39 protein-coding genes and 1 riboswitch are annotated in these 41,209 nt (G+C 71.4%); of the genes, 22 read left to right on the top strand and 17 right to left on the bottom strand.

The window, feature by feature from the left end:
- A partial coding sequence (locus G6038_RS19930) for a biotin/lipoyl-containing protein (protein ID WP_346772865.1) occupies positions 1 to 312 on the bottom strand: 312 nt, incomplete at its 3' end.
- A 257-nt stretch (positions 313 to 569) separates the two neighbouring features.
- Positions 570 to 2,078 carry a leucyl aminopeptidase gene (locus G6038_RS19925; protein ID WP_165039508.1) on the bottom strand — a complete coding sequence of 503 codons (1,509 nt, stop codon included), beginning with the start codon at positions 2,076 to 2,078 and terminating at the stop codon, positions 570 to 572.
- Between the two features lie 73 nt (positions 2,079 to 2,151).
- Here G6038_RS19925 and gcvT point away from each other — a divergent pair, with 73 nt between their 5' ends.
- Both gcvT and G6038_RS19915 read left to right on the top strand, forming a co-directional pair.
- The gene (gcvT, locus tag G6038_RS19920) at positions 2,152 to 3,252 is read left to right on the top strand and encodes a glycine cleavage system aminomethyltransferase GcvT (RefSeq protein ID WP_165039507.1); all 1,101 of its coding nucleotides are present in this window, start codon (positions 2,152 to 2,154) and stop codon (positions 3,250 to 3,252) included.
- A gap of 33 nt (positions 3,253 to 3,285) precedes the next feature.
- On the top strand, positions 3,286 to 4,389 hold the full coding sequence (locus G6038_RS19915; RefSeq protein WP_165039506.1) for a branched-chain amino acid aminotransferase: 1,104 nt from the start codon (positions 3,286 to 3,288) through the stop codon (positions 4,387 to 4,389).
- 12 nt (positions 4,390 to 4,401) lie between these two features.
- On the opposite strand, the gene G6038_RS19910 is transcribed toward G6038_RS19915, so the two are convergent.
- Entirely contained in the window at positions 4,402 to 5,154 is a 753-nt protein-coding gene (locus G6038_RS19910) for an adenosylcobinamide-GDP ribazoletransferase (RefSeq protein WP_165039505.1), read from the bottom strand.
- Entirely contained in the window at positions 5,154 to 6,257 is a 1,104-nt protein-coding gene (gene cobT / locus G6038_RS19905) for a nicotinate-nucleotide--dimethylbenzimidazole phosphoribosyltransferase (RefSeq protein ID WP_165039504.1), read from the bottom strand. Before cobT ends, G6038_RS19910 begins: the two co-directional genes overlap by 1 nt.
- A gap of 134 nt (positions 6,258 to 6,391) precedes the next feature.
- On the opposite strand from cobT, the gene G6038_RS19900 reads away from it, so the two are divergent.
- Complete coding sequence (locus tag G6038_RS19900) at positions 6,392 to 6,607, top strand: hypothetical protein (RefSeq protein WP_165039503.1); 216 nt, start codon at positions 6,392 to 6,394, stop codon at positions 6,605 to 6,607.
- A 22-nt stretch (positions 6,608 to 6,629) separates the two neighbouring features.
- On the opposite strand, the gene G6038_RS19895 is transcribed toward G6038_RS19900, so the two are convergent.
- On the bottom strand, positions 6,630 to 7,295 hold the full coding sequence (locus G6038_RS19895; protein ID WP_165039502.1) for a DUF3043 domain-containing protein: 666 nt from the start codon (positions 7,293 to 7,295) through the stop codon (positions 6,630 to 6,632).
- 145 nt (positions 7,296 to 7,440) lie between these two features.
- On the opposite strand from G6038_RS19895, the gene G6038_RS19890 reads away from it, so the two are divergent.
- Together G6038_RS19890 and G6038_RS19885 are read left to right on the top strand one after the other, a co-directional pair.
- Positions 7,441 to 7,791 (top strand): iron-sulfur cluster assembly accessory protein, encoded by a 351-nt coding sequence (locus tag G6038_RS19890; RefSeq protein WP_029544238.1) that lies wholly within the window; start codon positions 7,441 to 7,443, stop codon positions 7,789 to 7,791.
- Between the two features lie 138 nt (positions 7,792 to 7,929).
- Positions 7,930 to 8,901: a carbohydrate kinase family protein gene (locus tag G6038_RS19885; protein WP_165039501.1), complete on the top strand. Its 972-nt coding sequence runs from the start codon at positions 7,930 to 7,932 to the stop codon at positions 8,899 to 8,901.
- Between the two features lie 63 nt (positions 8,902 to 8,964).
- Here G6038_RS19885 and asnB read toward each other — a convergent pair whose 3' ends face one another.
- Complete coding sequence (gene asnB, locus G6038_RS19880; RefSeq protein ID WP_165039500.1) at positions 8,965 to 10,890, bottom strand: asparagine synthase (glutamine-hydrolyzing); 1,926 nt, start codon at positions 10,888 to 10,890, stop codon at positions 8,965 to 8,967.
- A gap of 272 nt (positions 10,891 to 11,162) precedes the next feature.
- Here asnB and G6038_RS19875 point away from each other — a divergent pair, with 272 nt between their 5' ends.
- Together G6038_RS19875 and G6038_RS19870 are read left to right on the top strand one after the other, a co-directional pair.
- Positions 11,163 to 12,227, top strand: coding sequence for a cytochrome c oxidase subunit II (locus G6038_RS19875; RefSeq protein WP_165039499.1), 1,065 nt, complete (start codon positions 11,163 to 11,165; stop codon positions 12,225 to 12,227).
- Positions 12,228 to 12,258: 31 nt separating this feature from the next.
- A complete protein-coding gene (locus G6038_RS19870) occupies positions 12,259 to 12,675 on the top strand; it encodes a cytochrome c oxidase subunit 4 (protein WP_010594341.1) in 417 nt (138 codons plus the stop codon).
- Positions 12,676 to 13,379: 704 nt separating this feature from the next.
- Here G6038_RS19870 and G6038_RS19865 read toward each other — a convergent pair.
- The 4 genes from G6038_RS19865 to G6038_RS19850 form a co-directional block, all read right to left on the bottom strand.
- Complete coding sequence (locus tag G6038_RS19865) at positions 13,380 to 15,026, bottom strand: cytochrome bc complex cytochrome b subunit (protein ID WP_100057741.1); 1,647 nt, start codon at positions 15,024 to 15,026, stop codon at positions 13,380 to 13,382.
- Positions 15,023 to 16,150, bottom strand: a complete 1,128-nt coding sequence (locus G6038_RS19860; protein ID WP_165039498.1) for a ubiquinol-cytochrome c reductase iron-sulfur subunit — start codon at positions 16,148 to 16,150, stop codon at positions 15,023 to 15,025. The genes G6038_RS19865 and G6038_RS19860 overlap by 4 nt, the downstream gene beginning before the upstream one ends.
- Complete coding sequence (locus G6038_RS19855; RefSeq protein ID WP_165039497.1) at positions 16,147 to 16,980, bottom strand: cytochrome c; 834 nt, start codon at positions 16,978 to 16,980, stop codon at positions 16,147 to 16,149. The genes G6038_RS19860 and G6038_RS19855 overlap by 4 nt, the downstream gene beginning before the upstream one ends.
- Positions 16,981 to 17,079: 99 nt before the next feature.
- A complete protein-coding gene (locus tag G6038_RS19850; RefSeq protein ID WP_165039496.1) occupies positions 17,080 to 17,691 on the bottom strand; it encodes a heme-copper oxidase subunit III in 612 nt (203 codons plus the stop codon).
- A gap of 137 nt (positions 17,692 to 17,828) precedes the next feature.
- On the opposite strand from G6038_RS19850, the gene G6038_RS19845 reads away from it, so the two are divergent.
- The gene (locus G6038_RS19845; protein WP_165039495.1) at positions 17,829 to 18,275 is read left to right on the top strand and encodes a hypothetical protein; all 447 of its coding nucleotides are present in this window, start codon (positions 17,829 to 17,831) and stop codon (positions 18,273 to 18,275) included.
- Positions 18,276 to 18,343: 68 nt separating this feature from the next.
- Positions 18,344 to 19,414: an anthranilate phosphoribosyltransferase gene (trpD, locus tag G6038_RS19840; RefSeq protein WP_206025221.1), complete on the top strand. Its 1,071-nt coding sequence runs from the start codon at positions 18,344 to 18,346 to the stop codon at positions 19,412 to 19,414.
- A gap of 27 nt (positions 19,415 to 19,441) precedes the next feature.
- On the opposite strand, the gene G6038_RS19835 is transcribed toward trpD, so the two are convergent.
- Together G6038_RS19835 and G6038_RS19830 are read right to left on the bottom strand one after the other, a co-directional pair.
- Positions 19,442 to 19,717: an Lrp/AsnC ligand binding domain-containing protein gene (locus G6038_RS19835; RefSeq protein WP_006932084.1), complete on the bottom strand. Its 276-nt coding sequence runs from the start codon at positions 19,715 to 19,717 to the stop codon at positions 19,442 to 19,444.
- Positions 19,718 to 19,757: 40 nt separating this feature from the next.
- A complete protein-coding gene (locus tag G6038_RS19830; protein ID WP_165039494.1) occupies positions 19,758 to 21,539 on the bottom strand; it encodes a DEDD exonuclease domain-containing protein in 1,782 nt (593 codons plus the stop codon).
- 454 nt (positions 21,540 to 21,993) lie between these two features.
- Positions 21,994 to 22,159: riboswitch (cyclic di-AMP (ydaO/yuaA leader) on the top strand.
- Between the two features lie 14 nt (positions 22,160 to 22,173).
- On the opposite strand from G6038_RS19830, the gene G6038_RS19825 reads away from it, so the two are divergent.
- The 12 genes from G6038_RS19825 (at position 22,174) to G6038_RS19770 (ending at position 33,154) form a co-directional block, all read left to right on the top strand.
- Positions 22,174 to 22,755, top strand: a complete 582-nt coding sequence (locus G6038_RS19825) for a C40 family peptidase (protein WP_165039493.1) — start codon at positions 22,174 to 22,176, stop codon at positions 22,753 to 22,755.
- Between the two features lie 203 nt (positions 22,756 to 22,958).
- The gene (locus G6038_RS19820; RefSeq protein ID WP_165039492.1) at positions 22,959 to 24,005 is read left to right on the top strand and encodes a C40 family peptidase; all 1,047 of its coding nucleotides are present in this window, start codon (positions 22,959 to 22,961) and stop codon (positions 24,003 to 24,005) included.
- Positions 24,006 to 24,063: 58 nt separating this feature from the next.
- Positions 24,064 to 25,392 carry a DUF4157 domain-containing protein gene (locus tag G6038_RS19815; protein WP_346772864.1) on the top strand — a complete coding sequence of 443 codons (1,329 nt, stop codon included), beginning with the start codon at positions 24,064 to 24,066 and terminating at the stop codon, positions 25,390 to 25,392.
- Between the two features lie 42 nt (positions 25,393 to 25,434).
- Positions 25,435 to 26,562 (top strand): glycosyltransferase family 4 protein, encoded by a 1,128-nt coding sequence (locus G6038_RS19810; protein WP_165039491.1) that lies wholly within the window; start codon positions 25,435 to 25,437, stop codon positions 26,560 to 26,562.
- Positions 26,563 to 26,638: 76 nt separating this feature from the next.
- Positions 26,639 to 27,037 (top strand): polyketide cyclase / dehydrase and lipid transport, encoded by a 399-nt coding sequence (locus G6038_RS19805; RefSeq protein ID WP_165039490.1) that lies wholly within the window; start codon positions 26,639 to 26,641, stop codon positions 27,035 to 27,037.
- 129 nt (positions 27,038 to 27,166) lie between these two features.
- Complete coding sequence (locus G6038_RS19800) at positions 27,167 to 27,604, top strand: SRPBCC family protein (protein ID WP_165039489.1); 438 nt, start codon at positions 27,167 to 27,169, stop codon at positions 27,602 to 27,604.
- 32 nt (positions 27,605 to 27,636) lie between these two features.
- Positions 27,637 to 28,857 (top strand): ArsA family ATPase, encoded by a 1,221-nt coding sequence (locus G6038_RS19795; RefSeq protein ID WP_165039488.1) that lies wholly within the window; start codon positions 27,637 to 27,639, stop codon positions 28,855 to 28,857.
- On the top strand, positions 28,854 to 29,264 hold the full coding sequence (locus G6038_RS19790) for a hypothetical protein (protein WP_165039487.1): 411 nt from the start codon (positions 28,854 to 28,856) through the stop codon (positions 29,262 to 29,264). Before G6038_RS19795 ends, G6038_RS19790 begins: the two co-directional genes overlap by 4 nt.
- A 13-nt stretch (positions 29,265 to 29,277) precedes the next feature.
- Positions 29,278 to 30,258: an ROK family protein gene (locus G6038_RS19785; RefSeq protein WP_165039486.1), complete on the top strand. Its 981-nt coding sequence runs from the start codon at positions 29,278 to 29,280 to the stop codon at positions 30,256 to 30,258.
- Positions 30,259 to 30,389: 131 nt separating this feature from the next.
- The gene (locus G6038_RS19780) at positions 30,390 to 31,121 is read left to right on the top strand and encodes a lysophospholipid acyltransferase family protein (RefSeq protein WP_165039485.1); all 732 of its coding nucleotides are present in this window, start codon (positions 30,390 to 30,392) and stop codon (positions 31,119 to 31,121) included.
- 52 nt (positions 31,122 to 31,173) lie between these two features.
- Positions 31,174 to 31,665, top strand: coding sequence for a polyadenylate-specific 3'-exoribonuclease AS (locus G6038_RS19775; protein ID WP_006933363.1), 492 nt, complete (start codon positions 31,174 to 31,176; stop codon positions 31,663 to 31,665).
- 103 nt (positions 31,666 to 31,768) lie between these two features.
- Positions 31,769 to 33,154, top strand: a complete 1,386-nt coding sequence (locus G6038_RS19770) for a 3-deoxy-7-phosphoheptulonate synthase class II (protein WP_165039484.1) — start codon at positions 31,769 to 31,771, stop codon at positions 33,152 to 33,154.
- Positions 33,155 to 33,184: 30 nt separating this feature from the next.
- On the opposite strand, the gene pknB is transcribed toward G6038_RS19770, so the two are convergent.
- Entirely contained in the window at positions 33,185 to 35,206 is a 2,022-nt protein-coding gene (pknB, locus tag G6038_RS19765; RefSeq protein WP_165039483.1) for a Stk1 family PASTA domain-containing Ser/Thr kinase, read from the bottom strand.
- Between the two features lie 281 nt (positions 35,207 to 35,487).
- Between pknB and G6038_RS19760 the strand changes: the two genes are divergently transcribed.
- Positions 35,488 to 35,859 carry an Rv2175c family DNA-binding protein gene (locus tag G6038_RS19760; protein ID WP_346772863.1) on the top strand — a complete coding sequence of 124 codons (372 nt, stop codon included), beginning with the start codon at positions 35,488 to 35,490 and terminating at the stop codon, positions 35,857 to 35,859.
- 10 nt (positions 35,860 to 35,869) lie between these two features.
- Here the strand turns inward: G6038_RS19760 and G6038_RS19755 are convergent, their stop codons facing one another.
- The 4 genes from G6038_RS19755 to G6038_RS19740 form a co-directional block, all read right to left on the bottom strand.
- Positions 35,870 to 36,778 carry a phytoene/squalene synthase family protein gene (locus tag G6038_RS19755; protein WP_165039482.1) on the bottom strand — a complete coding sequence of 303 codons (909 nt, stop codon included), beginning with the start codon at positions 36,776 to 36,778 and terminating at the stop codon, positions 35,870 to 35,872.
- Positions 36,775 to 38,373 carry an alpha-(1->6)-mannopyranosyltransferase A gene (locus G6038_RS19750; protein ID WP_165039481.1) on the bottom strand — a complete coding sequence of 533 codons (1,599 nt, stop codon included), beginning with the start codon at positions 38,371 to 38,373 and terminating at the stop codon, positions 36,775 to 36,777. The genes G6038_RS19755 and G6038_RS19750 overlap by 4 nt, the downstream gene beginning before the upstream one ends.
- Positions 38,374 to 38,489: 116 nt before the next feature.
- Entirely contained in the window at positions 38,490 to 40,022 is a 1,533-nt protein-coding gene (crtI, locus tag G6038_RS19745) for a phytoene desaturase family protein (RefSeq protein WP_165039480.1), read from the bottom strand.
- Positions 40,022 to 41,116, bottom strand: a complete 1,095-nt coding sequence (locus G6038_RS19740; RefSeq protein ID WP_165039509.1) for a polyprenyl synthetase family protein — start codon at positions 41,114 to 41,116, stop codon at positions 40,022 to 40,024. Before G6038_RS19740 ends, crtI begins: the two co-directional genes overlap by 1 nt.
- Positions 41,117 to 41,209: the final 93 nt, after the last annotated feature.

The following is a 41,209-nucleotide window of genomic DNA, read 5'->3' as shown; positions in this document are numbered from 1 at the left end:
ATCGTCCACCGCCCCCTCCGCCGCCTCCTCGGACGGGGCGGCGGAGGGGGCGGTGGACGATCCCGCGTCGTCGGCGGAGTCACCGATCACCGCCAGCTCGCCGCCGATCTCGATCGTCTCGTCCTCTTGGGCGACGATCTTCACCAGCACACCGGCCGTGGGCGAGGGGATCTCGGTGTCGACCTTGTCCGTGGAAACTTCGAGCAGCGGCTCGTCGACTTCGACCGTGTCTCCTTCCTGCTTGAGCCATCGCGTGACAGTTCCCTCGGTGACGCTCTCACCAAGCGCTGGCATCTGGACGGAGAAGGCCATGTCTGTTGACTCCTCGACGGTTGTGTTCGGGTGTGTTGAGTTGTGCCGACCGATGGTCGCGGACCATTGTGTGGTCGCAGACCATTGTGCTCGAGGCCACGGTCTCGTGCGGTGTCTTGCGGTGTTCGGTTGAGACCACACCCGATGCCGGGTATGACCTCGACCATCCTTGCACTGATCCAATCGCGGCGTTCGACGAGGGTTGGGTCACGCGCGCCCGCGCGTCCCCGCCGCCCGGCAGGGACGCGCCGGACGGATCAGCCGTTGTCCGCGATGTCCTCGATGACGGCGAAGAGGGTGCGCACCGGCACACCGGTGCCGCCCTTGCCGACGTAGCCGAACGGGCTTCCGGTGTTGAAAGCCGGCCCGGCCACGTCGATGTGGGCCCACTGCACGCCCTCGGCGACGAACTCCTTCAGATACAGGCCGGCGGCGAGCATCCCGCCCCACCGGTGCGGCGTGACGTTGGCCAGATCGGCTACCCGGGAGTTCAGGTCCGCGCGCAGCTCGGCCGGCAGCGGCATCGCCCACCCGTTCTCGCCCGCCTCCTGCGAGAGCCGTGCGACACGGTCCCGGAACTCGTCGGTGCCCATGACGCCCGGCGTCCGCGTCCCCAGGGCGACCATCTGCGCGCCCGTGAGCGTCGCGGTGTCGATCAGGTAGTCGGGCTCGTCCTCGCAGGCGCGGACGATGGCGTCGGCAAGGATGAGACGACCCTCGGCGTCGGTGTTGATCACCTCGACGGTGGTGCCGCCGTACTGGGTGAGCACGTCGCCGGGACGCTGTGCCGTCGCGGACGGCATGTTCTCGGCCATCGGCACGGTCGCGGTCACGTCTGCCGCCACCCCCAGCTTCGCGGCGAGCACGACCGTCGCGACCACCGCCGCGGCCCCGCCCATGTCGGAGGTCATGTTCTCCATCCCGGCGGCCGGCTTGATGGAGATGCCGCCGGTGTCGAACGTGATGCCCTTGCCGACGAGCGCGACCTTCGGGGCCTTGCGCTTCTTGGCGGAGTAGCTCAGCCGCACGAGCCGCGGCGGGCGCGACGACCCCTTGCCGACCCCGACGATGCCGCCGTAGCCCTGCCGCTCGAGCGCCTTCTCGTCCAGCACCTCGACCCGCAGCCCGGCGGCGGTGCCGAGCGCCTGCGCGCGCTCGGCGAACTCGGCCGGGAACAGGTGGCTCGGCGGGGTGTTGACGAACTCGCGGGCGGTGGCGACCGCCTCGGCGACGGCCGTCGCCCGGGCCAGCGCCGCCTTGACCTCGCGGGCGCGCGGCGACGCGACGAGCAGCTCGATCCGGGCGGGGGGCTGCGCGTCGTCGGAGTTCGACTTGGCGGTGCGGAACTCGGTGAACGTGTACGCGCCGAGCGCGAAGCCCTCCGCGGCGGCGCCGAGATCCACGGCGGACAGGGTCGTCGCGACCACGGAGGCGCCGGCGAGGGCGCGCGCCGCGGCGCCGGCGGAGCGGCGCACCTGTTCGGCGTCGATCTTGCCGGCGGCGCCGAGTCCGACGGCGAGCACGCTGGTGACCGGGAGGGCGGCCGGCGCGGGGATCCGCGTGACTTCCTCGGCCTTGCCCTTGGCGCCGACGGACTGCAGGGCGTCGAGCAGCCCGCCGAGGACGTCCTCGTCTACCAGTCCGTCGCCGAGCAGGGCCTCGGGACCGTCGTCGCCTGCGGTCAGGCCGATGACGAGGACGTCCGCGCGCTTGGAAACGCTTCCGGCGAGAACGAGTTCGGGAAGGGTGGGCGAAATGGCACTCACAGGCGTCTCCTAGGGGGAAGGGGGTCGTGGCACCGATGCTAATGATCCCGGGGGGTGGGATAGCGTGGGGCGCATGAGCGACCAGTCACTGCTGCAGGGCCCGATCCACGCCGTCCACACCGAACTCGGTGCGACCTTCGCGGCCTTCGGTGGCTGGCAGATGCCTGTGTCGTACGCCGGCACCGTCGCCGAGCACACCGCCGTGCGCGAGAACGTGGGCCTGTTCGACGTCAGCCATCTGGGCAAGGCCCTCGTCGCCGGCCCGGGCGCGGCCGACTACGTCAACTCGACGCTCACCAACGACCTGCGCAAGATCGGACCGGGCAAGGCGCAGTACACCCTCTGCTGTACCGAGTCCGGCGGTGTCACCGACGACCTGATCGTCTACTACGTCTCCGACGAGGAGTTGTTCCTCGTGCCGAACGCCGCGAACACCGCCGCGGTCGTCGCCGTCCTCGCCGCGAACGCGCCCGAGGGCGTGACGGTGACGAACGAGCACCGCGACCACGGCGTCTTCGCCGTGCAGGGACCGAACTCCGAAGCCGTCCTGCAGGGGCTGGGGCTGCCCACCGACCTCGGCTACATGAGCTTCGTGGATGCGCAGTGGAACGGACTGCCGGTACGCGTGTGCCGCACCGGCTACACCGGTGAGCGCGGCTTCGAGCTGGTGCCGCGCTGGGCCGACGCCGAGGCGCTGTTCCGGGAGCTGGCCGACGCCGTGCGCGCCGCCGGCGGTCAGGTTGCCGGGCTGGGCGCCCGTGACACTCTGCGCACCGAGATGGGCTACCCGCTGCACGGGCACGAGCTGTCGGAGGCGATCTCGCCCCTGCAGGCCCGCTGCGGCTGGGCGGTGGGCTGGAGCAAGCCGGCGTTCCGGGGGCGTGCGGCGCTCGTCGCGGAGAAGGAGTCCGGTCCCGCGCGACGGCTGTGGGGGCTGCAGGCGCTCGACCGTGGCGTGCTGCGGCCGGACCTGAAGGTGTTGCGCGACGGAAACACGATGGGGGAGACCACGTCCGGCACGTTCTCCCCGACGCTCAAGGTCGGCATCGCGCTGGCCCTGCTCGATACGGCGGCGGGCCTCGCCGCCGGCGACGAGGTCACGGTCGAGGTCCGGGGACGCGCCCTGCGCGCCCAGCTGGTCGTCCCCCCGTTCGTCCCCGACCACACCAAGTAGGGCGGTGCGGGCGGTTCGATAGGATCAACGGTCATGACCGGTGTCCTCGAATTCGCCCACATTCCGCATCCCTCGCCCGCCTCCGCGGAGCGGCGTGGAGAGATATTGGCGGATCCGGGGTTCGGCCGGTATTTCACCGATCACATGGTCACGATCGACTACACCGAGGGCCGCGGCTGGCACGACGCCACCGTCCAGCCGTACGGGCCGATGCAGCTCGATCCGGCCGCGATGGTGCTGCACTACGGGCAGGCGATCTTCGAGGGCCTGAAGGTCTACCGGCAGCCCGACGGCAGCATCGCGGCGTTCCGCGTGTACTCCAACGCCGAACGGATGCGCCGGTCCTCGCGGCGCCTGGCGATGGCCGAGCTCCCGGACGAGTTGTTCGTCCGTTCGATCGCGGAGCTGGTCGAGGCCGACCACGAGTGGGTGCCCGCCGCCGGCGGCGAGGAGTCGCTGTATCTGCGGCCGTTCATGTTCTCCACCGAGGCGGGTCTCGGCGTGCGGCCCGCGAACCAGTACCGGTACATGCTGATCGCGTCCCCGGCCGGCGCGTACTTCCCCCGCGGCGTCAAGCCGGTGAGCGTGTGGATCTCGCAGGAGTACGTGCGGGCCGCGCCGGGCGGCACGGGCGACGCCAAGTTCTCCGGGAACTATGCCGCGTCGCTGCTGGCGCAGGCACAGGCCACCGAGCAGGGCTGCGACCAGGTCGTGTGGCTCGACGCCGTCGAGCGCCGCTACATCGAGGAGATGGGCGGCATGAATCTGTGCTTCATCTTCGGATCGGGTGCCGACGCGAGGCTGGTGACGCCGGAGCTGTCCGGCTCGCTGCTGCCCGGGATCACCCGTGACTCCCTGCTCACCCTGGCGAGGGACGCCGGCCTCGAGGTGGAGGAGCGCAAGATCTCGGTGGACGAATGGGAGTCGAAGGTCGCCGACGGCGAGATCACCGAGGTCTTCGCGTGTGGCACGGCGGCGGTCATCACCCCGGTCGGCACCGTCAAGAGCCGGGACGGCGAGTTCACCGTGGCCGACGGCGAGCCCGGCAAGGTCACCATGGCCCTGCGCGACACCCTCACCGGCATCCAGCGCGGGACGTTCGCCGACACCCACGGCTGGCTCACCACCCTGCGCTGAGCGCGGCCGGTCCTACGCGACGGTCGCGCTCAGCGCCGCGGCCACGATCGTCACCGTCGTCTCGAGGCCGGCCCCGAGCGCGTCGCCGTTGAGACCGCCGAACCGGCGGACGCAGTGCCGCACCAGCAGCAGTGCAGCACCGAGTGCCACGGCGACCGTCGCCGGGCCGGCCCACCAGGAGCCGGGCACGCACCAGGCCGCCGCGACGACCGCGCCACCGGCCCACACGGCGCCTACCCCGAGCGGCTGTGTCCCCGCCACCAGGGCACCGAACCCGCTGCCCGGCGCTGCGGCCACGCCGCGGCGACAGGCGAGGACGACCGCGACCCGGCCGGCGGTAACGGCGAGGATCACGGCGGGCCAGGATCGCGCGTCGGCGAGCGCCCCGAAGGAGGCGGCCTGCGCACCGAGCACGACCACCAGGGTGGCCACCCCGAACGGCCCGGCGCCGCCCGACTTCATCACCTCACGAGCCCGCTCCGGCGGTCCGTAGCAGCCGAGGCCGTCCGCCGTGTCGCACAGGCCGTCGAGGTGCATGCCCCGCGTCGCGAGGCCCAGGAACCCCACCCCGATCAGGCCGGCGAGCAGGGGAGTGCAGCCGACGGCGACCGCCGCCCACAGCACGCCCGCGGCGGCGAGACCCAGCACGAGTCCGGCCACCGGCGCCGCGGCGATGGCCGCGCCCCCGGCGCCGCGATCGATGCGCCCCGGTCCCCGAACCGGCAGCACGGTGAGCCAGGAGAGGGCGAGGGCGATGCCGCGCATCAGTCGTCGCGCGGATCGGCGACCGGCGTGGCGTCCTCGTCCCGGGTGCTCACGCCGGCCTCGGCGAACGTCGCCATGTTCGTGAGGATCGCCACCGCGCCGTGCAGGATCGGCAGCGCAGCGACCGCCCCCGAACCCTCGCCGAGGCGCATCCCGAGGTCGACGAGGGGATCCAGGTTCAGGTGCCGCAGGGCCAGCGTGTGGGCCGGTTCGGTGGAGCGGTGCCCGGCGATCCACCAGTCCCGGGCCCCCGGGGCGAGTTCCTCGGCGACGAGCGCCGCGGCGGTGACGACGACCCCGTCGAGCACGACCGGGGTCCGGCGTACCGCCGCCTGCGCGAGGTACCCGGCCATCGCGGCGAGGTCGGCGCCTCCGGCGGTGCGCAGCAGCGCCACCGGGTTGCGGGCGTGAGGCCGGGCGCGGCGCATCGCGTCACGGATCGCGGCGACCTTGCGCATCCAGGCGGCGTCGTCGATGCCGGTGCCGCGTCCCACGGCCGCGACGGGTTCGGTGCCGGTGAGGGTGGCGATCAGCGCCGTCGCCGGGGTGGTGTTGCCGATCCCCATGTCGCCCGCGACGAGCAGGTCGGCTCCCGAGTCGACCTCCTCGTCGGCGACGGCTCGCCCGGCGGTGATCGCCTGGACGGTCTCTTCCTCGGTGAGCGCGTCCTCCCGGTCGATGGAGCCGCTCGACCGGCGCACCTTGTGTGCGGAGACCGCCGGATCCGTGTCACCGTCGACGGCCATGTCCACTACCCGGACCCCGGCACCGGCGGTGGCGGCGAGAACGTTGACCGCGGCGCCGCCGGCGAGGAAGTTGGCGACCATCTGAGCGGTCACCTCGGGGGGATACGCCGAGACGCCGCCGCGGGCGACACCGTGATCGCCGGCGAACACCACCACGCGGGGACGGGTGAACGGGCGGGGCGGCACCTGCCCCTGGCAGGACGCGACCCAGCACCCCAGCTCCTCCAGCCGGCCGAGGGAACCGGCAGGCTTGGTGAGATCGCGCTGCCGGTCGTCGGCGCGCCGGCGGACCTCCCGGTCGGGGGCGACGACGGGTGGGAAGACGACGTCGGCGGAGTGGACGGATTGGCTGCTCACGGGGCACCTTTCACGAAGTGGCGGAGGCCGAAGCCACCGCTGGACGCTATCAACCGGTGCAGTGGCAGAAAATCGACGGTGGATGGCTTTGCTGCCACTGTTTCGGGAGTTGCAGCGGCGACAGACTGTCCGTCATGAGCCAGGTCGTCGTGATCGTCCTCGTGTTGGCCGCGCTCGTCGCCGGCCTCGAACTCGCGCGGGCCCGTTCCCGTCCCGCCCTGCGGTGGGTGACGCGGGCCTGGTGGCGCCACAACCACTTCCGGCCGCAGGATCCGTCGCCCCTCCGCGGCGACCCGTCGGCCGGCTGGGTGCGCAGCACGATCGATGCGCGCCGAGCGCCGCATCACTGACCGGCGTGCAGGCCCGGTGCGGTCAGACGGCGTCGCCGGGGGACACCCGCGGCAGCGGCGCCCGGAGCTTGCGGATCTGCGAGGCTCGCACGAACGCATACCACCCCAGGCCGAAGCCGCCCTCCGTGGTGTCGGGGAAGCGGGCCCGGGCCTTCTTGTTCACGAGGCGGCCGAGGTAGATCCCCTCGATCACCATGAGCACGATCATCGCGAACATCGCGAGCGTGACGTACTGCTGGACCACCGGCCCGAGGAACATCGTCATGATCAGGATCAGCGCCATGGGCATGAACAGGCCCACGAGGTTGCGGCGGCTGTCCACCAGGTCGCGCACGTAGGCCCGCACAGGCCCCTTGTCGCGGGGCAGCAGGTACTTCTCCTCGCCCGCGAGCATGCGGGTGCGGCGCTCGCCGGCGGCGGCGCGGCGCTCCGCGGACTGCGCCTTGCGCTCCGCCTTGGAGAGGGACTGCTTCGCCGCCTTGCGGCGCGCCCTGGCTTCCTTGGCGGTCAACGGGGCCGGAGCGACGGGACCGCGGCGGCGGGCCTCGGCCTCCCGGCGCTTCGGAGTGGGGCGACCCTTGCCGGTCGTCGCCTTGCCGGCCTCGGACTGCGGGGCGGCGACGGACTCGGACGCGCCGAGGTCCCCGTTGTCGGATTCGTCGGAACCGCCGCGGCGTAGCAACTTCACCCCTCCAGGCTATGGGAAAACTGTCCCGGCCGGAAAATCGCCCCCGGTCAGGCCCGCGTGCGGTCCGAGGCGGGCATGAGGAATAGATGCGCGCGCGGTACCGTTGAGGCAACCGGGTTTGAACACGAAAGACTAGGGAGCGCCCATGACTGTGCAGGAAGAGACCGCCACTCACGGCGTCACCATGACCGAGGCCGCCTCCGCCAAGGCGAAGGCGCTGCTCGACCAGGAGGGCCGCGACGACCTCTCGCTGCGCATCGCCGTGCAGCCGGGTGGGTGTGCGGGCCTTCGCTACCAGCTGTTCTTCGACGACCGGACGCTCGACGGTGACCTCACCCGCGACTTCGGCGGCGTCATCCTCGCCGTCGACCGCATGAGTGCCCCCTACGTCGAAGGCGCGTCGATCGACTTCGTCGACACCATCGAGAAGCAGGGCTTCACGATCGACAACCCGAACGCCACCGGCTCCTGCGCCTGCGGCGATTCGTTCAACTGACGTAAGTCCGCGCCGTGTCCGAAGGACGCGGTCCGCACTGCGGCCCCGACGCGCACTCGCGTCGGGGCCGCAGTGCGGTGCGAGTGGGTGCGGGTAGCGTGAGATCGGTCCCAGTCCTTCGCTGAAAGGCCCAGCCACGTGACCATCGCCGTGACCGGTTCCATCGCCACCGACCACCTCATGCGTTTCCCCGGACGCTTCGCCGAGCAGCTCGTCGCAGACCAGCTCAGCCACATCTCGCTCAGCTTCCTGGTCGACGACCTGGTGGTCCGTCGCGGGGGCGTGGGCGGCAACATCGCCTACGCGATGGGCGTGCTCGGCGGGTCGCCGGTGCTCGTCGGGGCGGTCGGCGCCGACTTCGCCGAGTACCGTGCGTGGCTCGAGGGCAACGGCGTCAACTGCGACCCCGTGCACGTGTCGCAGACCGCGCACACGGCGCGCTTCGTGTGCACGACCGACGAGGCGATGGCACAGATCGCGTCGTTCTACCCCGGCGCGATGTCCGAGGCCCGGGACATCTCCCTCGCCGACGTGACCGGGCCGCACGGGGTCGACCTGGTCCTGATCGGCGCCAACGACCCGGAGGCGATGGCTCGGCACACCGACGAGTGCCGTCAGCTCGGCATGCCGTTCGCGGCCGACCCGTCCCAGCAGCTCGCCCGTCTCAGCGGCGACGAGGCGGCCCGGCTGATCGACGGTGCCGCCTACCTGTTCACCAACGAGTACGAGTGGGGACTCCTGCAGCAGAAGACCGGCCTGTCCGAGGAGCAGATCCGGGGAATGGTCGGCCTGCGCGTCACCACGCTCGGCGGCCACGGCGTCGAGATCGTCGAACGGGACGGCCACCGGATTCACGTCGGCGTCGTGCCCGAGCGGGCCAAGGTGGATCCCACCGGCGTCGGCGACGCGTTCCGGGCGGGCTTCCTGCTGGGACACCGGGCCGGCCTCAGCCTCGAGCGTGCCGCCCAGCTCGGCTCGCTCGTTGCGGTGCTCGTACTCGAGACCACCGGCACCCAGGAATGGACCTTCGACCGCCCCGACGCGGTCAAGCGGCTGGCGGTCGCGTACGGGCAGACGGCCGCGGACGAGATCGCCGCGATCCTGCCGTGACCGCCCGGTGTGTCCTTCGGGCGGTTCCCACCGCCCGAAGGACACACCGGCCGCGTAGCGGCCCTACACCTCGACCGGGTAGGCCGGCTCCTGGATCTCCGGCACGATGCGCTGCTCGACGAAGATGCCGTGCCAGATCATGAACACCAGCACCGTCCACAGCCGACGACTGTGATCGACGCGGCCCTCGCGGTGCTCGTCGAGCATCCGGCCGACGGCCGCCTTGTCCAGCAGGTGCTCGGTGCCCGACTCGGCGATCACGGCGCGAGCCCACTCGAACAGCTCCGGGCCGCGCAGCCAGTGCCGCAGCGGCACGGGGAAGCCGAGCTTGGCGCGGTGCAGGACGTGCGGCGGGACGATGCCCTCGAGGGCCTGGCGCAGCGCGTACTTGGTGGTGTTCTTCGTGATCTTCTGATCCAGGGGTACCTGCGAGGCGACGCGGAAGACCTCCGGATCCAGGAACGGCACCCGCAACTCCAGCGAGTTCGCCATCGTCATCTTGTCGGCCTTGACGAGGATGTCGCCGCGCAGCCACGTGAACAGGTCGAGGTGCTGCATCCGCGCGACGGGATCCCAGCCCGCGGAGCGGGCGTAGATCGGCGCGGTGACGTCCTGATGCGTCCATTCCGGACGGAAGTCGCGCAGCACCGCCCGCAGCTGCGCGTCGTTGAAGCTGCGGGCGTTGCCGTAGTACCGCTCCTCGAGGGTCATCGACCCGCGATGCAGCAGGCTCTTGCCGCGGGTGCCCTCGGGGATGCGCTCCGACAGCTTCCCGGCCGCGCGCCGCAACGGCTTCGGCAGGTACTCGAACGGCTTCAGCGACAGCGGCTCGCGGTAGATGGTGTAACCGCCGAACAGCTCGTCGGCGCCTTCCCCGGAGAGCACCACCTTCACGTGCTTGCGGGCCTCCTTGGCGACGAACCACAGGGGCACCAGCGCGGGATCGGCGACGGGGTCGTCCAGATACCACACGATCTCGGGGATCGCCGCGGCGAACTCGGCGGGGGAGACGACCTTGACGACGTGGCGGGCGCCGATCGCGGCGGCGGACTCGGCCGCCACGTCGACCTCCGAGTAGCCCTCGCGCTCGAACCCGGTGGTGAACGTGATCAGGTTCGGATTGTGCCGCATCGCGAGCGCCGCGACGGCCGTGGAGTCGATGCCGCCGGACAGGAACGACCCGACCGTCACGTCGGCACGCATGTGCTTGGCGACGGAGTCCTCGAGCGCCTCGGCGATCTCCCGGTACCGGTCGCGCTCGCGGCCCGCGGCGAAGGGCCGGACCGGGAAGGTCGGCTCGAAGTAACGGGTGATCTCCGGCCGGCCACCCGGCCGCACCCGGGCGTAGCAGCCGGACTCGAGCCGCCGGATCTCCTTGTGCAGAGTCTCCGGCTCGGGAACGTACTGCAGCACCGTGTAGTGCTCGACGGCCCGGGGGTCGAGGTCGGTGCCGATCCCGATCAGATCGACCAGCTCCAGCAGGCTCTTCTTCTCGCTGCCGAACGCGGTGCCGCCGGTGCCCGTGGCGAGGAACAGCGGCTTGATGCCGAACGGGTCGCGGGCGAGGAACAGCTCGCGCGTCTCGGTGTCCCAGATCGCGAACGCGAACATGCCCCGCAGCCGTCGCACCGCCTCCGTACCCCAGTGGTGGTACGCGGCGACGATGGTCTCGCTGTCCCCCTCGGTGGCGAACTGCGCCCCGTACTTCTCCGCCAGCTCGGCCCGCAGCTCCACGTAGTTGTAGATCTCGCCGTTGAAGGTCAGGGCGTAGCGCTCCGGGGACTCCGGGGGCCCCCACCGCAGCGGCTGGTGCGAGTGCGCGATGTCGATGATCGACAGCCGGTTGAACCCGTAGACCAGGTCGCCGTCGTGCCAGGTGCCGTGCTCGTCCGGTCCGCGGTGGCGCAGGCAATGCATCGCGGAGTCGACCCTGGCGACGGCGTCGTCGCTGGTGCCGTCAGTGGTCAGTAACCCGAGCAGTCCGCACACGGCGTCCGATACCTCATTCCGATTGGGATGGATTCGGCCCCCGGGATGTTGCCGCAGCAGGGACCGACGGTCTGCATGGCAGTATGCCGCAGCCCGGGGGGCGCGGCAGCCGGTGGCCGGCGTCGACCCGGGCCGTGAGCAGCGGGCACGCGACGACGCGACACGTTGTGTGCGCCCCGGGGATGGATCGCGGCCGGGTTTGGTCTACGCTGCGTAGTAATTGGGTCTGCCCTCCGGGTGTGCCCTAGTGGAATTGCGGCGATCAGGAAGGCGTGAACGTGGCGCAAGGTCGGATCCTTCGGCGGTTCGGGCTGGCAGCATCTCTCGGTATTGCAGCCGTGCTGCTGACGGGATGTAGCAGCGAGGAAGTCCTGCGTTTCGGCTGGCCGGAGGGGATTACCCCGCAGGCCGAGCGTATGCGTGAACTGTGGACGTGGTCGGTCGTCGCCGCCCTCGTCATGGGTGTGCTGGTGTGGGGCCTGACCTTCTGGGTGGTCATCTTCCATCGCAAGAAGAAGGACTCGCCGGAGTTTCCGCGGCAGACGGCCTACAACGTGCCGCTCGAGCTGCTGTACACGGCGGTGCCGTTCGTCATCATCGCGGTGCTGTTCTACTTCACCGTGGTGGTGCAGAACTACGTCCTCGAGAAGGAGGACAACCCGAACGTCGTCGTCGACGTCACGGCGTTCCAGTGGAACTGGAAGTTCGGCTACCGCACCGTCGACCTCGGTGAGGGCACGGCGCGCTACGAGGGGACGGACGAGATCGCGCAGGCCGCGGTCGAGGGCGACACCGAGGAACATGCCGGCGGCGAGCACGAGATCCCGGCCCCGATCCACGGGCAGGAGACCGAGGACCTGTCGTACCTGCACTACAACAAGATCGAGACGATCGGCACCAGCAACGAGATCCCGGTTCTCGTTCTGCCGACCGATCGCCGGATCGAGTTCGTGCTCGCCTCGTCCGACGTGATCCATTCCTTCTGGGTGCCCGAGTTCCTGTTCAAGCGTGACGTCAACCCGAATCCGCTGAACAACAGCTCCGACCCGGTCTTCCAGATCTCCGAGATCCAGGAGGAGGGCGCGTTCGTCGGCCGCTGTGCCGAGATGTGCGGCACCTACCACGCGATGATGAACTTCGAGGTCCGCGCCGTGAGCCCGGAGCGGTTCGCGGAGTACATCGAGCTCCGCAAGCCCGTCGAGGACGGTGGCGAGGGCCTGACCAACGCGCAGGCGCTCGAGCGCATCGGCGAGTCCCCGGTCGCGACGTCCACCACCCCGTTCAAGACCGACCGCACCGACCGCGCGGCCAGTGGTGTCGTCACCGCGGGCAACTGACCGGTAAACCTCCGACCAAGGACAAGCTGATATGAAGATCGAAGCCAAGCTCTTCGAAGTCGTGACGGTGTTCTTCGTGCTCGTCGCCATCGTGTACGGAGTGTTCACCGGCCTGTCCCGCACGGGCATCGAGTGGGCCGGCCTGACGGCGATCGTGCTCTCCGCCGGCCTGACGCTCATCGTCGGCACCTACTTCCGGTTCGTGGCCCGTCGCCTCGACACCCGTCCGGAGGACTACGAGGAGGCCGAGATCAGCGATGGCGCAGGCGACCTGGGCTTCTTCAGTGCGGGTAGCTACTGGCCGATCCTGCTGGCCGGGGCTGCTGCCTTCGCCGCCATCGCGCTGGCCTTCTTCCAGCCGTGGCTGATCGTGCTCGCCGTGGTCCTGATCCTCGCTGCCGCGGCCGGCCTGGTGTTCGAGTACCACGTCGGACCCGAGAAGCACTGAGCGCGCACAGCGCGTAGATCCGACGCCTCGGGGCGGCCTCACCATGTGGTGAGGCCGCCCCGAGGTCTATCCGCGCCCGGACTGCTGAGGCTGGGGCGCTTTCGCTGCGCGCGGCGGCTCGCCTCGCGATCCGGCCGGTATTATCCGGGCACTCGTCCCACGGCGCGCTCGGAAACGGATCGACGCCGGGGTCGACCAGGTAGGTTCGCGGCGTGCCACTGTGCCGACCCGCCCGAACGTCCGCGACCGCACCGGTGACGAGGGCGTACGCCGCCTCGTGCAGTACGTCGACCGCTGGTTCCGAGCGCGGCCAGGTCTGCGCCCGGATCCCGCGCGACGGGTGCTGCTGACGATGGGGGACCGGCAATCGGCCAGGGGCGACCCGTCCGGCACTTCCCCGGCCCCGGATTCGGCGGTGATCCGGTGTACCTCGCCGGAGCTGCACACGCGATTCCGGCCGAGAGCCCTCACGCCCACCCGCCGCCAGGCTCCCTGTGGCCACGGCGGATCTACGGGCCGGCGGGCTGCTCGATGTACCACGGCGTGATGTACTACGGCGGCGATCCCGTCGAAGTGGCGCTCGCCGTCGTGCCGGCAGTGGAGTGGTGAGGAACGAAGCCGCAGAGGACCACGGAGAAACGGGAGGGGCCCCGAACCGTTCCCGGTTCGGGGCCCCTCCCGTGGTGTCGGACTCGGGGCGACCGTCAGTGCGCCTTGCCGTCGCCGTCCGTGGTGCCGTGGACGCGCGTCTGGTACTCGCTCAGGATGGCGCGCTGCTCGACCTCGGCCTCGTGGTGCGCGGCCTCGAGTGCCGTCGCCTCCTCGGCCGGGTCCGCGCTCCACCAGCTACCCGCACCGGGCTTGCCGGCGGTGCCGAGCTTGTTCATGCGCTTCGGTACCGGAGCACCCTGGTACTCGAGCGGAATCGGGTGGCCGTGCTCGTCCACCGGGCCGAGCGGCTGGTGGATCTCGATGTACTCGCCGTGCGGCAGGCGACGGACGATGCCCGTCTCGATGCCGTGTTCGAGCACCTGACGGTCGCTGCGCTGCAGGCCCAGGCAGAACCGGTAGGTCAGGTAGTAGGCGAGCGGCGGGCCGAGCAGGATGCCGATGCGGCCGATCCACGTCATCGCGTTCAGCGAGATGTCGAACTTGTAGGCGATGATGTCGTTGATGCACATGATGGTCGCGATGGCGTAGAACGTCAGAGCCATCGCGCCGATTGCGGTCCGGACCGGCACGTCCCGCGGACGCTGCAGCAGGTTGTGGTGCGCGTCGTCCTTGGTGAACTTCTTCTCGATCCACGGGTAGGCGATGAGCACCGTGAAGACCAGGCCCATGATCACTGCGATCCAGAACACCGCGGGGATCGTGTAGCGGCCGAAGAGATAGATCTCCCATGCCGGCCAGATACGGGCCAGACCGTCCGTCCACATCATGTAGATGTCGGGCTGCGAGCCGGCGGACACCTGCGACGGGTTGTACGGTCCGATGTTCCAGACCGGGTTGATCTGCAGCAGACCGCTCATCAGCGCCAGCACTGCGAAGGTGATGGCGAAGAACGCACCGGACTTGACCGCGAACACCGGCAGGATCCGGACACCGACGACGTTCTGCTCGGTACGGCCGGGGCCGGGGAACTGGGTGTGCTTCTGGTACCAGACCAGGGCGAGGTGGGCTGCGATCAGGGCGAGGATGATGCCCGGAATCAGCAGCACGTGCGCGACGTACAGGCGCGGGATGATGAGCATGCCGGGGAAGTCGCCGCCGAAGATCAGCCAGTGCATCCAGGTGCCGATCACCGGGATGCTGATGGTGATGCCGGACAGCGCGGCGCGCAGGCCGGTGCCGGAGAGCAGGTCGTCGGGCAGCGAGTAGCCGAAGAAGCCCTCGAACATCGCCAGGATCAGCAGCAGCGAGCCGATCACCCAGTTCGCTTCACGCGGACGGCGGAACGCACCGGTGAAGAACACGCGCAGCAGGTGCACGATGATCGACGCGGCGAACATCAGCGCGGCCCAGTGGTGGATCTGCCGGACGAACAGGCCGCCGCGCACCTCGAAGGAGATGTCCAGGGTCGTCTCGTACGCACGCGACATCGTGACGCCGCGCAGGGGGGTGTAGGCGCCGTCGTAGGTGACGTGCGCGAGGGACGGATCGAAGAACAACGTCAGGTACACGCCCGAGATCAGCAGGATCACGAAGCTGTACAGGGCGATCTCACCCAGGAGGAAGGACCAGTGGGTGGGGAACACCTTGTTGATCTGACGCCGCAGCCCGGCCGCCGGGTGATAGCGCGAGTCGATGTTCTCCGCCGCGTGGGCGGCGCGGGACGGTGTTGCAGTACTCACGGGCGACGCTCCCAAAATGCCGGACCGAGAGCCTCGATGAAGTCACCGTTGGCGACGAGGAAGCCCTCTTCGTTCACTGTAATAGGCAACTGCGGCAGTGCGCGAGCAGCAGGACCGAACAGGGGCTTGCCGTACTCCAGAGCATTGAACTGCGACTGGTGGCAGGGGCACAGGATGCGGTTGGTCTGCTGTTCGTACAACGACGTCGGGCAGCCCAGGTGGGTGCAGATCTTCGAGTAGGCGAAGTAGTCGCCGTAGTTGAAGCTCTCCTGACCCTTGCGCTTGATCGCCCTCGCCGTGTCCTCGGGGCGGAGACGGATCAGCATGACGGCGTTGCGGATGCCACGCAGGCCCTCGAGGAGGGCGTGCTCGTCACCGCGGTCCGACTCGCGGAAGGGGAACACGGTGTCCATGCCGCCGGCATCGAGGTCCTCCGCGCGGACCAGGACGATGTCGTTCGGGCGTCCGGTGTCGCGGCGCAGGTAGATCGTCTCGCCCGGGTACCGGGGGGTCCAGCCCGAGACCCACAGCGGCGAGTCGTCGCCCTCGGCCCAGGGGTTCTTGATCAGACCGCCGAGCGGCATGATCAGACCGAGGCCGAGCGCGCCGCCACCGAACAGCGCCGTGCGCTTGATCAGCTTGCGACGCGGCAGCGTGGAGGTGTCCAGCGAGTCGGAGAGCTCGGCGACGATCGTCCGCCGATCGACCTCCGAAGAGACTCCGTCGTGCCGATCCTGGATCGACACCTCCTCCGGGATGAACTTCTTGGTGAACTGCACCGCGCCGACGCCGACGCCGAGGATCGCCAGACCCAGGGTCAGGCCCAGCAACGGCGTGTACAGGTTGTACAGCGTGTAGTTGTCCTCACCGGGGCCCTGGTACTCCCACGGCCAGAAGATGAAGACCGCGATGAACGCGACAGCCGACACACCCGCCAGCCCGAACCAGAAGGCGACGTTCCGTTCCGCGCGCTTCTCGGCGCGCGTCCCCGCGACGGGCCAGCGGTCCTTGCGGAACGCCACGTCCACGCCGTCGAGGTTGGTGCCGAGCGCGACGAGGTCGTCGCGGCTCATCTGATCGAGGTTCTCGATCGTGTGCTTGTTCGGCGTTTCGCCGCCACTCATGACCTTGCTCCGATCCACAGTGCCGCACCGACGACGGCGACGATCCCGACCACCCACATCGCCGGGCCCTCGGAGGCGGGGCCGAAACCGCCCAGGCCGTATCCGCCGGGGCTGTTCGTCTCGCCGGACGCCTTGACGTAGGCGATGATGTCCTGCTTCTCCTCCGGCGTGAGCTGACGATCGGAGAACTTGGGCATGTTCTGCGGACCGGTCAGCATCGCGGTGTAGATCTGCTGCTCGTTCGCCGGGTCGAGCACGGGCGCGAACTTTCCGGACGACAGCGCGCCGCCACGGCCGGTGAAGTTGTGGCACGAGGCGCAGTTCTGGCGGAACAGCTCGCTGCCGCGGGCGACGTCGTCGCCGCGCAGCGAGGACTGCGCGATTTCACCGTTCTCGTCGCGGATGAGCGTGGGGCCGCCGCCGTTGGCCTGGATGTACGCGCCGAGGGCGTCCGTCTGGGCCGCGTCGAACTTCGGCGTCTTGCGCACGGCCTGGGCCTCGTTGCGCATCATCGGCATGCGGCCGGTGGAGACCTGGAAGTACACGGCCGCCTCGCCGACACCGATCAGGCTGGGGCCGCGGTCCTGCACACCCTGCAGGTTGGCGCCGTGGCACGTGACGCAGGAGGTCTCGTAGAGCTGCTTGCCTTCGCGGATCAGGGCCGACTGGTCCTCGTTCGCCGTCGCCACCTGCGGCGCGGGAGTCAGCGCGGAGGCGAGGAAGCCGGCGCTGAGCAGGCCGAGGGCGAGCACCAGCGCACCGGTGACGCGGCGGCGCAGCTTGCGCTGACGGCGGGACTTGGCGGACGCGGCCGCGGACTGACCGGGCATGTCACCCTCGGAAGCGAGAGGTGGGGATGAACTCATCTGTATCCCTTTGGTATGTCGGGACGGACTGGACGTCAGGGGGCTGCCTGGGCGTTCAGCTGGCTAACGGATGAAATAAATCGTGGCAAACAGCGCGATCCACACGATGTCGACGAAGTGCCAGTAGTAAGAGACGACGATCGCCGCGGTGGCCTGCGCCGGCGTGAACTTGCTGACCCTCGTGCGCACGAGGAGGAACACGAAGGCGACGAGGCCGCCGATGACGTGCAGGCCGTGGAAGCCGGTCGTGATGTAGAAGACCGAACCCCACACCATGCTGGAGATCGTCACGCCCTCCGCGACCAGCTGGGTGTACTCGAAGCCCTGGCCGAGCACGAAGAACGTGCCCATGACGAGGGTGATGATGTACCACCGCCGGAGGCCGAACACATCGCCGCGTTCGGCCGCGAACACACCCATCTGGCAGGTGAAGGAGGAGGCGATCAGCACGAGGGTGACCGGCACCGCCAACGCCAGATTGAGGTGGACAGGCTCCGGCGGCCAGTTGCCGTCGGCCTGCGCCCGCGCCACGAAGTACATGGCGAAGAGCCCTGCGAAAAACATGAGCTCACTGGACAACCACACGATGGTGCCGACGCTGACCAGATTGGGCCGGTTCAGCGAGTGCACGCGCTGGGTGATTGCAGTTCCTGAAGTCCCTACTGCGCTCGTCACGTTCGCAAGTATGACTGCTCGTAGTAACTCGTGGGCAATCGGGGCCGAAATCGGCGCGTCTTCGCTGGTGGGCGCCGTGCGATCGCATTTTCCAGGGGCGGTCGTGCACCGCCCGTGGCGCGTGGGATCGTGGTGCGATGAGCAGTGGCGGAGGGGTGTGGGGCCGGGTCCGGCGAGCGTTCTCGCGCAGGCGTCCGGAGCCCCTGGATCCGGCGCGGCCGGACCTGGTGGTGGTGGTCTCGTCCTTCGACGACGTCGAGGCCTGTTCGACCGCCCTCGACCGGGGCGCGGCGACCGAACCGCCCTGGTCGCCGGAGGCGGAGGCCGTGCTGCGCCACCACCTCGAGCTGCCGGCCGATTCCGTGGAGCGGGCGATCGTCCTGGCCGCGCAGGACGGGTACGCCCCGGCGCAGCCGGCGAACCCGGCCGGGCCCGGCCTCGAGGCCGTTCTGTTGCAGCGAGTGCAGGTGCTCGATGCGCTGCACTGTTCGCAGGAGCGGTCGCGGATGGCCGGCCTGGCGCAACGGCTCGGCGGTACCGCGCTCGGGTGGGACGCCCTGCAGCCGGAGATCGGCGCTGGCTAAGCTCTTCCGGCATGCGCCGCCGACGACGGCGGCGCACCGAGGAGCGAGATGCGGCGAGGGCAGGTGCGATGAACGCTGGACGACAGGCGGATGCGGTGGCCCGGAGCTGGCCGGCGGTCCTCGGTGCGCTCACCGCCGGACGCGACCTCGCGCGTGCGGAGGCCCAGTGGGCAATGGACGAGATCATGTCCGACAACGCCACGGCCGCGCAGATCGCCGCGTTCGGCGTCGCGCTGAAGATGAAGGGTGAGACGCCCGAGGAACTGCTCGGTCTCGCCGACTCGATGCTGGGCCACGCCCGGCTGGTGCCGGTGGACGACGACGTCGTCGACATCGTGGGCACCGGCGGGGACCGGGCGAACACGGTCAACATCTCCACCATGGCGTCGCTGGTGGTGGCGGCGTGCGGCATCCGCGTCGTCAAGCACGGCAACCGGGCGGCATCGTCGAAGAGCGGTGGCGCGGACGTGCTCGAGGCGCTCGGGGTGCACATCAACCTCGGTCCCGAGGCCGTCGCGGAGTCGGTCGCCGAGGCCGGCATCGGGTTCTGCTTCGCCCCCGTCTACCACCCGGCGCTCCGGTTCGCGGCCGCACCGCGCAAGGAGATCGGTATCCCGACGGTGTTCAACGTGCTCGGGCCGCTGACCAACCCGGCCCGGCCCCGCGCCGGCCTGATCGGCTGTGCCTTCCCGGAGCTGATCGGCACGGTCGCCGGTGTCCTCGCCGAGCGGGGCAACTCGGCGCTCGTCGTGCGGGGCGACGACGGGCTGGACGAACTGACCACCTCCACGACGTCGACGGTGTACGTCGTCCGGGACGGCAGCGTGAGCACCGTGAGCCTGGACCCCACCGACCTCGGCGTCGCCCGGGTGCCGCTCGACGCGCTGCGCGGCGGCGACGCCGCCGAGAACGCCGTGATCGCGCGGGCGGTGCTTGCGGGGGAGCACGGGCCCGTGCGCGACGCGGTCCTGCTGAACGCCGCCGGGGCGATCGCCGCCTTCCGGGGGTTCGAGGGATCGCTCGCCAGTGCCCTGGCGGCGGGAATGCAGTCGGCTGCCGAGGCGCTGGACTCGGGCGCCGCGGCAGCGGTGCTCGCCCGCTGGGTCGAGGTGACCAACCGGCTCGCCGTCGCGGACTGAGCGCGACGACGAGCCGGGGCGTCCGTCCTATTCCCCGATCGAGAACCCGGCTTCGACGTCGGCGCTCGAGTACGACTGGAACGCGATGTGCGTCGCCGTCCTGGTCACGCCGTCGAGCTTGTTGATCCCGCGGGTGACCACCTCGGCGATCTCCTCGTGGTCGCGCACTCGCAGCAGCGCGATCAGGTCGATGTCGCCGGCGCACGAGTACACCTTGTCGACGCCGGCCAGGTCCGCGACCGCCTGGGCGGTCTCCGGGATGCGGTGGGCGTCGGCGTGGATCAGGACGATGGCGTGGATCATTGCTCTCCTCGGCTTCCGGGACGGACGTGCGGGCGAGCCCTCAGCGTAGGGGGTGCGCGATCGTGACCGGTTCGGCCCCGGCGCGGGCCGTTCGGGCGAGCTCACCCCACTGCGCCCACGCCCCCGCGCCGCGGAGCGGCTCGGACCAGCCCTGGGTGGTCCGGACGATGCGGACCCCGTCGTCGTGGAGCCAGCGGGCCAGCAGCCCCAGTTCCTCGACGAGCGCGCCCCGCAGTGGAGCGGTCGTCGGGCGCACGGTCTCGGCCGCGGCGGCGATCGCGTCGACGACGGGCATCGGCGGGACGCCGCGTGGAGCGACTCCCGCTGCCGCGAGCCGACCGGCCCGGATCACCGCGAACTCCCAGCCGCCTTCGGCGCGCCGGCGGGCGGCGATCAGCTCGTCCACCGCCGCGAGGGCGGCCAGGCGCTGCGTCCGGCGAAGCGCGAGCACGGCGTCGGCCGCCCGGTCCCGCAGCCGCGCCGCGCTCTCGAACAGTTCGGCGGCGCCGAGATGTTCGATGCGCTCGCGCATCCGATGCAGCGGCGTGTCGTCCTCCCCGCGCAGCAGTGCCCGGGCGAGGTCCACCTGCCGCGCGTACTCGACGGGGGTCTGCAGCCCGGCCGCGGCGGCGGCGCAGGCCCCCACGGCCTCCGGAGGGCAGCGCTCGCCGTGCCGTTTCGAGCGGGGGATGCGGCGGGTGCAGGTCCGCAGCAGGCAGAACTCGGCGACGGTGGTGGCGACGGCGACGGCGTCGGCCCGCGACGAGAACGGGCCGACGGCGTCGGTGGTGCCACCACCGGTCGGGGGCGGGGCCGCCGTGGTGGGTGTGCGGACAACGGACAGCCGGGGGAACGCCTCGTCCGTGAGGGTGATCCACCAGCCCCGGGTGGGGAACTTGGAGCGACGGTTGTAGGGCGGGGCGTGCGCGGCGAGCAGTCGCAGCTCCCGCACCCCGGCCTCGAGGGCGTGGGCGCACTCCACGTGATCGATCCGCGTGGTGAGCGCCACCATCTCCTTCAGGCGGGGCCGGGTCTCGGAACCGGTGAAGTAGTTGCGCACGCGCCGGCGCAGGTCGACCGCGGTACCGATGTACAGCACCTCGTCCGAGGGTCCGCGGAACAGGTACACGCCGGGCCGCCGCGGCAGATGCGCCGCGAGGGACCGTTTGGCGCGTTGCTCGGCGGTGACGGCCGGCAGATAGTCCCGCAGTTCGGTGAGGCTGTGGACCCCCTGGTTGCCCACGCGGTCGATGAGGGCGTGCAGGACGTCGACGGTTGCCCGCGCGTCGTCGAGGGCGCGGTGCGTGGGCGTGGTGGACACCCGGAACAGCTCGGCGAGCGCGGACAGCCGCACGGACGGTGCCTCGTCCCGGCCGAGGACGCGGCGCGCGAGCTTGACCGTGCACAGCACCTGGAAGCGGGGCCACGCGACCTCGGACCGGGACGCCGCGGCCCGCAGGAAGCCGACGTCGAAGCCCGCGTTGTGCGCGACGAGTACGGATCCGGCGGCGAACTCGAGGAACGACGGCAGGACCTGCTCGATTCGAGGCGCGGCACGGACCATGGCGGTGGTGATGCCGGTGAGCTGCACGATGTTCGGGGGGATCGATCGGCCCGGGTCGACGAGCGTGGCGAACTCGCCGAGCACCTCGCCACCGCGGATCTTGACCGCCCCGATCTCTGTGATCGCATCGTCCGTGGAACTGCCTCCGGTGGTCTCGAGATCGACGACGACGAAGGTGGTCTCCCGCAGTGGCGTGTCCAATTCGTCGAAACCGAGCTGGATCCCGACGGCGGGCTCGGTTCGGTGGGGCACGGTCACGACGTCAGGGTAGGGGGCGGGTCCGACACCCCCCGGGAACGGGGCGCAGACACCCGGAACGGTCCGGGGAGACGAGGATCACACCGTCTGTCGGCCGTCCGGGTGTGGGCGGCGGCGCGAGGGGGTATCGATACCGCAACGCGAGGGGATGCGCCGCCCCGCCCGACGGCTTCTCGGATCGTCGCTGTGGTCGCGATCACCGTTCCGACCTGCGACAACGCGACGGGTTCCAGGCGCCGGCCGCCGGAGGCGCCGCGAGCAACTGCGGACGTGCCCCCTCGCGAACCGACTGTTATGTTTCCGTGATCGAACGGACCGGGCCGTCGGACCCGAATCGGACAATTCAGCCAATCTGCGGCGTTCCCGGCGCGGAAGGTCGACATCCTCCGATGCGATTTCGTAATCTTTTCGAGACCAAGCGGTGAGGATGTCGAACCAGCAGAGGGGAGACGCCGCTCGGTCACCGCCTAATCGGCGCACCCGCAGCGGGTGCCCGAGCCGGGGACCCACTGTCCTCTGGGGTGAATCCCCTCCGACCGCGCCAGCGGAACGAGGGGTAGGGCTGATCTTCCCAGCCCGAACCCGTCAGCTAACTCGGTCGGCGGACGAACGGAAGAAATGGAGCAACCCCCTCGTGGCGTCTCAGATTTCCAAGCGCACCGTGCGGCGCGCCGTCGTCGCCGGTGCCCTCGCTCTCGGCGCGGTCACTGTTTCGGCGGGTCCCGCCCTCGCGGAACCGATCACCGTTCCCGGCGTCGGCTCGTTCGAGCTGCCGGCCGGCGTGACCCTCCCGCCGGAGGTCACCAACCTCGTCCCGCCGGCCCCGCAGGGTGCCGCGCCGGCGCCGGCCGCGCCCTTCAGCGCGCCGGTCACCTCGGTCGCACAGCGCGCCGTGGACGCTGCCCACACCAAGCTCGGCGCCCCGTACGTCTACGGCGCCGCGGGCCCGGACGCGTTCGACTGCTCCGGCCTGGTGCAGTGGGCCTACAAGCAGGCCGGCCTGAACCTGCCGCGCACCAGCTACGACCAGGCCGCCGCCGGTCGTGCCGTGGACGTCTCGGCGCTGCAGCCCGGCGACGTCGTGTCCTTCTACGGCGGCAGCCACTCCGGCATCTACATCGGCAACGGCAATGTCATCCACGCGTCGACCTCGGGTCAGCCCGTGAAGGTCGCCCCGGTGAGCTCGATGCCGATGGACGGCGCCCGTCGCTACTGAGCGACGACTCGACGACTGCCACGCAGTGGCGCAGCGGGGGCGGACCGGTCGATGCCGGGCCGCCCCCGCCGGTATTCCGGGGGTTCGATTACCCGGCGCTGCGTGACCTACCGGTGGGTAGACACGAACCAATGCCCTTCCGTAACCTGATCGAGATTTTTCGGGTAACGGGCGCGCAATGTCGAACGAAAGGACCTGGTCCCGTGGTGGTGGACAGGACGAAACGGTCGCTTCGGGCGCTGGTGGCAATCGGGGTGCTGCTGACGGTGGCGTTCGCGGCCGCCCCGGCCGGAGCCGATCCGGTGGGGGAGAGCCCCACCGTCGCCCTGGAGCGGCTCGCCGAGCTCTCACGCAAGTCCGAGCAGACCACCGAGGCGCTGCACAACGCCGGAATCGACCTCGACGCGAAGGTCGAGGCCCAGCGCGCCGCCGATGCGGCTCTGGCCCGCGACCGCGAGGCGCTGGACGCCGCGGAAGCAGAACTCGCGGTCTTCCGGCCGACCGTGGACAAGCTCGCCGTCGCCAATTACCGCGGTGCCCGCACCAACCGGCTGTTCGCCCTGATGGTCAGCGACTCGCCCCAGCAGCTGCTCGACCAGATGTCGGCGCTCGACGTCATCGCCCAGGACACTGCCGATCAGGTCGCCGGATTCCGCACCGCGTCGTCGGCCGCCGCGGAGGCCGCGCTGGCGTCCCAGCGCTCGGTCGACGAGGCGCGTGCCGCGGCCGAGCAGGCTCAGGTCGTGCGCGACGATCTGCAGCGGCAGCAGAGTGAGCTCGAGGCCCGGATCGACGAGGTGCTCGCCGCCTTCGCCGACCTGAGCGCCGAGGAGAAGGCCACACTGGCCGGCGCGCCGTTCCCGCCGGGATTCGACGCCGAGAAGATCCTGTCGGGCCTCGCCCCCGGTAGTGGGAGCGGTGCCCTGCAGGCCGGCATGACCCGGATCGGCAGTCCCTACAGCTGGGGCGCCACCGGTCCCTCCCAGTTCGACTGCTCCGGCCTCGTGGTGTGGGCCTACAAGCAGATCGGCAAGAACCTGCCGCGCTCGAGCCAGGCCCAGGCCCAGGGCGGCACCCCTGTCCCGCGCGACCAGCTCCAGCCCGGCGACGTCGTGACCTTCTACGACGACGCCTCGCACGTGGGGCTGTACGCGGGCAACGGCAACGTCCTGCACGCCTCCACGTACGGCGTGCCCGTCAAGGTCGCCCCGATGGACAGGATGCCGTTCCACAACGCCCGCCGCTACTGACGGCCGTCGCGCTGCCACCCCCACGGCGCCGGTGTGCGCGCGCCCTACACTGGCCGCCGTGCCCGCGCCCGATTCGTCCCGCCGTCCCCCCGGCAGCCGCCGGTGGGAGCGGCTCGGCGTTGCGGGACTGATCGTCGCGGTCGTGGCCGTCGGACTCTCGCTCGCGTTCACGCCCGGCGACGACCCGGCCGAACCGGCGTCGCGCACGGCCGTGCAGGGGCTGCTCGATACATGGTCGCGGGCCGTGCGCTCCGCCGACCGGGCGGCGTTGGCGGCCCTCGTGGACCCGCAGGCCCGCCCGGGACTGCTCGATGCGGAGGTGCGGCGGGCCGAGGCCCTCGCCGCGTTGCCGCTGGCGGACTTCGGTTACGAACTCGGCCAGGACCCCGGGACCGACGTGACCGACGACGTCGGGGCCCGCCTCGGCGCCGACGAGGCCCGCGCCCACACCGTCCTTCTGCGCTACGCCGTCGAGGGCATCGACGACGAACCGACGCGCAAGCCCGTCACGCTGCTCCTCGCCCGCCGGGGTGAACAGTGGCGCCTCGTCGACGACCGCCCGCTGCCGGGCGCGGAGACCACCACCTGGCGGGGGCCGTGGGACTACGGACCGCTGCTGGTCCGGGCCGTGGACACCGGAGCCGGGGGGCGGTCCCTCGTCGTCGGACACCCCGAGCACTCGTCCCTCGTCTCGGACATCGCCGGCGAACTCGAGGCCGCGGTCGAGGCCGTGGACGGAGCGTGGGGAACCGAGTGGCCCCGCCGCGCCCTCGTGCTCGTCACCGCCTCGCACGACGAGTTCACCGCCCAGGTCGGCAGCCGCTACAACGGCGCGGAGATCGCCGCCGTCGCCGTGTCCGACGCTGTCGACCACGAGCGCGGTGAGACCACCGGCCAGCGCATCGTCTTCAGCCCCGCCGCCGAGCAGCGGCTGGACGCGGCGGGCCTGCGGGCGATCCTGCGCCACGAACTGACCCACGTCGCGGCCCGCACCGACACCGTAGACGGATCCCCGTTGTGGATCCTCGAGGGCTACGCCGACTACGTGGGCTACCGCAACGCCGACGATGCCCTCGGCACGATCGCGCCCACCCTCGCCGCCGCCGTCGCCGAGCGCGGGGCGCCCACCGCGCTGCCCGCGGACGCCGACTTCGCCGGCGACGGTGCGCGTCTGGCCTACGAGAGCGCGTGGTCGATTGCGACGTTCGTCGCCGAGGAGTTCGGCGGCGATCGTCTCACCGCCCTGTACCGGCGGCTCGCCGCCGGGCCTGTCGACGCCGCGGAACTCGACGCCGCCCTCGGCGACGTGCTCGGCTCGGATGCGGAACAACTCGTCGTCCGATGGCGGACCTGGCTCGAGGCGCAGGTGGCGGCCCGCGTCCGCTGACCCGGCGTCGGCGTCCGCCGCGGTACCGCCTACGGTGAGCGCATGTCCCGAACGCTGCTGGTCACCAACGACTTTCCGCCCCGGCCCGGGGGGATCCAGTCCTACTTGCAGGCGTTCGCGTCCCAGTTGCCCCCGGACGAGCTCGTCGTGTACGCCCCGCGATGGCGCGGCGACAGCCACGTGAAGTTCGACGCCCGGCAACCCTTCGAAGTTGTCCGCCACCCCACGACCCTGATGCTGCCGACCCCCGCAGTGGCGCGGCGGGCCACCCGGCTGATGGCCGGCCGAGCCTGCGAGAACGTGTGGTTCGGCGCCGCGGCGCCGCTCGCCCTGCTCGCGCCCGTGCTGCGCCGAGCCGGCGCCCGCCGGATCCTGGCCAGCACCCACGGGCACGAGGTGGGCTGGTCGATGGTGCCCGCCGGGCGGCAGGCGCTGCGCCGCATCGGTGACCACACCGACGCCGTCACCTACGTCAGCCGATACACCCGCGGTCGATTCGCCTCGGCGTTCGGGCCCGGCGCGGGTCTCGAGCATCTGCCGTCCGGCGTGGACACCGAGGTGTTCCGGCCGGACCCCGCCGCTCGCGCGGAACTGCGCGCCCGGTACGGGCTCGGTGACCGGCCCACGGTGCTGTGCCTGTCCCGGCTCGTGCCCCGCAAGGGCCAGGACATGCTCATCCGTGCGCTGCCGGAGATCCGCCGCCGCGTCGACGGGGCGGTGCTCGTGATCGTCGGCGGCGGCCCGTACCACGACCACCTCCGGGCTCTGGTTCGCGCGGTAGGGGTCGAAGACCATGTCGTGATCACCGGCGGGGTACCGGCTGCCGAACTCGCCGCCCACCACACCGTCGCGGACGTGTTCGCGATGCCGTGCCGTACCCGCGGCGCCGGCCTCGACGTCGAGGGTCTCGGGATCGTCTACCTCGAAGCGTCCGCCACCGGGGTGCCCGTGGTGGCGGGCCGGTCCGGCGGTGCGCCGGAGACCGTACGCGAAGGGGAGACGGGGATCGTCGTCGACGGCACGTCGGTCGCGGCGGTCGCGGGCGCGGTCGCCGACATTCTCACCGACCGCGACCGGGCGGCAGCGATGGGCGCGGCGGGCCGCGCCTGGGTCGGCACCGAATGGCGGTGGGACGTGCTCGGTGCGAAACTTCGGCGCCTGCTGGCCTGACGTTCCGGCCGGCTCCCGTGCCGACCGACCCGCACCCCTGGACGAGCCGGAACGGGCGGTGTGTGAAGCTTTCCCCGTGAGCAGCATTCAGGTGGCCGATCAGACCTTCGTAGCCGCGGCACCGCGGCAGATCGCGGCCGAGATCGCCGAGCCCCGCCGCTGGCGTTCGTGGTGGCCCGACCTGGCCTTGACGGTCCGCGAGGACCGGGCCGACAAGGGCATCCGATGGTCGGTCGCCGGCGCGCTGAACGGCACGATGGAGGTCTGGCTCGAGCCGATGCTCGACGGCGCGATCGTGCACTACTTCCTGCACTGCGAACCGACCGGGGTACCGCCGGAGCGGGTGGGCGAACTCGACCTCGCCACGATGAACCACCGGCGTCGCGTCGCCGGCAAGGCCATGACCTTCGACGTCAAGCGGCGGCTCGACGCCGGACGCGCCGCCGGCGAACCGCCCCGGGACGGAAATCCCTGATCCGACGCCCGTGCACCTGCGGGCGGCGAGCCCCCACCGGAACTACTACGGTGTGAGAGACAACGGTTCCCGCATGTGCCGACCGGTGGGACGGACGGCGGGGCCAGAGGGAAAGGAAGCGTTCGTCGCATGGCCGAGAAGACCAAGAGGTCGATCACCATCGATGCTCCGTCCGATCGGGTGATGGCCGTGATCGCCGACTTCGACGCGTACCCCGCCTGGGTGTCGGCGGCGAAGTCCGTGGAAGTGCTCGCCGTCGAGTCCGGTGGACGCGCGGAGCGGGTCCGGTTCGTGCTCGACGCGGGGGTGGTGCGCGACACGTACGAGCTGGTCTATCAGTGGGCCTCGGACGGCCGGTCGGTCAGCTGGGAGCTCGTCGCGGGCGAGATCCAGAAGGCCCAGTTCGGCTCCTACATCCTGACCGAAGGGCCGGAGGGTGGCACCACCGTGTACTACGAGCTGACGGTGGACCTGACCATCCCGATGATCGGACTGTTCAAACGCAAGGCCGAGAAGGTAATCACCGACACCGCGCTGAAGGAACTCAAGAAGCGGGTGGAAGGCTGAGCGGGCACGCCGGGCGGCCCGGCCCCGCCGCCGTGCAGCTGTTCGTCGGCAAGGGAGGCACCGGGAAGACGACCCTCGCGGCGGCCACCGCCCTCGCGTCGGCCCGTTCCGGAGTTCGCACGCTCGTGGTCTCGCTCGATCAAGCGCACTCGCTGACGGACGTGTTCGCCGTCGACCCGGCGACGCCGGGATCCGTCGACGCGCGCATCGTGACGGTCACCGACGGCCTCGACGCGCTGGAGATCGATTCGCTCGCACTGCTCGAGCAGCGCTTCGCACTCCTGGCCGTGCTCGCCGCCGCAGGCGGCGCCCACGAGCACGGCGACCGGTTCGGCATCCCGGCACCCGAGGAAGTCACCGGGCTGCCCGGCGTGCAGGAGATCCTCGCCCTCGGCGAGGTCGCCCGGCTCGCCGACACGGGACGCTGGGACGCGGTGATCGTCGACCTCCCCGCGTCCGCGGATGCCTTCCGTACGCTCGCCGCGCCGGCGACGGTGTCGGAGTACATCGAGCGGATCTGGCCCCGGCACAGCCGCATCGTCGCGGCGACGGGTGCCGACCCGCGTCTGGCCCTGGTGGTGGCCCTCGTCGACCGCGTCGTCGACCACACCGCGACCGTGCGGGACCTGCTCGCCGACCACTCCCGCACCTCGGTCGACCTCGTCGCCACCGCAGATCGGCTCGGCTTCGCCGAGGCGCGGCGGTTGCGGTCCTGGACGGCCCTGTCCGGTCTGCGGCTCGCGCGCGTGCTCGTCAATCGGACCGTCCCGGACCTCCCGGCGGACGAGGCCGGGCCCGCCGCGGCCTGGCTCGCCGAGCAGCGCGGAGGACAGCGCCGGATCGTGGCGGAGATCGCGACAACCCTCGGCGACGTCGCCGTGGTCGAGTGCGAGCAGCGATGCACCGAACCGGTAGGGTTGGCTTCTCTGGCGGCGCTTGCGGAGTCGCTGTACCCGGACGGCGTGGCGCCGCATACGGCGGAGGGTTCCGGCGTGGAGCAGGTACGGGTACAGCGCGAATCGGGGACAGGGGTGGATGCGGTGTACACGATGCGGATGCATCTGCCGCTGGCGGACGCGGCATCGCTGACGCTCGGCCGGGTGGACGACGACCTGGTGATCGGCGCCGACGGGATGCGTCGCCGGGTGCGGCTCGCGTCCGGTCTGCGCCGCTGCACCGTCTCCGGCGCCGAATTCGAGGGATCCGACCTGCTGGTGCGGTTCCGTCCCGATCCCGCGGTGTGGCCGCGGTGAGCGCCGATCACGACGTCCTCGTCGCCGAACTTCGGGCGCTGGCCGACGCCGTCCTCGACCGGCTCGAACAGACGGTGCAGCGATTCGCCGAACCGGCACCGCCGCCCACCCGGCCCGCGCCCGGCGCGACGACCGAGGACCCGGCCGCCGCGCCGGCCTCGGCGGCGAGCGACTGCAGCTGGTGCCCGCTGTGCGCCGTCGCGGCCGCGGTGCGGGGCGAGCCGCACGAGCTCCTCACCCGCCTCGCCACCCAGATCGCGGCCCTGATCGCCCTGCTGCGGGACCTGCTCGCCCGGTACCTTCCGTCCCCGGGGCCCGGCCCCGACGGCCCGGGTCCGCAGACCCCGCCCCCGGCTCCCGGCCGCAGCGGCGCGTTCGTGCCGATCTCGGTCACGATCCGGCGCTGATCGGACCCACACCGTGAGCACGGATCGACTCACGATCGGAATCGACGTGGGCGGCACCAGCATCCGCGCGGCCGTCGTCGACGGCACCGGGTCCGTCGTCGACACCGTCCGGGCGCCGACCCCGCACTCGGGCCGCGCCCTCGAGGATGCCCTCGACCGCACCGTCACCCACCTGGCGGGACGCAACGAGGTCACCGCGGTCGGCCTCGCCGTCGCCGGATTCCTCACCGCCGACCGTCGCGTCGTCCGCTTCGCCCCGCACCTGCCGTGGGCGGACGTGCCCGTGGCCGAGCGGATGAGCGCGCGGATCGGCCTGCCGGTGGTCCTCGAGCACGACGCCAACGCCGCGGCGTGGGCCGAGTACCGGTTCGGCGCGGCCGCCGGTGTCCGCACGACCGTGCTGGTGGCCATCGGCACCGGCATCGGCGCCGCCCTGCTCCTGGAGGGTGTGCTGTTCCGGGGCGCGCACGGCATCGCCCCCGAACTCGGGCACCTGCAGGTGGTTCCCGACGGGCGGCCCTGCGCGTGCGGGAAGCGGGGCTGCTGGGAGCGGTACTGCAGTGGTACCGCGCTGGTCGACACGGCGATCGAATTGCTCGCGGCAGGCCCCGACCGGTCCTCCCCGCTCACCCGCGACGTCGCGGCGGATCCCGGGGCACTGACCGGACGACGGATCGCCGGGGCCGCACAGGACGGCGACCCGCTCGCCGTCGCGGCGATGGCCGAGTTCGCCCGCTGGCTCGGGCTGGGCCTGGCGATGGTCGCCGACCTCTACGACCCGGAACTGGTCGTGATCGCGGGCGGGGTGTCGGGGTCGGCGTCTCTGTTCCTCGACGACGCCCGCGGTCATTACGCGGCGGCCCTGACCGGGCGTGGTCACCGGCCGCTCGCCCGGGTCCGCGCCGCGCACCTCGGCGACGCCGCCGGCCTGGTGGGTGCCGCCGACCTCGCCCGCGCATCGTCCCGGTCCGGACGAAACGGACCAGGCGGCTGAGATGCTCGTCACGTCCATCGATGTGAGGCGGGACCGTGGCGTGCCACGGTGTGCACGGCGACACCCCGCCGTCGTAGAGTCGACCGGCAGGCACGATCTGCCTGCGCATTTCGGAGACGGGGAAGGACGCCATGTGGTATTGGCTTTTCAAGTACGTCCTGCTGGGGCCGCTGCTGTGGCTCATGGGGCGGCCGAAAATCGAAGGGGCGGAGAATATCCCGACCGACGGCCCCGCGATCCTCGCCAGTAATCACAAAGCCGTCCTCGACTCCTTCTTCCTTCCGCTGGTGGTACCGCGGCGCATCACCTTCCTCGCCAAGAGCGAGTACTTCACCGGCCCCGGACTCAAGGGCCGGTTCCAGCGCTGGTTCTTCTCCGCGGTCGGGCAGGTCCCGATCGACCGCACCGGCGCCGACGCCGCGCAGGACGCCCTCAACGCCGGCGTCCGCGTTCTCTCCCAGGGCAAGCTGCTCGGTATCTACCCGGAGGGCACCCGGTCGCCGGACGGCCGCCTCTACAAGGGCAAGACCGGCATCGCCCGGCTGGCCCTGCAGACCGGCGTCAAGGTCATCCCGGTCGCGATGATCGGCACCGACGAGATGAACCCCATCGGGTCGAAGATGTGGAAGCCGGCCAAGGTGACGGTCCGCATCGGGGAACCGATCGACTTCGCCCGTTTCGAGGGCATGGGCGGCAACCGTTTCGTCGAGCGCACCGTCACCGACGAGGTGATGTACGCGCTGATGCGCCTGTCGGACCAGCAGTACGTCGACATCTACGCGGCCACCCTGAAGAACCGGCCCGCCGAAGAGGACGCGGCCGCCACGGCCGCCGACCGCCTGCCCGACACACAGGCCGGCTGACGCCGGACGCCGGGGACACCCGCCCGGACGCGGCCGGGCATAATGTGCGCACGTGCGTTACTTCTACGACTGCGAGTTCATCGAGGATGGTCGCACCATCGAGCTCGTGTCGATCGGTGTCGCCTGCGAGGACGGGCGTGAATTCTATGCGGTGTCGACGGAGTTCGACCCCGAGCGGGCCGGGCCCTGGGTGCGGCGGCACGTGCTGCCGAAGCTGCCGCCCCCGGCGCATCCCGCCTGGAAGTCCCGGACCCGCATCCGCGACGACCTGATGTCCTTCCTGATCCCGCGGCCGGGCATCCAGCCCGAACTGTGGGCCTGGCTCGGGGCCTACGACCACGTCGCGCTCGTCCAGCTCTGGGGGACCATGCCCGAACTGCCCGACGCGCTGCCCAAATTCACCCGCGAGCTGCGCCAGCACTGGGAGCAGCACGGCAAGCCCCCCCTGCCGCCGGTGCCGGACGACAACCACGACGCCCTCGCCGACGCCCGCCACAACCTCGCCAAGTTCGAGGCGATCGAAGCCGCACGGCTGTACCGCTGAACCGGGTGCCGCGGCCGCCGAACGGGGTCGGCGGGACGGGATGTGGCATCGACCCACCCGGGGGTGCGTGCCCCTCGTCCCGCCGGGGCCATATCCTGGTGGTGTGAACTGGACTGTCGATGTGCCGATCGACCGCTTGCCGACCCTTCCGCCGCTCCCCGCCGAGCTGCGCGAAAGGCTGGACGCGGCCCTGGCCAAGCCCGCCCTGCAGCAGCCGAGCTGGCCCGAGGACCAGGCGTCGGCGATGCGCACCGTGCTCGAGAGCGTGCCGCCGATCACCGTGGCCCGCGAGGTCGAGGAGTTGCAGAACCACCTCGCCGCGGTCGCGCGGGGGGAGGCCTTCCTGCTCCAGGGCGGTGACTGCGCCGAGACCTTCGCCGACAACACCGAGCCGCACATCAAGGCCAACATCCGCACGTTGCTGCAGATGGCCGTCGTGCTGACCTACGGCGCGTCGTTGCCGGTCGTGAAGGTCGCGCGGATCGCCGGACAGTACGCCAAACCGCGGTCGTCGGACGTCGACGCGCTCGGGCTGCGGTCGTACCGGGGCGACATGATCAACTCGCTGGTCGCCGATGCCGCCGTGCGCGCGCACGATCCGTCCCGACTCATCCGCGCCTACGCCAACGCCAGCGCCGCGATGAACCTGGTCCGGGCCATCACCGCCGCCGGCGAGGCGGACCTGCACCGGGTGCACGACTGGAACCGGGAGTTCGTCGCATCCTCCCCGGCCGGCGCGCGGTACGAGGCCCTCGCCTCCGAGATCGACCGCGGCCTGCGCTTCATGGACGCGTGCGGGGTCGTCGATCCCAACCTGAAGGCCGCCACCATCTACGCCAGCCACGAGGCGCTGGTCCTCGACTACGAGCGGGCCATGCTCCGGCTCGACAACGCCGACGGGCACCCCCGGCTGTACGACCTGTCGGCGCACTTCCTGTGGATCGGTGACCGCACCCGCCAGCTCGACGGCGCCCACATCGCCTTCGCCGAACTGCTGGCCAACCCGATCGGCCTGAAGATCGGCCCCAGCACCACACCCGAGATGGCGGCCGAGTACGTCGAGCGGCTCGATCCCACCAACAAGCCGGGCCGGCTGACCCTCATCTCCCGGATGGGGCACGCGAAGGTGCGCGATCTGCTGCCCCCGATCATCGCCACGGTGCAGGCGACCGGTCACCAGGTCATCTGGCAGTGCGACCCGATGCACGGCAATACCCACGAGGCGTCCACGGGTTACAAGACCCGGCACTTCGACCGGATCGTCGACGAGGTGCAGGGCTTCTTCGAGGTGCACAACGCCCTGGGCACCCATCCGGGCGGCATCCACATCGAACTCACCGGTGAGAACGTCACCGAATGTCTCGGCGGCGCGCAGGACATCTCCGACATCGACCTGCACGGCCGCTACGAGACCGCATGCGACCCGCGCCTGAACACCCAGCAGTCGCTGGAGCTGGCGTTCCTGGTCGCGGAGATGCTCCGCGGCTGACCCTCGCGGAGCGGCCGGGTCTCAGGTGTCTCAGGGCAGTGCGGTGAGAGTCACCGTGCCGCCCGGCTCGACCCGGTCGCCCGCACCCGGGCTCTGACCGATCACCACCGAACGGTCGGAGCCCGCAAACTGGCGCACCTCCACGTCCAGCCCCAGCCGGCCGAGTTCGTCGCGTGCCGCGGCGACCGTGCGGCCCAGCAGCGAGGGCACCTTCACCGCGTTCGACACCAGCAGCGTGACGCTGCCGCCGGCGTTGACCCGGTTCCCGACCGCAGGGTCGGTGCCCGCCACCCGTCCCGCGTCGACCTCCGCATCGAACACCTCCCGCGTCTCGCGCACCGTGAGGCCGACCGTGTCCAGGGCCCGCCGGGCCTCGTCGACCGAGCGGCCCGCGACGTCGGGCACATCCACCGGCGGGGACCCCTTGCTGACGATCACCTCGACTTCCGCTCCCACCGGCAGGACCGTGCCGGGCGCCGGATCGAGGGCCGCGACCCCGCCCTCCTCGACGGCCGTGCTGTAGGCGGTGCCGCCGTCCACGGGGACGAGGGTCCGGTTGCGCAGTTCCTGCTCCACGACGTCGCGGTCGCCGCCACCGACGATCGTGGGCACGGTCGGCCGGCCCAGCGAGACGAGCAGCACCACCTCCTCACCCCGGGCGACCCGGCTGCCCGCCTCCGGGTCGGTGCCGAGCACGGTGTCGACGGAGTCCTCGTCGGAGTACTCGCCTCGCACCTCGGGTGTCACCTCGGCCGCCTGCAGCGCCGCGATCGCGGTGTCCCGATCGGCTCCGAGCACGCTGGGCACGGTGGTCATCCGCCCGGATCCGAGCCACCACCCGCCGAAACCGACGGCCAGGGCCAGCACCAGGATCGCCAGCAGCCACAGCAGGGTCGTCCGCCGGTTACGTCGGCGCTCGGCGGCGAAATCGGCTACCGGGACCCGAGCGGGCTCGGCCTGCGGCCCCGACAGCTCGGCCCGCGGGTGCTGCTGGGTGACGACCTTCGTGTGCTGCGGGCCCACGGGGGCGAGCTGGGCGGCCGGTCCCGGCGGCGGCATCGCGGGCGGTGGCAGCGGCCGCGAGGGTGGAGCCGCGGCGCGCACCGCCACGGTCGGCGGTGCCGGATCCACCGCGGCCGTCGCCGGTTCTGCGACGGCCGAAAGATGCTGCGCGGACCGTCGCGGTGCGGGCACCCGGTAGCGGGGCAGCGCCAGGACGTCACAGACGTCGCTCAACGCCGCCGCCATCGCCGCGGCGTCCGGGAACCGCTCACCCGGCTCCCGCTCGGTGGCGTGCCGGACCAGCTCGTCGAACTGCTCCGGGACCCCGTCGATGAGGGAACCGGGGTCCGGGACATCCCTGTCGACCCGCTGATAGGCCACCGAGAGCGACGTGTCGCCGGTGAACGGGGTGCGCCCGGTGAGCATCTCGAACAGCAGGATCCCGGTGGCGTACACGTCGCTACGTGCGTCGGCGGTGCCCGTGGTCACCTGCTCCGGCGACAGATAGGCGGCGGTACCCAGGATGACGCTGCGCGACGTCGTCGTCGCCGCGGCGACCGCGCGCACGAGCCCGAAGTCGGCGATCTTCACCTCTCCGGCGTCGGAGATCAGCACATTCTCCGGCTTGACGTCGCGGTGCACCAGGCCGGCGCGGTGCGCCACCGCCAGCGCCCCCAGCACCGGCGCCGCGACGGCGGCCGCCGCGTGCGGCGGCATCGGGCCCCGTTCGCGCAGCAGTTCGCGCAGCGTGCCGCCCTCGACGAGTTCCATCACCAGGAAGACGTGGTCCCCGTCCTGCCCCTGGTCGTACACCGCCACCAGACCCGGATGGGTCAACCGGGCCACCGACCGCGCCTCGAACTCGAACCGAGCAAGGAACTGCGGATCTGCGGCGAACTGCGGATCCATGACCTTTACCGCCACCGGACGGTCGAGCCGCAGGTCCGTGCCTCGGTACACGGTGGACATGCCGCCACGGGCGATCGGTGCCTCGATGCGGTAGCGCCGTTCGAGCACCGTGCCGATCAGGCGGTCGCCTCCAGAGCTCACCCGGTGTACCCCCGTGTTCGTGCCGTCGATTCCTGCGTAGGTGCGGCGTACGACGGGTCGGGCCGCCGGGTTCGCCTCTGTCGATCGTAGCCAGCGCACGAACCACCCGGTGACACTGCGCGGCTCGCCGCGGTGACACCCGCGCGGCTCGCCGCGGTGACACTGCGCGGCTCGCCGCGGTGACACCCGCGCGGCTCGCCGCGGTGACACTGCGCGGCTCGCCGCGGTGACACCCGACGGCCCCTCGTGGCCGCCGCCGCGAACCCGATAACGTTAGCGGCGTGAGTGCTATCCCTTACAGCGAAGACGTCCTCGACCGCTCCGTACCCGTGCTGCAACTGGTCGACGTGGCGAAGCAGCTCGGCCTGGTGATCACCCGGGTCCACCAGCTGCTGCGTGACCGCCAGCTGCTGGCGATCAAGCGGGACGGCGTGCTGGCCGTGCCGGCGGCGTTCTTCGACGACGACGGTGGGATTCTCACGGGGATCCCCGGTCTCATCGCGGTGCTGCACGACGGGGGATTCCGGGACGACGAGATCCTGACCTGGATGTTCCGGGAGGACGACACGCTCGCGGGCGGCTCCCCGGCGGCGGCGATGCACACCCACGCGAGGCGGGAGGTCGTGCGCCGGGCCCAGGCGCTCGGTTTCTGACTCCGGCCGCTCAGCGCAGGCGGGCCAGCTGTGTCAGCGCGACCCGTGCACGGCGCCGCGTGGGGACCACGGCGCGCACGTCGAGGACGCGGTACCCGCTGCGCTCGACCTCGTCGAGGATCCCTCCGTACAGCTCGAAGGCGGTGCGGATGCCGGGCCGGATCCGGTCCGGCAGCAGCGCCAGACCGGGCTCGGCGCGGCGGTACTCCGCGCGTGTCAGCGCCACGAAGTGGGCCAGTGCGCGGCGCACCCTCGGGTCCGGGATCCCGCCGGTGCGCCGGCCGTGCTCGAGCAGCGCGATGTCCACCCCGAACGCGGCCCACGTGTCGGCCGGTAGGTAGGTGCGCCCCCGGTCGAGGTCCTCACCCACGTCGCGGATGAAGTTCGTGAGCTGGAAGGCTTCCCCGAGCGCCGCGGCGTAGGGTGCGGCCGCGTCGATGTCGGCCACGTCGAACACGGGCAGCAACTGCAGCCCGATGACCGCGGCCGAGCCGTACATGTACTCCCGAAGTTGCGGCATGTCGGCGTAGCGGGCCCGGAACTCGGGCGTGCCGGGAATGTCCATCCGCATCGACCGGACGAACGCCTCGAAGTAGTCCAGCGGCAGCTCGTAGCGCCGGATCGTCTCGGCCAGCGCCCCGATCACCAACCCGGTGGCGTCCGCCGGTCCGGGATCACCGGCGAGCGCGGCGTGCAGCCGGCGCTCCGTCGCGGTCACCTGCAGTGCCGCGCCGGCCGGGTCGTCGACCGCGGTCACGTCGACGATGTCGTCGACGAGGCGGGCGAACCCGTAGAGGGCGTGGACCGCCGACCGTCGCGGGCGGGGCAGGAGACGGGTGGCGAGGTAGTAGGTCCGGCCGTGTGTGGCCGCCAGCTCCTCGCAGTAGCGGAATCCCGCGTCGGTCTCGGTCACGGTCACCTCGGATCCGGGGATACGGCGGTGATCGGCGGCTCGCGCCGCGCGCGCAGCCGCAGCGGGTCGACGGTCCGCAGCGACACGGCGGCGATCACCGAGACGACGATCGCCAGGATCACATGGGCAAGGTTGTACATGCCGATCGAGCCGTCGGGATTGAAGATCAGCATCAGCCAGCTGGACAGGCCTACGAGCACTGCCAACGTGGTCGTCGAGAGGGCGAAGCCCGCGGCCACGGCGAGCGGCCACGAGTAGTACCACGGCAGGGCGGCCGGCGAGAGCACCGTGATCGCGGTCAGCGTGATCACGATCCCGAGCACGGCGTCGCGCTCGGTGTGCCGGAACCGCCACCACGTCACCACCATGATCACCACCAGGGCGACGGCGCAGAGCATGCGGGTGACATCGAGGATCGACCCCAGCTGCGAGGGGGTGAACCACGTGACCGCGTGCGCCATGATCGTCGGCAGCGACAGCCAGTTGATGATCTTCGAGGAGCCGGACAGGGCGGTCAGCCAGCCGATACCGACGCCCGCGAGCGCCGACGCCGCTCCGAACACGGCCGCGAACACCAGCAGCCCCGCGCCCGTGGTCTTCACGAACAGCACGATCGGCGCGGCCGGTTCGCGGCCCTGCGCCCGGGCGCGGTCACGTTCGTGCAGAATCCAGATCCACACCAGGAACGGCAGGGCGATGCCCGCCGACGCCTTGACGGCCGCACCGACGGACACGAGTGCGATTCCGCCGACGTGCCGGCCCTCCAGCACGAGCACGATGCCGGCGATCATGAAACCGACCATCAGCATCTCGTTGTGGACACCGCCGATGAGATGAATGAGGATCAGCGGGTTGAGCACTGCCAGCCAGAGGGCGATGCGGGGGTTGCCGCCGAGCCGGCGCGCCAGCTTCGGCACCGCCCACGCGGTGAGCACCAGGCCCGGCAGCATCGTCAGCCGCAGCAACCAGGTGCCGGTGACGACGTCGTCCCCCGTCAGCGACGTGATGCCGGCACCGAGCAGCAGATGCACCGGACCGTACGGGGTGGTGGTCGTCCTCCACACGTTGCTCACGTTGTCCAGCAGGACGCCCGGGTTGACGACCGGACCGTCGAGGTAGGGGTCGAAGCCGTCGCGCAGCATCGCGCCCTGGGCGAGGTAGGAGTAGGCGTCGCGGCTGAACATCGGCGAGGCCACCAGCAGTGGCGCCACCCACATGGGCAGCACCGTCCACAGCTCGCGCAGCGTCACGTGCCCGGCAAGGGTGCTCCGGCCCAGCCGTACCCAGGCGGCGATCATCAACAGGACGCCGGCCCAGATCAGGATCGTCGAGAGCAGCAGGCCGTGCCCGAACCGCAGCCAGGACAGGTACAGGTCCTCGAGCAGCGGGTCCTCCCGCCGGACGCTGCCCGCACCGAAGCCACCGAACGTGACGAATGCGGCACCGAGCGCACCCAGCAGGCCGGCGTTGCCGGCCGGGCTTCGCAGGAAGTCGCCGGGTCTGCTCCGCGCGGGCGGCACGGCGGGACGCTGCGGTTCCGACGGAGGCTGCGGTTCCGACGGATGCTGTGGTGCAGCGTCGGAAGGGGCAGGGGACGACATGGTTGCGAGTTCCTCCCCCGGGAAGTCGTGGACGGTGCGGGGCCCGGGCGCGGCGCGGGCGGACAGGTGAACGAGGTGACAGTTTAGTTCAGCCGCGGCCGTCGGCGGTCCACCGCTCACCGCGAGGCGCGTACGCCGAGCCGCTCGGCGGCGAGCCGGCCCGACAGCACGACCGTCGGCACGCCCACGCCCGGCACGGTTCCGGATCCCGCGAGCACGACGTTGGGGTGGCGCGGGTCCAGGTTCCGTCGCCGGAAGGGTCCGGTCTGCCGGAAGACGTGTGCCCCGGAGAACGGGCTGCCCGCAAGCATGCCCCTGGCCTGCCAGGTGGCCGGGGTCTCGATGTGGTCGATGCGGAACTCGTCGGCGACGGCGCCGTATCCACGCCGGCCGAGGACGGTGAGCAGCTCGGCAGCATAGGGGTCGGCCAGAGCGGACCAGTCGTACGGGGCGCTGTCCAGATTGGGACAGGGCGCGAGCACCGACAGCGGCTCGTGCGGCACGCCGTCGCGGAGGAACCTCTGACCCGGGTCGCTCAACGCCGGCCGGGTGATCAGCAGCGAGGGGTCGCTCATCAGCCGGCCGCGGCCCCGGCCCGCGCTGATCTCGGCGAACGTCTCCTCCCACGACGCACCGAAGTCGATGGTGTGGTGGTGCGTGGCGGGCCACTGCCCGGCGACGGCGGACGGCACGCTTCCGTGCAGCACCACGGCCGACGGCGACGCCAGCACGCGTCGCCGCCGGCGTGGGGGCAGCAGCGTGTCCACGACGGGAAGGTCCGGGCTCAGCACCACGGCGTCGCACGGGACGCGTTCGCCCGAGGCGGTGCGGACGGCGGTGGCCGTCCGGCCGTCGAAGTCGAGGCCCGTGACCTCGGTGCCGAGGCGCAGGTCGCCACCGGCAGCGACGATCGCGTCGGCCATGGCCCGGGCCAGCACCCGCATGCCGCCCTCCACCGCGTACACGCCGAGGGACGTGTCCATGTGGGCGATGGCGCCGTACACCGCCAGGGCCCGCGCGGGCGCGACGCCCGCGTACAGCGCCTGGAAGGTGAACACCCGGCGCAGCCGCGGGTCGGTGATCCGACGGTTCACCTGCGCCCCGAGCCGGCCGAACCCGCCCAGGCGGAGCAGCGTCGCCAGGTCGCGCGCCGCCGCGGGGGAGGCGACCAGGTCGAGGGGGGAGTCGAAGTTCGCGGCCATGAACCGGTCGAATTCGGCGTCGAAGATCTCGGCGAGCCAGGAGCGCAGCCGAAGGTAGCGCTGCGCCTCCTCGGCTCCGCACACCCGGGTGACCTCGGCGACCATCGCGTCCGGATCGGTGTGCACGTCCAGGGTCGTGCCGTCGGCGAACCGGGCGTGGTACGCGGGGGCGAGCCGCCGCAGCCGCACCGCCGGGGTGACGGACTCGAAGTCGGCGCCGACCGCCGCCAGGGCATCCGCGATGAGCTCCGGCATGGTGAGCACCGTGGCCCCGTTGTCGATCTCGTACCCGGGCCCGGCGTGCACACCCACCCGCCCGCCGACGGTCGCCTCGCGCTCGAGGACGGTCACTTTGCGGCCCGCGCCGAGCAGGTACAGCGCGGTCGAGAGCCCGGCCAGTCCGGCCCCGACGACGACGACCCGGTCCGCGCCGGTCACGGTGCGCATCAGGCGGCCCGCCGCGTCGCGTGGAGCGCCGCCGCCCGCAGGCGGGCTTTGCCTTCGTCCGTCGCGCCCGAGCCGTCCAGGGTCGCCAGGGCGGCGTCGGTGAGCGCGGCGATGCGGCGTTCCACCCGGTCCACGGCCCCGAGTTCGGTGATGACAGTCCGCAGTCTCTCCACGTCCGCGTCGGACAGGTCCGAGCCGATACTCTCGCGCAGCAACTGCGCGGCCCCGGGGTCACGGGCGTCCGCGGATTCCAGGGCCAGCGCATACAGCACCGTCCGCTTGCCCGAGCGCAGGTCGTCGCCGGAGGGCTTGCCGGTGACCTCCGGATCCCCGAACACCCCGAGCAGATCGTCGCGAAGCTGGAAGGCGAGCCCGATGTCGGTGCCGAATTCTCGGTAGGCGGTGATCAGCGCGTCGTCGGCACCGGCGAGGGCCGCGCCGAGGTGCAACGGCCGTTCGATCGTGTACGCGGCGGTCTTGTACCGGTTGACCCGCATCGCCGCGGGGACGGACTCGTCGGCCGACACCTCTCCGGCGATGTCGAGGAACTGCCCGCCGAGGACCTCCGTGCGCATCGCCGACCACACCGGTGCGATCCGCGCGGTCGCGGCCGGGTCCAGTCCCGCCTCCCGGATCATGTCGTCGGCCCAGGCCAGGGCGAGATCGCCGAGGAGGATGGCCACGGCGGCACCGAACTGCTCGGGCCGGCCGCGCCAGCCCGACGCGCGGTGCAGATCGGCGAACTCGACGTGCACGGTCGGGAAGCCGCGCCGGGTGGTGGACGCGTCGATGATGTCGTCGTGCACCAGGGCGCAGGCCTGCACCAGTTCGAGTGCGGAGCAGACCCGCAGCACCGCGGGCGCGTCGTGCCCCGACGGGTCGCCGCCGGCACCAAGCCAGCCGTTCCACGCGAAGGCCGGGCGTACCCGCTTGCCCCCTCGCAGCACGAACGATTCGAGTGCCGTGACGGCCTCGGGGTAGCCGCCGCCGATCGGCTCCACGAGTGCGATCCGGGAGACGAAGAAGTCGCGCAGGGCACCCTCGACGAGATCGGGGAACAAGGCGGCGGGCACGGGTTCGGATCCGGTGAACAGGGCGTCCTCCTGGTCGTGTGTGGACGGGCCCGTCGGGCGACGGCGGGGGCGGCCACAGATCGAGCCACGAAGGGCGCCGGGCCCACCCGAGCC

Source organism: Rhodococcus sp. 14C212, from assembly GCF_011058195.1.
Taxonomy (GTDB): Bacteria; Actinomycetota; Actinomycetes; order Mycobacteriales; family Mycobacteriaceae; genus Rhodococcus; species Rhodococcus aetherivorans.
This window is presented reverse-complemented; position numbering and strand designations above follow the sequence as displayed.

What these genes read in the sequence shown, in the direction of transcription:
- G6038_RS19855 (WP_165039497.1), bottom strand. Translation starts at nt 16,980, where the DNA reads ATGCCCGGTCAGTCCGCGGCCGCGTCCGCCAAGTCCCGCCGTCAGCGC.
- G6038_RS19910 (WP_165039505.1), bottom strand. Translation starts at nt 5,154, where the DNA reads ATGCGCGGCATCGCCCTCGCCCTCTCCTGGCTCACCGTGCTGCCGGTT.
- G6038_RS19870 (WP_010594341.1), top strand. Translation starts at nt 12,259, where the DNA reads ATGAAGATCGAAGCCAAGCTCTTCGAAGTCGTGACGGTGTTCTTCGTG.
- G6038_RS19835 (WP_006932084.1), bottom strand. Translation starts at nt 19,717, where the DNA reads ATGATCCACGCCATCGTCCTGATCCACGCCGACGCCCACCGCATCCCG.
- G6038_RS19900 (WP_165039503.1), top strand. Translation starts at nt 6,392, where the DNA reads ATGAGCCAGGTCGTCGTGATCGTCCTCGTGTTGGCCGCGCTCGTCGCC.
- G6038_RS19780 (WP_165039485.1), top strand. Translation starts at nt 30,390, where the DNA reads ATGTGGTATTGGCTTTTCAAGTACGTCCTGCTGGGGCCGCTGCTGTGG.
- gcvT (WP_165039507.1), top strand. Translation starts at nt 2,152, where the DNA reads ATGAGCGACCAGTCACTGCTGCAGGGCCCGATCCACGCCGTCCACACC.
- G6038_RS19750 (WP_165039481.1), bottom strand. Translation starts at nt 38,373, where the DNA reads ATGTCGTCCCCTGCCCCTTCCGACGCTGCACCACAGCATCCGTCGGAA.
- G6038_RS19810 (WP_165039491.1), top strand. Translation starts at nt 25,435, where the DNA reads ATGTCCCGAACGCTGCTGGTCACCAACGACTTTCCGCCCCGGCCCGGG.
- G6038_RS19915 (WP_165039506.1), top strand. Translation starts at nt 3,286, where the DNA reads ATGACCGGTGTCCTCGAATTCGCCCACATTCCGCATCCCTCGCCCGCC.
- G6038_RS19860 (WP_165039498.1), bottom strand. Translation starts at nt 16,150, where the DNA reads ATGAGTGGCGGCGAAACGCCGAACAAGCACACGATCGAGAACCTCGAT.
- G6038_RS19800 (WP_165039489.1), top strand. Translation starts at nt 27,167, where the DNA reads ATGGCCGAGAAGACCAAGAGGTCGATCACCATCGATGCTCCGTCCGAT.
- trpD (WP_206025221.1), top strand. Translation starts at nt 18,344, where the DNA reads ATGAACGCTGGACGACAGGCGGATGCGGTGGCCCGGAGCTGGCCGGCG.
- G6038_RS19890 (WP_029544238.1), top strand. Translation starts at nt 7,441, where the DNA reads ATGACTGTGCAGGAAGAGACCGCCACTCACGGCGTCACCATGACCGAG.
- crtI (WP_165039480.1), bottom strand. Translation starts at nt 40,022, where the DNA reads ATGCGCACCGTGACCGGCGCGGACCGGGTCGTCGTCGTCGGGGCCGGA.
- G6038_RS19845 (WP_165039495.1), top strand. Translation starts at nt 17,829, where the DNA reads ATGAGCAGTGGCGGAGGGGTGTGGGGCCGGGTCCGGCGAGCGTTCTCG.